Annotated in this window: 52 protein-coding genes and 1 other RNA gene (2 of these 53 running past the window's edge); 34 read left to right on the top strand and 19 right to left on the bottom strand. The window is 62.6% G+C overall.

Annotated features, from left to right (window positions below):
* Positions 1-907: the 5' portion of a branched-chain amino acid ABC transporter permease gene (locus E0L37_RS09550; RefSeq protein ID WP_133491505.1), read on the bottom strand. The gene continues 35 nt to the left of window position 1, outside the view; only the first 907 of its 942 coding nucleotides appear in the window; it begins with the start codon at positions 905-907; its stop codon lies beyond the left edge, outside the window.
* A gap of 78 nt (positions 908-985) precedes the next feature.
* The gene (locus E0L37_RS09545; protein WP_133491504.1) at positions 986-2218 is read right to left on the bottom strand and encodes a branched-chain amino acid ABC transporter substrate-binding protein; all 1233 of its coding nucleotides are present in this window, start codon (positions 2216-2218) and stop codon (positions 986-988) included.
* A gap of 224 nt (positions 2219-2442) precedes the next feature.
* Between E0L37_RS09545 and E0L37_RS09540 the strand changes: the two genes are divergently transcribed.
* On the top strand, positions 2443-3138 hold the full coding sequence (locus E0L37_RS09540; protein WP_133491503.1) for a GntR family transcriptional regulator: 696 nt from the start codon (positions 2443-2445) through the stop codon (positions 3136-3138).
* 86 nt (positions 3139-3224) lie between these two features.
* Here the strand turns inward: E0L37_RS09540 and E0L37_RS09535 are convergent, their stop codons facing one another.
* The 4 genes from E0L37_RS09535 to E0L37_RS09520 all read right to left on the bottom strand — a co-directional run bounded on the left by E0L37_RS09535 (position 3225) and on the right by E0L37_RS09520 (position 7537).
* Positions 3225-3953: an SGNH/GDSL hydrolase family protein gene (locus tag E0L37_RS09535; RefSeq protein WP_133491502.1), complete on the bottom strand. Its 729-nt coding sequence runs from the start codon at positions 3951-3953 to the stop codon at positions 3225-3227.
* Between the two features lie 17 nt (positions 3954-3970).
* On the bottom strand, positions 3971-5590 hold the full coding sequence (locus E0L37_RS09530; RefSeq protein WP_133491501.1) for an NAD(P)/FAD-dependent oxidoreductase: 1620 nt from the start codon (positions 5588-5590) through the stop codon (positions 3971-3973).
* An 11-nt stretch (positions 5591-5601) separates the two neighbouring features.
* The gene (locus E0L37_RS09525) at positions 5602-6219 is read right to left on the bottom strand and encodes a TetR/AcrR family transcriptional regulator (protein ID WP_133491500.1); all 618 of its coding nucleotides are present in this window, start codon (positions 6217-6219) and stop codon (positions 5602-5604) included.
* A gap of 280 nt (positions 6220-6499) precedes the next feature.
* Positions 6500-7537: an NADP(H)-dependent aldo-keto reductase gene (locus E0L37_RS09520; protein WP_133491499.1), complete on the bottom strand. Its 1038-nt coding sequence runs from the start codon at positions 7535-7537 to the stop codon at positions 6500-6502.
* 228 nt (positions 7538-7765) lie between these two features.
* Between E0L37_RS09520 and rplM the strand changes: the two genes are divergently transcribed.
* The 8 genes from rplM to E0L37_RS09480 all read left to right on the top strand — a co-directional run bounded on the left by rplM (position 7766) and on the right by E0L37_RS09480 (position 14902).
* On the top strand, positions 7766-8194 hold the full coding sequence (gene rplM / locus E0L37_RS09515; RefSeq protein WP_022996223.1) for a 50S ribosomal protein L13: 429 nt from the start codon (positions 7766-7768) through the stop codon (positions 8192-8194).
* Positions 8195-8205: 11 nt separating this feature from the next.
* A complete protein-coding gene (gene rpsI / locus E0L37_RS09510; protein ID WP_022996222.1) occupies positions 8206-8601 on the top strand; it encodes a 30S ribosomal protein S9 in 396 nt (131 codons plus the stop codon).
* Positions 8602-9125: 524 nt separating this feature from the next.
* The gene (petA, locus tag E0L37_RS09505) at positions 9126-9713 is read left to right on the top strand and encodes a ubiquinol-cytochrome c reductase iron-sulfur subunit (protein ID WP_133491498.1); all 588 of its coding nucleotides are present in this window, start codon (positions 9126-9128) and stop codon (positions 9711-9713) included.
* A complete protein-coding gene (locus E0L37_RS09500) occupies positions 9710-10990 on the top strand; it encodes a cytochrome bc complex cytochrome b subunit (protein ID WP_205655595.1) in 1281 nt (426 codons plus the stop codon). Before petA ends, E0L37_RS09500 begins: the two co-directional genes overlap by 4 nt.
* On the top strand, positions 10990-11646 hold the full coding sequence (locus tag E0L37_RS09495) for a cytochrome c1 (RefSeq protein WP_133491497.1): 657 nt from the start codon (positions 10990-10992) through the stop codon (positions 11644-11646). Before E0L37_RS09500 ends, E0L37_RS09495 begins: the two co-directional genes overlap by 1 nt.
* A gap of 91 nt (positions 11647-11737) precedes the next feature.
* A complete protein-coding gene (gene sspA / locus E0L37_RS09490; protein ID WP_022996218.1) occupies positions 11738-12376 on the top strand; it encodes a stringent starvation protein SspA in 639 nt (212 codons plus the stop codon).
* Between the two features lie 79 nt (positions 12377-12455).
* Entirely contained in the window at positions 12456-12863 is a 408-nt protein-coding gene (locus tag E0L37_RS09485; protein WP_201303679.1) for a ClpXP protease specificity-enhancing factor, read from the top strand.
* Positions 12864-12907: 44 nt separating this feature from the next.
* Positions 12908-14902, top strand: coding sequence for an LTA synthase family protein (locus E0L37_RS09480; protein WP_133491496.1), 1995 nt, complete (start codon positions 12908-12910; stop codon positions 14900-14902).
* A gap of 188 nt (positions 14903-15090) precedes the next feature.
* Here the strand turns inward: E0L37_RS09480 and E0L37_RS09475 are convergent, their stop codons facing one another.
* From E0L37_RS09475 to E0L37_RS09445, 7 genes are all read right to left on the bottom strand, one after another.
* Positions 15091-16296, bottom strand: a complete 1206-nt coding sequence (locus tag E0L37_RS09475) for an MFS transporter (RefSeq protein WP_133491495.1) — start codon at positions 16294-16296, stop codon at positions 15091-15093.
* Between the two features lie 70 nt (positions 16297-16366).
* Positions 16367-17152, bottom strand: a complete 786-nt coding sequence (locus E0L37_RS09470) for an SDR family NAD(P)-dependent oxidoreductase (protein WP_133491494.1) — start codon at positions 17150-17152, stop codon at positions 16367-16369.
* Positions 17153-17294: 142 nt separating this feature from the next.
* On the bottom strand, positions 17295-18854 hold the full coding sequence (locus tag E0L37_RS09465; protein WP_133491493.1) for an AMP-binding protein: 1560 nt from the start codon (positions 18852-18854) through the stop codon (positions 17295-17297).
* Positions 18855-19027: 173 nt separating this feature from the next.
* On the bottom strand, positions 19028-19597 hold the full coding sequence (locus E0L37_RS09460; RefSeq protein WP_133491492.1) for a BON domain-containing protein: 570 nt from the start codon (positions 19595-19597) through the stop codon (positions 19028-19030).
* Positions 19597-20184 carry a phosphoheptose isomerase gene (locus E0L37_RS09455; protein WP_133491491.1) on the bottom strand — a complete coding sequence of 196 codons (588 nt, stop codon included), beginning with the start codon at positions 20182-20184 and terminating at the stop codon, positions 19597-19599. Before E0L37_RS09455 ends, E0L37_RS09460 begins: the two co-directional genes overlap by 1 nt.
* Positions 20181-20552 carry a YraN family protein gene (locus E0L37_RS09450; RefSeq protein ID WP_133491490.1) on the bottom strand — a complete coding sequence of 124 codons (372 nt, stop codon included), beginning with the start codon at positions 20550-20552 and terminating at the stop codon, positions 20181-20183. The genes E0L37_RS09455 and E0L37_RS09450 overlap by 4 nt, the downstream gene beginning before the upstream one ends.
* Positions 20553-20556: 4 nt before the next feature.
* A complete protein-coding gene (locus E0L37_RS09445) occupies positions 20557-22356 on the bottom strand; it encodes a penicillin-binding protein activator (RefSeq protein ID WP_133491489.1) in 1800 nt (599 codons plus the stop codon).
* Between the two features lie 129 nt (positions 22357-22485).
* Here E0L37_RS09445 and rsmI point away from each other — a divergent pair, with 129 nt between their 5' ends.
* The 20 genes from rsmI (at position 22486) to lpxC (ending at position 43407) form a co-directional block, all read left to right on the top strand.
* Entirely contained in the window at positions 22486-23340 is an 855-nt protein-coding gene (gene rsmI, locus E0L37_RS09440) for a 16S rRNA (cytidine(1402)-2'-O)-methyltransferase (protein WP_133491488.1), read from the top strand.
* 35 nt (positions 23341-23375) lie between these two features.
* Complete coding sequence (locus tag E0L37_RS09435; RefSeq protein ID WP_133491487.1) at positions 23376-23564, top strand: hypothetical protein; 189 nt, start codon at positions 23376-23378, stop codon at positions 23562-23564.
* 17 nt (positions 23565-23581) lie between these two features.
* An RNA gene (gene rnpB / locus E0L37_RS09430) (RNase P RNA component class A) lies at positions 23582-23939 on the top strand.
* A 630-nt stretch (positions 23940-24569) separates the two neighbouring features.
* Positions 24570-25382, top strand: coding sequence for an MBL fold metallo-hydrolase (locus E0L37_RS09425; RefSeq protein WP_133491486.1), 813 nt, complete (start codon positions 24570-24572; stop codon positions 25380-25382).
* Between the two features lie 335 nt (positions 25383-25717).
* The gene (gene mraZ / locus E0L37_RS09420; protein ID WP_063142472.1) at positions 25718-26161 is read left to right on the top strand and encodes a division/cell wall cluster transcriptional repressor MraZ; all 444 of its coding nucleotides are present in this window, start codon (positions 25718-25720) and stop codon (positions 26159-26161) included.
* Positions 26162-26178: 17 nt separating this feature from the next.
* Positions 26179-27114 (top strand): 16S rRNA (cytosine(1402)-N(4))-methyltransferase RsmH, encoded by a 936-nt coding sequence (gene rsmH / locus E0L37_RS09415; protein WP_133491485.1) that lies wholly within the window; start codon positions 26179-26181, stop codon positions 27112-27114.
* The gene (gene ftsL / locus E0L37_RS09410) at positions 27114-27377 is read left to right on the top strand and encodes a cell division protein FtsL (RefSeq protein ID WP_133491484.1); all 264 of its coding nucleotides are present in this window, start codon (positions 27114-27116) and stop codon (positions 27375-27377) included. The genes rsmH and ftsL overlap by 1 nt, the downstream gene beginning before the upstream one ends.
* Positions 27374-29113, top strand: a complete 1740-nt coding sequence (locus E0L37_RS09405) for a penicillin-binding protein 2 (protein ID WP_240687447.1) — start codon at positions 27374-27376, stop codon at positions 29111-29113. The genes ftsL and E0L37_RS09405 overlap by 4 nt, the downstream gene beginning before the upstream one ends.
* Positions 29110-30582, top strand: coding sequence for a UDP-N-acetylmuramoyl-L-alanyl-D-glutamate--2,6-diaminopimelate ligase (locus E0L37_RS09400; RefSeq protein ID WP_133491483.1), 1473 nt, complete (start codon positions 29110-29112; stop codon positions 30580-30582). Before E0L37_RS09405 ends, E0L37_RS09400 begins: the two co-directional genes overlap by 4 nt.
* Positions 30579-31910, top strand: coding sequence for a UDP-N-acetylmuramoyl-tripeptide--D-alanyl-D-alanine ligase (murF, locus tag E0L37_RS09395; protein ID WP_133491482.1), 1332 nt, complete (start codon positions 30579-30581; stop codon positions 31908-31910). Before E0L37_RS09400 ends, murF begins: the two co-directional genes overlap by 4 nt.
* Entirely contained in the window at positions 31911-32993 is a 1083-nt protein-coding gene (mraY, locus tag E0L37_RS09390; protein ID WP_133491481.1) for a phospho-N-acetylmuramoyl-pentapeptide-transferase, read from the top strand. It abuts the gene before it with no gap.
* A 2-nt stretch (positions 32994-32995) separates the two neighbouring features.
* The gene (gene murD, locus E0L37_RS09385; RefSeq protein WP_133491480.1) at positions 32996-34321 is read left to right on the top strand and encodes a UDP-N-acetylmuramoyl-L-alanine--D-glutamate ligase; all 1326 of its coding nucleotides are present in this window, start codon (positions 32996-32998) and stop codon (positions 34319-34321) included.
* A complete protein-coding gene (gene ftsW, locus E0L37_RS09380; RefSeq protein WP_236563944.1) occupies positions 34314-35468 on the top strand; it encodes a putative lipid II flippase FtsW in 1155 nt (384 codons plus the stop codon). The genes murD and ftsW overlap by 8 nt, the downstream gene beginning before the upstream one ends.
* Complete coding sequence (gene murG / locus E0L37_RS09375; RefSeq protein ID WP_133491479.1) at positions 35465-36532, top strand: undecaprenyldiphospho-muramoylpentapeptide beta-N-acetylglucosaminyltransferase; 1068 nt, start codon at positions 35465-35467, stop codon at positions 36530-36532. Before ftsW ends, murG begins: the two co-directional genes overlap by 4 nt.
* Entirely contained in the window at positions 36522-37973 is a 1452-nt protein-coding gene (murC, locus tag E0L37_RS09370) for a UDP-N-acetylmuramate--L-alanine ligase (protein WP_133491478.1), read from the top strand. The genes murG and murC overlap by 11 nt, the downstream gene beginning before the upstream one ends.
* Entirely contained in the window at positions 37973-38935 is a 963-nt protein-coding gene (locus E0L37_RS09365; protein WP_133491538.1) for a D-alanine--D-alanine ligase, read from the top strand. Before murC ends, E0L37_RS09365 begins: the two co-directional genes overlap by 1 nt.
* Positions 38928-39761: a cell division protein FtsQ/DivIB gene (locus E0L37_RS09360; protein WP_236563943.1), complete on the top strand. Its 834-nt coding sequence runs from the start codon at positions 38928-38930 to the stop codon at positions 39759-39761. Before E0L37_RS09365 ends, E0L37_RS09360 begins: the two co-directional genes overlap by 8 nt.
* 19 nt (positions 39762-39780) lie before the next feature.
* On the top strand, positions 39781-41016 hold the full coding sequence (gene ftsA / locus E0L37_RS09355; protein ID WP_133491477.1) for a cell division protein FtsA: 1236 nt from the start codon (positions 39781-39783) through the stop codon (positions 41014-41016).
* 175 nt (positions 41017-41191) lie between these two features.
* A complete protein-coding gene (gene ftsZ, locus E0L37_RS09350) occupies positions 41192-42355 on the top strand; it encodes a cell division protein FtsZ (protein WP_133491476.1) in 1164 nt (387 codons plus the stop codon).
* A 137-nt stretch (positions 42356-42492) separates the two neighbouring features.
* Positions 42493-43407 (top strand): UDP-3-O-acyl-N-acetylglucosamine deacetylase, encoded by a 915-nt coding sequence (lpxC, locus tag E0L37_RS09345; protein WP_133491475.1) that lies wholly within the window; start codon positions 42493-42495, stop codon positions 43405-43407.
* Positions 43408-43693: 286 nt separating this feature from the next.
* On the opposite strand, the gene E0L37_RS09340 is transcribed toward lpxC, so the two are convergent.
* Positions 43694-44164: a hypothetical protein gene (locus E0L37_RS09340; protein ID WP_133491474.1), complete on the bottom strand. Its 471-nt coding sequence runs from the start codon at positions 44162-44164 to the stop codon at positions 43694-43696.
* Between the two features lie 236 nt (positions 44165-44400).
* Between E0L37_RS09340 and E0L37_RS09335 the strand changes: the two genes are divergently transcribed.
* The 4 genes from E0L37_RS09335 (at position 44401) to E0L37_RS09320 (ending at position 50812) form a co-directional block, all read left to right on the top strand.
* Positions 44401-45327, top strand: coding sequence for a M23 family metallopeptidase (locus tag E0L37_RS09335; protein ID WP_133491473.1), 927 nt, complete (start codon positions 44401-44403; stop codon positions 45325-45327).
* Between the two features lie 196 nt (positions 45328-45523).
* Positions 45524-48256, top strand: coding sequence for a preprotein translocase subunit SecA (gene secA, locus E0L37_RS09330; RefSeq protein ID WP_133491472.1), 2733 nt, complete (start codon positions 45524-45526; stop codon positions 48254-48256).
* A 397-nt stretch (positions 48257-48653) separates the two neighbouring features.
* On the top strand, positions 48654-49859 hold the full coding sequence (gene argJ, locus E0L37_RS09325; RefSeq protein WP_133491471.1) for a bifunctional glutamate N-acetyltransferase/amino-acid acetyltransferase ArgJ: 1206 nt from the start codon (positions 48654-48656) through the stop codon (positions 49857-49859).
* A 2-nt stretch (positions 49860-49861) separates the two neighbouring features.
* Positions 49862-50812 carry a Nudix family hydrolase gene (locus E0L37_RS09320; protein WP_133491470.1) on the top strand — a complete coding sequence of 317 codons (951 nt, stop codon included), beginning with the start codon at positions 49862-49864 and terminating at the stop codon, positions 50810-50812.
* On the opposite strand, the gene E0L37_RS09315 is transcribed toward E0L37_RS09320, so the two are convergent.
* From E0L37_RS09315 to pilB, 5 genes are all read right to left on the bottom strand, one after another.
* Positions 50813-51007: a DNA gyrase inhibitor YacG gene (locus E0L37_RS09315; protein WP_133491469.1), complete on the bottom strand. Its 195-nt coding sequence runs from the start codon at positions 51005-51007 to the stop codon at positions 50813-50815.
* A complete protein-coding gene (gene coaE, locus E0L37_RS09310; RefSeq protein WP_133491468.1) occupies positions 50997-51602 on the bottom strand; it encodes a dephospho-CoA kinase in 606 nt (201 codons plus the stop codon). Before coaE ends, E0L37_RS09315 begins: the two co-directional genes overlap by 11 nt.
* A 279-nt stretch (positions 51603-51881) precedes the next feature.
* Positions 51882-52745, bottom strand: coding sequence for an A24 family peptidase (locus E0L37_RS09305; protein ID WP_133491467.1), 864 nt, complete (start codon positions 52743-52745; stop codon positions 51882-51884).
* Between the two features lie 27 nt (positions 52746-52772).
* Positions 52773-53996: a type II secretion system F family protein gene (locus tag E0L37_RS09300; RefSeq protein WP_133491466.1), complete on the bottom strand. Its 1224-nt coding sequence runs from the start codon at positions 53994-53996 to the stop codon at positions 52773-52775.
* A gap of 68 nt (positions 53997-54064) precedes the next feature.
* The gene (gene pilB / locus E0L37_RS09295; RefSeq protein ID WP_133491465.1) at positions 54065-55777 is read right to left on the bottom strand and encodes a type IV-A pilus assembly ATPase PilB; all 1713 of its coding nucleotides are present in this window, start codon (positions 55775-55777) and stop codon (positions 54065-54067) included.
* A gap of 397 nt (positions 55778-56174) precedes the next feature.
* Between pilB and E0L37_RS09290 the strand changes: the two genes are divergently transcribed.
* Positions 56175-56325: the 5' end (the start) of a prepilin-type N-terminal cleavage/methylation domain-containing protein gene (locus E0L37_RS09290; protein WP_133491464.1), read on the top strand. It continues 341 nt past the right edge of the window; the window shows 151 of its 492 coding nt (coding positions 1-151); it begins with the start codon at positions 56175-56177; the stop codon falls past the right edge of the window.

The following is a 56325-nucleotide window of genomic DNA, read 5'->3' as shown; positions in this document are numbered from 1 at the left end:
CCAGCAGCACGATGAGCATCAACAGGAAGGGAACGGTGGCGGAAATCGAGGACAGCGGCATGGTCACCAGGCCGCCCAGACCGTTGGCCCAGTCACCCAGGCCGATCAAGCCGAACAGTGAAGCCAGCGACCAGTCCAGGCCCACCGCGAAGGAACTGAATACGCCGATCAGCAGCGAGGCGATCAGTGAGCCGGCCAGGGAGCCGAGGCCGCCCACCACCACCACCACGAAGACGATCACGCCCAGTTCCAGTGCCATGTTCGGATTGGTGGGGAAGAACGCGCCGGCCACCGCGCCGGACAGGCCGGCCAGGGCCGCGCCGGCGCCGAACACACCGAGAAACACCATGGGCACGTTATGCCCCAGCGCCCGCGCGGTGTCCGGCAGGCGTTCGGCGGCACGCACCACCATGCCCACCCGCGTGCGGGTCAACAGCACGAACAACACGATGAACATCAACAAAGCCACCAGGCCGATGAATACGCGATAGAACGGGTAGTCGGTGCCGAACAGATTGAAGATGGCGAAGTTGAGATAATCCGGGCGCTGATAATTCACCGGGAAGTCGCCGTAGAACAGCTTGATCAACTCCTCGAAGATGAATACTAGGCCGAAGGTCAGCAGCAGTTCGTGGGCGTGGCCATGAGCATGCACCCGGCGCAGCATGTAGCGCTCAATGAACATGCCGATGATGGCCACCAGCAGCGGGGCGACGATCAGCCCCACCCAGAAATTGAACAGGCCGGAAAGGGTGTAGGCGAAGTAGGCGCCCAGCATATAGAACGAAGCGTGGGCGAAGTTGAGTACGCCCATCATGCCGAAAATCAGCGTCAACCCGGCGGATACCATGAACAGAAGCATGCCGTAGATGACGCCGTTCAGCGTGGAGACGATCAGGAACTCCATGCGTCTCTCCCGATGTTGTTATCAGTATGGCGGCCGGCGCCCGCACGGACGCGGCCGCGGAATCGAAAACGGAGTCGTTTATTCGGGGCGCCGCATGCGGCAGCTGTCCTGGGCCGGGTAGATGGCGTCCTCGCCGGCCACGGTCTTGATCGGCTTGAAGCCCAGTTCGGTGCCGTCCACCGGGTACTTGACGTCACGGGCCACCTGGGACACGACGATCGGAATCACCGCCTGATGATCCGCTTTGCGCACATGCATGCCGCCCAGGCCGTTGTCGAAGGTGGTGTTTTCCATGGCCTTGGCGATCTCGTTGACATCGATATCGCCGCCGTCGAAATTCACTTTTTTCAGCGCTTCGGCGAACAGACCGACGCCGTTCAGCGTGGTCGGTTCAATGAACACCGGATAGTGGCCGGTGGCTTTTCTGTAGGCTTCGGTGCCGGCCTCGTCGAGAAGCTCTATGTTGCTACTGTGGGCCACGTAATGGCCCTCGGCCACATTGCCGGCGTTGGCCACATTGCCGGGCTGATCCATGAAGATGGTGCCGAAAGTGATATCCAGGTTGGCATCGCCCACCGCCTTCATCAGCAGCAGCAGGTCATTGGACCAGTTGCCGGTGATCACGGAATCCGGATTTTCCGATTTGATGCGGGCCACGAACGGAGAGAAGTCCTGGATCCGGTTCACCTCGTGGAGCACCTTGTCCACCACCTGATAGTCGAACCGGTCCGCGTTGTCGACGATGGCGGTTTCCATGTCGCGGCCCCAGGAGTAGTTCTGGTTGATGGAATAAACGCGTTTGCCGAGGTCGCCTTGTTCGGACATGACCTGCATCAGCGGGACGGTGCGATAGGGCGCGGTGGTGGTGAAGTGGAAGGCGTGGAAATGACACTTCTTGCCGCGCAGTTCCATGGCCTCGGCACCCACATTGATATAGATGATCGGATTGTCCGGGTTGCGGATGTTGTGCTTGCGCACATCTTCGGTGACCTGGCCACCAATCGCCGAGGACGCGCCCTGAATGATGACGTGGGCGCCGTCGGCCGCCGCTTCGCGGAACTTGGTGGCGGCACCGGAAGTGTCGCCGGCGTTGTCGTATTCCTTGACCTGGATTGCTTCGCCATTGAATCCGCCGTCGGCGTTGGCCTGGTCGATGACGTACTCGGCGGCGGTGGCGATCAGGCGGCCGGTGGAGGTTTGCGGGCCGGACAGGGATTCGATGATGGCGATTTTCAGAGGTTCGGCCTGAACCGCGGGGGAGATGACGCCCAGGGCGGTGATGGCGGCGGCCGTGGTGATCCAACGTGGCATGGTATGCCTCCTCAATGGTTGTTGTGTTTATACGCCGGGCCCGGTGGCGCGGCGGGTGGTGAGGTGTCGCGTTTGTCTGAAACTAGCCCATGGACTATTGTTGGTCAATATCGTAGGACAATGTTGCTGACAAAATTGGAAGGTGCGTGCCGGGCGAGGGCTCATTAGAATGCGCTGCCAGCCTGCTCCGGCCCCTGAAACAAGACGATCAAGGACTGTTTGCCATGCGCAGAGCCGAAGACACCGCCTCGCCGCCGCTGAGTTCACCGGATGCGGTGATCCAGGCTATTTGCAAAGGCATTGGCAGCGGCCGTTATGTGCCCGGGCAGCGCCTGGTGGAGGCGGATTTGACCCGCGAACTGGGAGTGAGCCGGGGCCCGGTGCGGGAAGCGCTGAAGCGGCTGGCGGCGGAGCGCATCATTACGCTGACCCGGCACAAGGGCGCCTACATCCGCTCGCTGAGCCGCGAAGAAGTACGCGACCTGTTGCAGAACATTGAGGTGTTGCTGGGCCTGGCGGCGCGTTTGGCGGCGCAGCGTATCGACCTGGCCGATCACCGCCGGCGTTTTGAAGAGGCCTTTGACGAACTGTTGGACCATCGCCGGCGTGGGTTGAGTTTTGCCTACCTGGAGCAGCGGGACCGCTTTTACGGTGTGATGATCGACATCGGCGGCAACCGGGAGTTACCGCGCATGCTGCCGGCGACCATGGTGCAGCTGTTGCGCCAGCAGTTTCAGTCCTACGATCAGTTCACCAACCCGCCGCGCCGTTTCCGTGAGTATCAGATCATGGGGGAGGCGATTCTGGCCGGTAATCCGAAACGGGCGGAGCGTTGCACCCGCCTGCACATCCGCAGTTCCCGGCTGGCGATTCAGAGCCTGCCGGACGCGGCGTTTTATGGAAACGGTGGTGGGCGCTAATCCGGATGGAGGTGCTGTATTCGCCGCCAGCCGCTTCCCACAGAGAGAGCGACGGAGCCGCTGTGGGAAGCTGCCTTGGCAGCGAATCAGCGTGAGTCCACGACCGTGGGGCGGTCTTCTCTGATCCCGTCGGCCACCGCGCCAGCGATATAGGCGTAGCCCCGGGCCGAGGGGTGATAGCCATCCTCGGCCAGAAGACCCTCGCCATCCACCAGTGGATAGACCAGATGGCGTACTCCGGGCAGTGCGCGGGCCAGATCCCGCTGTACCCGATCCAGTCCTTGGGCGCGCCAGCCGAGCAGATCCCGTAGCGGACGAGGCAGGGCGGTGAAACGCTGCATCGGTGGTACCGCCAATATATAGATGGGGAGGTCGGCGTTGTCGCTTCGCAGCGCGACAATCAAGTCGGACAGCGCTTGCCGGTAGGCATGGCGCCGGGTCAGGCTGGTGGTGTCGTTGACGCCCAGACTGATGATCGCGAGATCGGCCGGCGGCACGGAAACCAGATGTTCCAGCAGCCCGGCGGCGCGAATGCCGTTTATCCCCACGGTTTGCCAACCGACCGGCCGTCGAAAGCGGGCACTCAGCTGTTCCGCCAGATGGGCCGCCAGGCCTTGGTCATGGGTTTGCACGCCGACTCCCGCGGCGGTGGATTCGCCCACCACCAGCAGACGCAGGATAGGCCCTTCATCGCCGCAGAGGCCATGGGGTTCGCCGCCGGCCTCCGGCAGGCGTGGCGTGGTGGCTCGGGTTCGCCTCGCCTGCCACAGCAGCCAGGGGGACAACAGCAGCAGCGCCAGCCAGAAACGGATCATGATTGCTCCATGAAGAGTCAGCCCGCGAACATGGATTTGGCCAACGGCAGGGCGCGCGCGCCGCCCACCGAAATGGCGGTGACCAGCCCGGCGATCATGGCCCCGGCGACGCCACAGGTGAGCACGTCCTGGCCAGTGAGATAGAGGCCGGGAATGGTGGTCTTGGGGCGCAGCCATTGTTGCTCGAACCGGTTCGGATCGTGGTTGAGGCCGTAGATCTCACCACTGGGGTAGCGGCAGAAATAAGCGGTGGAAAGCGGCGTGGAGAGCTCGTGGTAGTCGAGGTGCTCCCGCAGGTGCGGCATTTTCTCGAACAGTTTTTCCAGCAACCGTTGTGAGAACGCTTCCTTGAACGCTTCGTAATCGTCGCCCCGTTTGCCCCAGGGTGTGCCGTCCCAGGCCTGGAACCACTGATAAGGGGCGGCGGCGACAATCTCGATGGTGGCGCGCCCCGGATAGCGTTCGCTGAAGCTCGGATCCTTGGCACTGGGAAAGGAAATATAAGTCAGCGGAATATCGTGATCATCGGGGGCCGCCAGGGCTTGCTCCAGTTGCCGCTGATAGTCGCTGTCCGGGTAAATCCAGAAATTGGTTTTCGGCAGTCCCAGGGTGGTGGCGTCGGCGTTGAGGCCCACGTACAGGCAGGCGCTGGCCATGGAACGTTCCACCCGGGTCAGCCGGTCCAGATAGTCCTGGCGTTGTGCGCAGGTCTCCGGCAACAGGTTCTGGAAGGTGTTGAAGACGCCGGCGTCACTGATGATCACCGGCGCGGAAACCACATTACCGTCCGCCAGCCTCAGGCCGGTGGCGCGGCTGTTCTCGACAATGATTTCCTTTACGTCGGCATAGGTGAACACGTCGCCGCCGCCCTGCTGGATCACCGGGATAATGGTTGTGGCCATGGCGGAGGCGCCGCCCACCGGATAGAAGCCGCCATACAAGTAGTGACGGGCGATGATGGCGTGGATCAGAAAACTGGACTGTTCCGGTGGCAGGCCGTTGTCACCCCACTGGCCGGTGAGCACCGCGATCAGTTCGCGATTGTCGGTCAGCTCACCCAGCACGTCGGCGGTGGGCCGGTTCAGTTTGCCGGCCTCGGTGACGCTCAATCCCTTGGCCAGCAATTTGCCGACGGCGCCGGGCAGCACCTTGGCGGTGGTCAGCACCTGAATCGCGGTGGCGGCCTTGGCGGTGAGCTTCATGTAGCGGTCGATGGCGTCGTGGTCGTCCGGGAACGCCCGCTTCAGCGTCTCGACGAAGGCCTTGGGGCCGGCCATCAGATCGTACTGCCGGTCGCCCAGGTGGATACGATCGTAGCAGGGATCCATCGGCGCCCATTGCAATTGACCGTCAGTGATGTGGTCGAACAGCCGCTTCGCCAGAGTGTGATCCTTGCCCACGTCACCGATGTAATGGACGCCCACGTCCCATTCGTAGCCGTTGCGTTCGTAGGCGTGGGTAAAACCGCCGGCGGTGTAGTGTTGTTCGAACACCGCGACCTTCTTGCCGAGCCTGCTCAGGCAGGCGGCGGCGCTGAGGCCGCCGATGCCGGAACCAATGACCAGGGCATCGTAAGGGCCTTGCAGGCGGTTGGCGCGGTAGCGTCGGCCAATTCGCAGGGTGCTGGGAGTGGGCATGGCACGCTCCTTCAGGGCTGGTGTCGGGGGTTATTGTTATCGTCGGAAGGCGGGCCGCCGGGTAGCAGCAGCCGGGTGACCAGCGCCGCCAGGCCCGGGGCCTGTTGCTCGTCGGGCAGGTGACCGTCGATGGTCAGTTCGGCGAAACCGTGCACCAGGGACCAGGCGGCGGCGGCCAGAGGGCCGGCCGGCTGGCCGTTCAGGTAGTCGGCGGCGAGCGCGTCGTCAATGCTTTTCTGCAATACAGCGAAGGCGCCGAGACCAGCGGTGTCCAGGTCCGGATGGGCGCCACGCGGCAGCAGTTGGCCGCCGAACATCAGCCGATACAGGTTGGGTCGGGCCTGGGCGAAGGCGATGTAGGCCTGGCCGATGCCGGTGAGCCGTTCCAGGGCGTCGTCCCGCTGAACCGCCAGCAGTTGTTGACGCAGCTTCAGGAACCCGTGCTCGGCCAGTGCGGCAAGCAGGCTGTCGCGATTGCGGAAATGCCGGTACAGCGCCGGCGCGGTCACCCGCAGGCGGCGCGCCAGGGCACGTAAAGTGACCGCCGCCGCGCCTTCCTCGTGAAGGAGGGCCTGCGCCTGTTCCAGCGCCTGACGGTACAAGTCGCCGTGGTGATAGGTGGAGGACATGCTGATCCCGATGTCGTGTTAACGGCGTTAACATTGCGCCGATAACAAGGGAGTCGTCAAGAGGGGCTTGGAAACATATACAGGGGGTGGCTACCAGGCCGCCACGCCAGCGTGCCATTCGCCAGCAGGCTGGCTCCCACAGATAATGCTACACAACCGCTGTGGGGAGCTTGCTTGCAAGCGAATGGGCAACGGCCCGGGGGCATTCGCGGCCAAGGCCGCTTCCCACAGCAATGGACCACGAAGCCGCTTTGCGAATTGCCCGAGCGCAGTTCGCGCGTCAGGGCGCCGGATAAGGGAAGCGGGTATGAATCGCTTCGATCTCCTTTTCCAGCTCGTCATTCCAGCTCACGTTGACGCTGTCCAGGTTTTCCCGGAGCTGCTCCAGGGTGGTGGCGCCGATGATGTTGCTGGTGACGAACGGGCGGGTGGTGACGAACTGCAGCGCCAGTTGGGTGGGGCTGACCCCGTGCCGTTCCGCCAATTGGCAGTAAGCCTCGGTGGCGGCGATGGACTGGTCGTTGGTATAGCGGGAGAAGTGCTTGAACAGCGTCAGCCGGCCTTTTTCCGGCCACTGGCCGTTACGGTATTTGCCGCTGAGCAGGCCGAAGGCCAGTGGCGAGTAGGCCAGCAGGCCAACGCCTTCGCGGTGTGCCACCTCGGCCAGGCCGACCTCGAAGCTGCGGTTGAGCAGGGAATAGGGGTTCTGGATCGAAACCGGACGCTCCAGGCCGATCTTTTCCGCCTCGTGGATAAAGGTCATGGTGCCCCAGGGGGTTTCATTGGACAGCCCCCAGTGGCGGATCTTGCCAGCGTCCACCAGTGTCTTCAGGCCGGCCACGGTTTCCGCGATCGGCACCGCCTGGTTGTCCTCGCGATGCTTGTAGCCGAGACGGCCGAAATAGTTGGTGGGGCGCTCCGGCCAGTGCAGTTGATAGACGTCGATGACGTCGGTTTGCAGGCGCTTGAGACTGCCTTCCACCGCTTCTTGCAGGCTGGCCGGGCTCAGGCGCGGGCCACCACGGATATGTTTGACATAGTCACCGGGGCCGGCGGCCTTGGTGGCCAGCACCACCTTGTCGCGGTTGCCGGTGCGGGCGAACCACTCGCCGATGATGGTCTCGGTGCGGAAAGAGGTTTCCGGGCTGGCCGGAACCGCGTACATTTCCGCCGTATCGAAGAAATTGATCCCGTGGTCGAGGGCCAGGTCCATCTGCGCGAAGCCGTCCTCGGCGGTGTTCTGGTTGCCCCAGGTCATGGTGCCCAGGCACAGGCTGCTGACTTTCAACTCGGTGTGGCCGAGAAAGCGGTATTCCATGGTGGCTCCTTACGTCTGTCCGGGTCTGTCCGGGCGGCTTTTCAGGTGTCTTTTCAGGCAAGAACGAGTCAGCTGACTATACCCAACAATTTCCCGTTTTCCGTGCTTGTCTTTACTCGGGCGCTTCAGTACAATTCGTGCCCTCTTGCCCGGCGGGCTTAACGTCGGCGGGTTCTTGGAACCCGTAAGCATCTGAATTTAGGGCACAAATTTTTAGGGAAGACTCCCATGAAGACCTTCAGCGCGAAACCGGAAAGCGTAAAGCGCGACTGGTATGTGGTAGACGCCTCCGGCAAAACGCTGGGTCGGCTGGCTACAGAAATCGCCAGTCGTCTGCGCGGTAAACACAAGCCGGAATTCACTCCGCATGTGGACACCGGCGACTATATCGTGGTGATCAACGCCGAGAAAGTGGCGGTTACCGGCAAAAAAGCCAGTAACAAGATGTATTATCGTCATACCGGCTATCCGGGCGGCATCAAGGAAGCCAACTTCGAAACCCTGATCGGCAGCAAGCCGCAACTGGTTATCGAAAAGGCCGTGAAGGGCATGTTGCCGCGTACCCCGCTGGGTCGCGCCATGTTCAGCAAACTCAAAGTCTACGCCGGCGCCGAGCATCCTCATGCTGCTCAGCAGCCGCAGCAGCTGGAAATCTAAGGGGTTAGTCGATGGCAACTGCAAACGCCGATTACGGAACCGGTCGTCGTAAAACCGCCGCCGCACGCGTTTTCCTGCGCCCCGGCAGCGGTAACATCACCGTTAACGGTCGTCCGCTGGATCAGTTCTTCGGTCGTGAGACCAACCGCATGGTGGTGCGTCAGCCGCTGGAGCTGGTGAACATGACTGACCGTTTCGACGTCTACGTGACCGTGAAAGGCGGTGGCAACAACGGCCAGGCCGGTGCCATTCGTCACGGCATCACCCGTGCTCTGATGGAGTACGACGGTGAAATGCGCGGTGCTCTGCGCCGTGCCGGCTACGTCACCCGTGACGCCCGTGAGGTCGAGCGTAAGAAAGTGGGTCTGCACAAAGCGCGTAAGCGTCCGCAGTACTCCAAGCGTTAATCGGCACCGCCGAATACCGCTCACGCTTGCGAAAAGCCCGGCATTGCCGGGCTTTTTTGCGTTCAAATCAGGGGTTTACCGGCCGCCTCTCCCCGGAATAACCGGTTGTAAGATGTGGGTTTTTTCTTTACCATTTCGGCCGCCTTACTCCGCCTGAAGCGTGAGCTCTGACCTCTCGTCCCGGTCCGGGACATCTTTGCCTGATCTGGGTCATTCCTACGCTCCGACGGAGCCCGCTTTCGTTCGATTTGATCCGCCATTGTCGGCATCATTCGTCCTGCGGGATTTAAATAACAAACCGGTTCGGTGTTGCCGTTTCTCACACCTTGTCCGTCCGGATCCGGGCCCGTGCCCCTGTCCGGCGAAACATCGGTGTGTGCCATGCCCTGGTGGCGTGGTTGGCGTGGCTCGACATTCCTGGCACAGGTCCGGGTATGGATGTGAAGCCTGGCATCCACCGGAAGAGCAACGCGGCGAACGATGGAAAAGACAGATGAAAACAGGCTCCAGGGGAGAAGATCTCAATGAGCAATGACGGCGTAAATACCAGCCGCCGTACCTTTCTGATCGGCCTGACATCGGCGATCGGGGCAGCGGGTGCGGTGGGGCTGGCGGTTCCTTTCGTGAAATCCTGGCTGCCTAGTGCCAAGGCGGAAAATGCCGGCGCCCCGGTCCAGGTCGATATCAGCAAGTTGGAATTGGGTCAGCGGGTGGTACAGGAATGGCGCGGGCAGCCGGTGTGGGTGGTGAACCGCACCGAGAAGATGCTCGAAGGCCTGTCCCAGATCGAAGGTTCGCTGCGAGACCCCGGTTCCGAGGAAGATCAGCAACCGCCGTACGCCAAGAATCAGTGGCGCTCCATCAAGAAGGAATATCTGGTGCTGATCGGCACCTGCACCCACCTCGGTTGCTCCCCCCTGTATGAGCAAGAGCCCACCGTGCAACTGGATCATGGCGGCTTTTTCTGTCCCTGCCACGGTTCCATGTTCGATCTGGCGGGACGTGTTTACCAAGGCGTGCCGGCTCCCACCAACCTGGTGGTTCCGCCGCACTCTTATCTGAGCGAGTCCGTGATCATCGTCGGCTCTGAAGAAGGGGAGACTCAGGCATGAGAGTGGTGAATGGCTTGATCGATTGGGTGGATGCGCGTCTTCCCGTCGTTAACACCTACAAGAAACACATGTCGGAGTACTACGCTCCGAAGAACTTCAATTTCTGGTACTACTTTGGCGTGCTCTCCATGGTGGTACTGGTGAACCAGCTGCTCACCGGTATCTGGTTGACCATGTTCTTTTCTCCCAACGAGGGCTTCCAGTCCGTCGAGTACATCATGCGCGATGTGCAGTGGGGCTGGCTGATCCGCTATATGCACGCGGTCGGTGCTTCCGCCTTCTTCGCCGTGGTTTACATCCACATGTTCCGTGGCCTGATGTACGGCTCCTACAAGCCGCCGCGGGAACTGGTGTGGATCTTCGGCATGCTTATCTATGTGGCGCTGATGGCCGAAGGCTTCCTCGGCTATGTGCTGCCCTGGGGCAACATGTCCTATTGGGGCGCCCAGGTGATCATCTCCCTGGCCGGCGCGATCCCGTTCGACGTGATTCCTTTCATCGATGCCAACGACGCCAAGGAAATCGGCGAAGCGCTCACCACCTGGGTGCGTGGCGACTATCTGCTGTCCACCGCCACCGTCAACAAGTTCTTTGCCCTGCACGTGGTGGCAATCCCGCTGGTGCTGGTGGCTCTGGTGTTCCTGCACATCCTGGCGCTGCATGAAGTCGGCTCCAACAACCCGGATGGCGTGGAGATCAAGAAGAACAAGGACGAGAACGGCATCCCCAAAGACGGCATCCCGTTCCACCCCTACTACACCGTCAAGGACCTGCCCGGCGTCATCATCTTCATGATGGTGTTCGCGGTGGTGATCTTCTATTTCCCCACCGGCGGCGGTTACCTGATCGAGAAGCCCAACTTCGCGCCGGCGGATCCGCTGAAGACGCCGGATCACATCGCCCCGGTGTGGTACTACGGCCCGTATTACGCGATGCTGCGCGCCACCACCATTGACTGGTTCATCTCCTCCAAGGCCTGGGGGCTGATTGCCATGGGTGGTGCCATCGCCATTCTGTTCCTGCTGCCCTGGCTGGACCGCCATCCGGTCAAGTCGATCCGTTACAAGGGGCTGCTGAGCAAAATCACCCTGGCGCTGTTCGTGGTGGACTTCCTGATCCTCGGTTACCTCGGAACCCAGCCGGCCACCGGTCTGGCGAAGACCGTGGCGCAGATCGGCACGGTGTATTACTTCCTGTTCTTCATCGTGATACTGCCATTCGGCCATCGATTCGAAAAATCCAAGCCGGTACCTGAGCGCGTCACGGGGGGTCACTGATGAAGAAGCTTTTTGCCGCCATTTTGTTCAGCTGTTTGCCGGCCCTGGCACTGGCCGCCGGTGGTCATGACGCTGAGTACGAGAAAGCGCCGGTCAACCTGCAGGACAAAGTGAGCCTGCAGAACGGTGCCAAGCTGTTCGTGAACTACTGCATGGGTTGTCATAGCCTGGAATACCTGCGTTACGGCCGCATGGCCGATGACCTGGGTATCCCGGATGAGCTGGTATTGAAGTATATGAACTTCACCAGTGATAAGATTGGCGATCAGATGCGGAACGCCATGGATAAGGACGACGCCAAGCAGTGGTTCGGGACCGCGCCGCCGGATCTGACCCTGGAAGCGCGCCTGAGAGACCCGGATTGGCTGTATTCTTATCTGATCGGCTTCTATGAGGATGAATCCCGTCCGTTCGGTTACAACAACAAAGTGTTCCCGAACGTCGGTATGCCGCATGTGATGGCCGGTATGCAGGAAGCCCTGGATGAAGAGGAATTCAAGGCCGCCATGGGCGATATCACCAACTTCCTCACTTACGCGGCGGAGCCGATTGCGCCCACCCGTGAGCGGATTGGTGTTTACGTGCTCGTGTTCCTTGCTATCCTTCTTGTCCCGGCGTATTTGCTGAAAAAGGAATACTGGAAAGACGTTCACTGATCCACGAACGTCGATTCAGCCAGCAACAGGGTAACCGCGCGAGCGGCTACCCTGTTTGTGTTATTAGATAATGCTTGGAGATGACTCGACCATGGGCGTGGTGACCAAACGTTCCTCAATGACTTTCTTCTCTTCCCCGGACGATCACTACAGCCACCGGGTACGTATTGTGCTGGCGGAGAAGGGCGTAACCGTGGATATCGTGGACGTGGACAGCCGGGACAAACCGGAAGATCTGGCGGCCCTGAATCCGTATAACGAGGTCCCGACCCTGGTGGACCGTGAACTGACCCTGTATCAGTCCACGGTGATCATGGAATATCTGGACGAGCGTTTCCCGCACCCGCCGTTGCTGCCGGTATATCCGGTGGCGCGGGCGCAGAGCCGCCTGCTGGTGCACCGTATCGAGCGCGATTGGTGCGGCCATGTGGACGCCCTGGTGCTGGGGGAGGAGAAGGACGCGGCACTGAACAAGCGTCGCAAGGAGCTGCGCGAGGGAATGATCGCCACCGCGCCGATCTTCAATGAGCTGCCATTCTTCATGAGCGAGGAATTCACCCTGGTGGATTGCGTGGTGGCGCCGATTTTGTGGCGGTTGCCCATCCTGGGCGTGGATCTACCGGCCAAACAGGCCAAGCCGCTGCTGGATTACGCCGAGCGCCTGTTCGACCGTGACAGCTTCCAGGCCAGCCTGACCGAGGCTGAGCGGGAAATGCGTCTGGCGCTGTGACCCCCGGGCCCGTGCCACCGAGCACGGGCTTTTTTTGCCGCCGAAGCGCGGCCGCATTGATCGGAAAAGCCCTGCTGTTATGTCCGAAATGACTTCCAACCGGCCCTATTTGATCCGCGCCACCCATGAGTGGATATGCGATAACGGTCTTACCCCTCATCTGGCGGTGGACGCGGGCTACCCCGGCACGGAAGTGCCGCAGGAATTCGTCAAGGATGGCCAGATCGTACTGAACGTGGCTCCCCGGGCCGTGACCCAGTTCGTGGCGGGCAACGATGAGATCGTCTTCTCCGCCCGTTTCGGCGGCGTGCCCCATCACCTCAAAGTGCCGGTGGGCGCGGTGATGGCGATTTTCGCCCGGGAAAATGGCCAGGGCATGGCGTTCGAGCCCATGGAACCACCTCCGAATCCTCCCGAAGACGGTCCCGATGACAATGGTCCTGACAAAGGTCCCGACAAGGGCCCGCGTTTGCGTGTGGTGAAGTAAGCACCGCCGCCCCCCGATAACCCGTATCTGATTGTGGAGCCTGTATGCTGTTTTCGCCACGCGTGCGATTGATCCTGAGCCTGGTTGCCGCGTTCTTCCTGGTTTTCGTGGTACTGAGGGCGGCGTTCTTCTGGTTCTTCCTGTCCGGTCTGGAATTGCCGCCGGAAGAGCTCTGGCACGCTTTTGGTATCGGCGTTCGCTTTGATTTGCGTCTGGCCCTGCTGATCACTCTGCCGGTGGCTATCCTCAGCCTGCTGCCGGGGCTGCTCGGTCTGCGCCGCGGTCAACTGGCGCGGAAACTGGCGGTGGCCTGGCTGGCCGTGGCCTCCGCCGTGGCCTGTTTCGTTTATATCGCCGATTTCGCCCACTACAGCTATCTGGAAGAGCGCCTCAACAGCTCCGTGCTGCGTTTCCTGACCAACCGGGGGGATTCCCTGCGGATGGTGTGGGAGAGCTACCCGGTGGTCTGGCTGACACTGCTGCTACTGGTAGCGCTGGCGGTGGGGGCCTGGCTGGGGCGCAAGCCGGTTGCCGCTTTCGCGCGCCGTGCGGCGCCGGGGCGTGGCTGGCTGGGGGGCACCATCGCCGTGGCGTTGGGCATTTATCTGTACGCTCTGGGGATCATGGGGCAAACCGGCACGGTGCCGCTGCGTTGGAGTGACGCTTACTTCTCCAACAATCTGCAGGTGGCATCCCTGGGTTTGAACCCGGCGATCTTCTTTTACGACACCTACACCACCGGTACCCGGGAGCATGATGACGAGCTGCTGGCGCTGCGCTACCAGCGGGTGGCGGAATACCTGGGGGTGACCAATCCGGACCCCGAGACCATGACGTTCGCCCGGTCGGTGCCCGGCCAGGCGCCGCAACGGCCGCCCAATGTGGTCCTGATTCACCTGGAATCCATGGGCGCCAACCGCATGGGGCTGTTCGGCAACCCGATGGAGGCCACGCCCAACCTGGACCGCCTCGGTAATGAGGGACTGTTCTTCCCCAATTTCATGGTGCCCTCCAGTGGTACCGCCCGCACCGTGTTTGGCCTGGTGACCGGGATTCCCGACATTACCTGGGGCGGCTCCACCGCCTCCCGGGATCCGCGGATCGTCAACCAGTACACCCTGGTCAATGCCTTCGAGGGCTACGAGCGCCTTTACTTCATCGGCGGCTCCGCCGGCTGGGCCAATATCCGCGGTGTATTGAAGAACAACATCCAGGATCTGGAGTTGTGGGAAGCCGGAGACTACGATGCCCCCAACATCGATGTCTGGGGCATCTCGGACCGGGATCTGTTCAAGGCCGCCCACCAGCGCCTGGACCAGTTGGATCCGGACAAGCCGTTCGTTGCCTTCATCCAGACCGCCGGCAATCATCGGCCGTTCACCATTCCCGATGACGATTCCAACTTCGAGGTGATCAATCCGCCGGAAGATAAAGTGCGCCAGCACAGCTTCCTCGGCAATGATCAGTACAACGCGGTGCGCCTGCTGGACTACAACATCGGTTACTACCTGAATGACCTGGTGGCCGGATCCCACTACGCGGACAACACCATCTTCATTCTCTATGGCGATCACAATGATCGTTCCGGGTCATCCCGGCACATGGGGTACAGCGAATCCCTGCAACTGGACAAGCATCATGTGCCGTTGATCATCTACGGCCCCGGAGTATTGGGCGAGCACCGGGTGGTTGAACGTCCGGCAAGTCTGGTCGACGTCATGCCCACCGCCTTGGGACTCGCCGGTCTGCCTTATGAGAACCGCACCATGGGGCGGGATTTGCTCAACACCGACGGCCCGTCCTACGCCATCACCTTTGGTGGTGACCGCTCCCATCGCCCGCTGATCGGTCTGGTCGGCTCGGACTACCACCTGAGCATGTACTACGACGGAGACAACGCCCGTCTTTACGACCTGGACGATCCGCGCCTGGAGGCGGATGTCGGCGCCGATCACCCGGAAGTGTTCGAAGAGCGCAAGGAAATGCTGGAAGGGCTGTATCAGGCGGGGCGCTATATGCTCCACCATAACCGGCCTTAGCTAAGCGCCGTCGGCTGCTCCCGCAAACGGATTACGAAGCCGCTGTGGGAGACTGCCTTGGCAGCGAAAGGCCCTGAGATCGAACTTACACTGTATTCGCTGGCAAGCCAGCTTCCCACAGCCCACAAGGGGACTGCGCAGCCGCTGTGGGAGCGGCCTTGGCCGCGAATAGACGGCAAAATCCTCGTTCAGGGCACCGCCAGGTCCGCCGGAAACCGGCGAATGCGCTGGGTCAGGTACAAGCCGACAACCAGCCAGAAGCAGGTAAAGCCGATGGCGAGCGGGAAACCGCCCTCTGTTTCGATCAGCCCGCCCGCCACCGCCGGGCCGATCAGCTGCCCGCCAGCGAAGAACAGGGTGACATAACTGAACGCGATGGGAATGTAACGCGGTGCCACTTGATCGGTACTGGCGGCCTGGATCAGGGTGAAGACCCCATTGACCGCGCAGCCCATGAAGAAGAAATGGGCTATGAACAGAGGCAGGCTCTGATCGACCAGGGGCAGCGCCATGGCAACGGTCACCACCGACATGGCCAGGCTCAGAGTATTGCCGCGCCCCCAACTGTCCGACAGCGATCCCCATAACGGGCCGCTGAGGACGGAAAGCAGCCCCATCATTGCCATCAGCCACCCGGCGATGGTTTCGTCGAAGCCGGATTCCACCACATAGCTGACCATGAACAGAGCCTGGGTGATGTACACCATGCCGATGATGCCGTACACCAGCGCCATGATGATGACCCGGGGATTCCGGTAGATCAGCCATTTATCCGCCGAGGGCGGCCGCGTCGTGCCGGCGTCGTCAGCGGTGGGGGGATCACGCACCGCCAGCAGGACCAATAAGCAAACGGCGCCAGCGACGGCGGCGAAAATGCCCCAGGTCACCCGCCAGCCGTTGGTGCCGAAAAGATCGGAGAGCCAGGGCACCAGCAGCCCGATGAAGAAAATCCCCGCGCCAACGCCGGCGGTCATGCAGCCGATCATGGTTCCGCGTCGCTCCGGGTACCAGGTGGCCAGCAACGACACCGTGGGCGCGAAGGAAAACGCGGTGCCGAAGCCGAGCAGGGCCATCAGCACCACGATCAGCGGGTAGTCGGCGACGACGGCCAGCCCGGCGAAGCCCAGGGTCACCGCCGCCAGCCCGAACACCACCGCATTGCGGGCCCCCCAGCGACTGGCCGCGAGACCGCCAAGCAGTACGAACAGCAGATAACCCAAAGCGGTGACCGTGCCCAGAGCACCGGCCTGGCGATAGCTCAGTCCAAGATCGGCACGCATGGCCGGCAGCAGCAGGCCGTAGGCCAGACGGGCGAAGACGATGACCACCAGGGCCACCAGCATGGCGGACACGGCCATGACGAAAGGGTTGGGCCGATTGTCGGTTCGAGGCATTTGGGGCGTCACTCTGGTAAGGCCGGATCAGCATGGTCGGCGTGGTCAACGGAATAAGCAACCGTGCCCATCACGCGTTGCGCGCCATCAGGCCACCGTCCACCGGAATCACCGCGCCGGTGATGTAGGACGCCGCCGGCAGGCACAGGCTGGCGGTCATGTGCGCCACTTCTTCCGGGGCGCCATAACGGCGCAAGGCGGTGCGCCGTCTGGCGAAAATGGCCTTGTGCTCGTCCGCGATCCGCGCGGTCATGCCGGTGTCGATGGGGCCGGGGCAGATGCAGTTCACGGTGATCCCTTCCTTGCCCAGCTCCACCGCCAGGGCGCGGGTGAGGCCGGTGACGCCGGCCTTGGCCGCCGCATAGGCGCTGTTCTCGGCGGTGGCGCCGAGGGCTTCGGTGGAGGCGATATTGACGATGCGGGGATGCTCCGAGCGCCGCAGGTGGGGCAGGGCGGCACGCACCAGCCGCTGCTGCGCGGTCAGCAGAATCGACAGACAGGTGTGCCAGGTGACTTCGTAGTCGTCCGCTGGGGACGAGATGGCGGTGAAGCCGGAGACCCCGGCATTGTTGATGAGAATGTCCAGGCCGCCGAAGGCTTCAGCCACCTCGGCGGTAATCGCTTCGATCGCGGCGGCGTCGCTCACGTCCAGGGCCCAGCTTCGTGCCTGGAAACCGGCGTCTTGAATCGCCTTGGCCACTTGCCCGGCGCCCTCCTGATCGCGATCGGTGATGGCCACCCGTGCCCCCTCGCTGGCGAAAACCCGGGCGGTGGCCCGTCCCATGCCGCTGGCGCCACCGGTCACCAGGACCCGGGCACCGTTCAGAGAGCGGCTCAATTCGGTGAGGCTGCTCATGCTTGGACCTCTCTTGCAGGTTTCACGATGTTTGCGCTACACGCCAATTCGCTGCCAAGGCAGCTTCCCACAGCGGTTCCGCGGTTCCCTTTGTGGGAAGCGAGCTTACTCGCGAATACAGCGCTCACGGTGTGAACAGGCGCTAGGAATCGGCCGCCCATTGCTGGCGAAGGGCTTTCTTGTCCAGTTTGCCGTAGGCGGTGAGCGGCAGGCTGTCGACCAGATGGATCTGCTTGGGGACCTTGTATTTGGACAGGGCCGCTTTGCAGTGGCTCAGCAGCGCCTGAAGATCCAGCGGCGCGCTGGTATCGGGGACCACGAACGCGGTGACCGCCTCGCCCCAATCCGAATCGGGCAGGCCCACCACCGCCACCTGGCCAACACCGGGATACGGCTGGATCGCGTTCTCCACCTCCGAGGTGTACACGTTCATGCCGCCGCTGATGATCATGTCGTTCTTGCGGTCCAGCAGGTACAGATACCCGTCCGCGTCCATCCGTCCGATGTCACCGGTGTGCAGCCAGCCGTCCACCAGCGTTTCGGCGCTTTTCTCCGGCAGGCCGTGATAACCGAGCATGTTGTATGGTGTGCGGGCCGCCACTTCACCGCTTTCTCCCGCCGGCACCGTTTCGCCTTTGTCGTTGACGATGCGGACCTGACTCATGGTCGCGGCCTGGCCGCAACTGAGCAGCCGCTCCGGATGGGCCGGGTTGTGATCCTCCCGGCGCAACCGGGTGATGAAGTTGGGGGCTTCCGACTGGCCGTACAATTGCACGAACACCGGACCGAAGGTTTCCAGCCCCTGAGTCAGACGCTCCGCGGTGATCGGGGCGGCGCCGTAGAGCATGGTGCGCAACGAACTCAGATCCGGACGGGGCTCCGGATTGGCCTCCAGCCAGTCCAGCAGCCGATAAATCATGGTGGGCACCATGAAGGTGAGAGTGACCTTGTCCTCGCTGATGCGGCGAATCACGGTGGCCGGATCGAAGCCGGGCTCGATGTAATGGGTGGCGCCTTTCAGCAGCCCGGCCATCAGAATACTGCCGGCGGCATGAGGCAGAGGGGAGGTGAGCAGGAAGCGCTCGTCATCTCGCAGTGCCAGCTCCATCTGGTGGGAAAGCAGATTCAGGTAAATGTTCTTCTGGCTGTGCAGGACCCCCTTGGGTTTGCCGGTGGTGCCGCCGGTGTAGGGAATGAAGGCCAGATCATCCGGTGTTACTTTGACGTCGGTGTACTCCGGTTTGCCGGAGGCGAGGAAGTGGTCCCAAGGGATCATGCCTTCCGGGCAGTCCCTCGCTGGGCCAAGTGCGATTACCTGCTCCAGTTCCGGCAAGCGATCACGGTGACGGGAGAGCAGCTCGAAACGTTGGGCATCGACAATGGCCACCCGGGTGTTGGAGTCGGCCAGAATATAGAGCACCTCATCGTCGCTGAGCATGCTGTTCAGCGCCACCCGCGTGGCGCCGGCCTGAATCACCCCCTGGGCCGCCACCGCGAACTCCAGGCAGTTGGCCATGGCGAGCGCCACCCGGGTGCCCGGAGTGACGCCGACCTCGATGAGGGCGTTGCCGACCTGAAAGCTGCCGCGCTGCAACTCGGCATAACTGAGGTCGCGGCCCTCCATGGTCAGCGCGCGGCGGTCCGCGAAACGGGCCAGAGCACCGGTGTACAGGGATTTCAGCGTCATCAACGGGACGGTCATGGAGGCACCTGGTTGTTGTCGTTGTCGGGTGGCGGGCGGAGAGCCGGATCGGTCGGTGTATTACGTTAGCGAGGGTGGCGGCGGGTGAGCATCGTCGGAACCGACGAAGCGTCGGTCAATAATCTTGACTGAGTTTGGAAGGGGGAGGCGGTGGTGGCACCGCCCCGGATCGGTTAGTCGATGTATTCGATGATCTTGACGATCTTCTGCACGCCGCCGACTTTCTGAACTTTCTGCACGGCCATGTCGGCTTCCTGGTGGGTAAGCAGCCCCATCAGGTAAACCACGCCGTTTTCGGTGACCACCTTGGTGCGCATGCCGGGGGTATCACCGCTCAGCACCAGACGGCTTTTTACCTTGGTGGTGAGCCAGGCGTCGTTGGTGCGGGCCATGGCGGAGTTGTTGCCGGCCACGCGCAGCTCATTATGAACGTTGCGCACATGGCGCACGTCGCGGGCGATGTTTTCCGCCTGGGTTTTCAGGGATTCGCTGGCCACCTGGCCGGCCAGCAGCAAATTGCCGTTGAAACTGACCACGACAATGTGGGATTCGTCCAGATCGGCGCTGGTGCGGGCCAGATTGATCTTCACCTTGCGCTCGATGTTGCCGTCCTCGATGAACGCCCCGAAGGTGCGGGAGCCGTGATCCTGATCCACCGGTTCCTCGGACATGTTCTTGGTCATGCTGGTGCAGCCCGCGGTGAGCAGGGTGGCCAACAACACGATCAAACCCGTGACGCGCATCAGGCTCCTCCGAACAGCTGTTGGTCAATAAAGTCACACAGGGCGTGGATCACCAGCAGGTGCACTTCCTGAATACGGGCGGTGGAGTGCGCCGGCACCCGGATCTCGATGTCCTGGGGGCCGTACAGGTTCACCATCTCGCCGCCTTCCCGGCCGGTCATCGCCACCACTTTCATGTCACGGTCGTGGGCCGCCTGGATCGCCTGGATCACGTTGGCGGAATTGCCGCTGGTGGAGATCGCCAACAGCACGTCGCCGCTGTTGCCAAGCGCGCGCACCTGCTTGGAGAAGATCTCGTTGTAGCTGTAATCGTTGGCGATGGAGGTCAGGGTGGAGGAATCGGTGGTCAACGCCACCGCTGGCAGCGCCGGGCGTTCCATTTCGAAGCGGTTGAGCAGCTCGGAGGAGAAGTGCTGGGCATCGCCGGCGGAACCGCCGTTACCGCAACTGAGAATCTTGCCGCCGTTGAGCAAGCACTCCACCATCACCTGGCCGGCCATGGCGATCACCTCGGGGAGCACTTCCCCGGCTTTCGCCTTGGTTTCCAGACTTTCGGCGAACAGTTGCCTGATGCGATCCACACTCATCTTTCTTCTCCGTAAAAAGCGTTTTGCACCCATTGGTAACGGACCTCTCCGTCACCATCCGGTTCCAGCCCGAGCACGTCGAAACGGCAGGGATGGGAGCCCCAGCGGGCATTATGAGCCAGAAAATGACGGGCGGCGACGTGCAGCCGCCGTTGTTTGGCGCGGGTCACCGAGGCCAGCGCGCCACCGTAGTCGCGGCGGCTGCGCCAGCGTACCTCAATGAAGACCAAAGTGTCGTGGTCGGTCATGATCAGATCCACTTCGCCCTGGCGGCAACGGTAGTTCCGCGCTACCGGGCGCAGACCCCGCGCCCGCAACCAGCGCAGGGCCTGCCACTCCGCCCGTTGACCGCGCCTGGCGCCAAGCACCGGATCAGGGCGTCAGCAGTGGGCTGGGCAGGCCCCCTTTGAACGTGGCCCACTGCAGTTCGCGCACCACGCGCTGGCCGTCCAGATGCAGCACGCCGGTGGCGCCGGACAGGGTGCTGCCTGGCGCGCTGTTCAGCATGGGCAGCCGGGCTTGCAGACGGAAGGCGTCCACGCCCATGGCGAACAGGCGGGTGTAGCGGCCGTGGCCATCCGGCCAGTTCGCCGTGGCCATCTCCTCGAGACGCTGGTCCGGATTCAACACCCAGGGCATGTCCACGAACTGGACCCGGTCCAGATCCTGGTCGCGGCGCGGGTCGGGGATACCGCCGTAAATATAGGAGGTACTGTGCACCGGAAGATAGCGGGCGTAGTGGTAGTTCAGGGCCGGTTTGACCTGACGCCCCTGGTCGGCGTTGGCGACCAGGAACACAAACGCCATGTCCTCCGGGCCACGGGGACGGAATTCCTTGCCGCCGCTGGAACCGAGATTGCCGCGGGCCTCGCCGAGAAACGCTTTCACCGAGCCGCCGATGTCGTCATCGGCGTAGGTGCGGCTGACCACGATGGAGCCACCTTGTGACTGCCAGGCATCAGTGAACGCTTCGGCGACGCGGTAGCCCCACTCCGAGTTGGGGTAGAGCACGCCCGCTCTCACCGCGCCGGCGGCGTAACCGTCGCGGGCCACCTGGCGCGCTTCGTCTTCCGGCGCCAGGCCGAACTGATACAGGCCGCTGCCGCCATCGTCCAGGTAGTTCAGCGCCAGAGTGGGAACCGGCGGAGTGCCGAGCGCATCGATGGCGGCCACCTGGTCCTTGGCCAGCGGACCGATCACGAATTGCGCGCCGTCCATCACCGCCTGCTGATAGACCTGGGCGGCATTGGCGTCGGCGGTATCGTAGAAACGTAGCTCGGGGGTGTAGTCGCCATTGTCCCGGGCCAGGTAATAGCCGGCCATGAGGCCATCATGGAGCGCGTTGCCGGCATAGGAGAGAGGGCCGCTTTCCGGCAGCAGAACCGCGACCCGGGCCGGCCGTTCCTGCGCGGCGCTGCGCATGGCGTTGAGCGTCTCGGGCAACCGCGCCTGGGCCGGGTGCCGTGGCCAGCGTTGCTGCCAGTCATTCATTCGCGCCACCTGATCGTCGAGACCGGCCTGGGCGTCGCGGTAGATGTCCGCCAGTTCCAGCCAGCCGAGCAGATCACCGCTGGCGCCTTCGGCTTCCTGCTGCAATTGATTGCGTGGTACACGCAGCAGCGCCTGCCAGGTCATGTCCTGGTTGTAGGCGCGGTCGGAACGCCCCAGACGCGGCTGGATTTCCACTCGCTCCTTGAGGCTTTCCATCAGATTGTCGTTGAGAGCGAGGGCGTCCGCGTGCAGCAAAGCAAGACGTGCCTGCTGATCCGCGGGCATGGAACGGATATCCCCCTGGTAGCTGTCGAGCAGATCCAGCGCCTGTTGTGGTTGGCGCTGGCCGAGCAGGGCCTGGGCGCTCAACTGCAACCAGCGGAAACGCTGATCCATGCTCTGGGCGCCGCCGCGCACCAGGTCCAGCACGTCGCTGGCCTCCTGGGCCCGGTCGTTGACCAGATAATAGCTGGCCCAGGAAAGGGCGGTGTCGGTCCGCGCCGGATCCGCCAGATCACCAAGGCGCTGCCTGGCGGTCTCGGTGCTGGAGGGGGCTTCACGGGCGGGAGCCGTGTCCATGGCGGGGGTGCCGCTGCGTTGATATGCCCCTGGTGTCTGGGCGCAGCCGGTGATGGTGAGAATCACCAGCAACGCGGCCCATCTGATCGGTCTCAATTCCATGACGATGGGATAACCCTTTGCTACTGCGGGAATGGAGCCGGTATTGTAGGCACTTTCCGACTCGCGAATAACCCCTGGCGGCGCTGCGCGCCCCCTCTCTTGCCCTATCAGTGAGACAGAGCACGTAAAATGACCCGACCCTCCGACGCCGCCGACGCGGGCTGCCTCTACGTAGTCAGCACACCGATCGGTAATCTGGACGATATTTCCCGGCGCGCCATCCAGGTGTTACAGGAAGTGGATTGGGTGGCCGCCGAGGACACCCGGCATAGCCAGGGGCTGATGCAGCAATTGGGAATCTCCGCTCGCCTGATCAGCTGCCACGACCACAATGAACAGCAGCGCACTCCGGATCTGGTGGCGCGGCTGGCCGATGGTGAAAACGGAGCATTGATCAGCGATGCCGGCACGCCGCTGGTCAGTGATCCGGGCTACCGTCTGGTGCGGGCTTGCCAGGATGCGGGGGTGATGGTGGTGCCGATTCCCGGAGCTTCGGCGTTGCTGGCGGCGCTGGCGGTGGCCGGCCAGCCCAGCGATCGCTTTTTGTTTGAAGGTTTTCCACCGGCCAAGGGCGCCGCCCGGGAACGGGTTTTGGAACGGCTGGCCGCCGCGGACCTGACGACCATCATCTATGAAGCGCCTCATCGGGTGCTGTCCCTGCTTGAGGCGCTGGCGCCAAAAGTGGCGCCGGAGCGGGAACTGACCCTGTGCCGGGAGCTGACCAAACGCTTCGAAACGGTACGCCGGGGACCGGTCGCGGAGGTGCTGGAATGGGTGCGTGCCGACAAGGACCAGCAGCGCGGGGAACTGGTGCTGGTGCTGGGTCCGGCGCTGCAAAGTGACCTGCTCAGCGAACAGGACCGGGCCCTGGCCCGGGCACTTCTGGAAGAATTGCCACTGTCCCGCGCCGCCCGCGTGCTGGCCGCCCATACCGGGCTCAAGCGGCAGGCGCTGTACAGTTACTTGGAGACAATTGACAGTTGATAGTGGGCAGTTGACAGCGGAAAGGAGATGCGAAGATGCAAAATTCATTTGCGTATCAACAAAGTCGATTCATGCCTTTTCTGTGGGAAGCTTGCTTGCAAGCGAATGTCGCCAAGCGCCTGAGCGAACCCTATTCGCTTGCAAGCAAGCTTCCCACAGCGGCTAAAGATCTCCTGTTTTTTTTGTTTTCCGCTGTCAACTGTCCACTATCAACTGTCAACTGAATCCATTATGCTGCGCCCGGGTCGGTCAGGCAGCCGCTGGCGGGAAACCGCTGGAGGAAAGTCCGGGCTCCACAGGGCAGGGTGCCAGGTAACGCCTGGGGGTCACACTGGTGACGGTGTGGCTACGGCCAGTGCCGCAGAAAAGATACCGCCTGTTCCTTCGGGGACGGGTAAGGGTGAAAAGGTGCGGTAAGAGCGCACCGCGCCGCTGGTAACAGCGGTGGCAGGGTAAACCCCACCCGGAGCAAGACCAAATAGGGATCCGATGGCGTGGCCCGCGCTGGATCCGGGTAGGTCGCTAGAGGTCCTCGGTGACGGGGATCCCAGATGAATGGCTGCCCACGACAGAACCCGGCTTATCGACCGGCCCACCTTATTCTTTGGCTTATCGCGGAATAGCGGGAAGTCTTCCTTTCCCTTTTCTGGCGACACTCCTCAATCTCTGGAATGCCCAGCTTCGAATCAACGGCAGTGAAAAGAAAAAAGAGTCCTTCGGTTGACTGTGACCGAGGGTCTTGCGGGTTCTCCGAGGTGTCCATGACTGTGTGAGGCAGGACGCTGGAACGGACCGCTAACGTGCAACACGCTGGCACGCCAACACGCTTTGAAACCACTCGGGCATCCCGGGGTGGAGCGTTCCATGGCTTAAGACCATTGAACTCCCCCTTCGGGGCGCCCTGTGGGGCGTCCAAATGGTGCTTTAAGCACCGTTGTGTGGCCCGGGATCTCCTCTACAAGGCGCATGGCTTCGTGGAAGGAGATGCCGGATCAAGTCCGGCATGACGGGGTTGCTTTGAATTGGTGTCCCCAAGGCCGGTAAGCGGGCCTTGGGTTTGGCGTGCCGGCGTGTTGCGTGTCAGCGTGCCAGCGGATGGTGGGACACTAATGGTTCCCGGCGTTTTTTATGACCACTAGTCAGACCCTGTCCTGGGCGGGTCTTGATGTGGGTCAAGAATGTCTCGCCGCCATCTATGCAAAATACTTGACTTGCATCAAGGGGGCGCGATGACGCGGGCGGATATTCTGTTCCAGCAGGGGGATCACGTGGTGGCCAGATTTCATGATCTGGTCCAGGGTGAAGGCGTGCAGGCCAATCAGTTCGCCATTCGCCACGGCGAGCAGGGCGCGCTGATTGATCCCGGCGGCGATCTTACCTATACCCCTCTGACCATCGAATTGAGCCGCCATCTCAACCTGCGTGACCTCACCTATATTCTGGCGTCCCACCAGGACCCGGATATCATCGCCTCGCTGCCGCGCTGGATGTTGCATTCGCACTGCAAGGTAGCGGTGTCCCGGTTATGGTCGCGGTTTCTGCCCCACCTGGCGTCCACCTTTGTTACCTCGCGGGTGGGGGAGCAGTGGCAGGAGCGGATTCTGGCGCTGCCGGATAAGGGGGCGGTGTTGCCGTTCGCGGATTCGGAGCTGTGGGCCTTGCCCGCCCACTTCCTGCATTCGGTGGGCAATTTCAGCTTTTACGATCCGGTCAGCCGCATCCTGTTTTCCGGGGACATCGGCGCCTCCCTGGGCGGAGAGGAAGGCGAGGTGCGCCGTTTCGAGGACCACATTCCCGCCATGGCCGGCTTTCACCGTCGCTATATGGCTGGCAATCGTGCTTGCCGCTACTGGGTGCGCATGGTGCGGGAGCTGAATCCGGCAATGATCGTGCCGCAGCACGGAGGCTATTTTGCCTCTCCGGTCATCATTGGGCGCTTTCTGGATTGGCTGGAACGGTTGGAATGTGGCCCTGATTTGATGGGGATGGAGCATTACCGGCTTCCCGAGAGAGTTGGCGCTCACCCAAATAGAACTAAATAGAATTTAATTTATTTTTTATATTTTAAAACGATCTAACACTTAAAGTGCTTTCTCAGCTCCACGGCGCAGCTGTCTGATTAGTTTCAGAACCAATTTCCCCTCCTTTATTCCCCTTTCAGTGTGACACAGCTAACAAACTGATTTTCAAGGAATTTCTTTTACATTCACCAATGTCGTGAAACTTGACTTGAGAAAAGCGCTGGCCATAGAGTGTCGCAATGTGGTGAAAAGTGGGATGAAGTGGGAAAAAGGCTTCATCCGGTGTGGCGAAGTGGGACGGATGACCGCTCCCGATGCTTCGACATAGAAAGGGCCGACATCAAAGGGGAAGGCCAGTGTTCAATGGGCGTACCGCGCTCAATCTGGATGCAAAAGGTCGGCTGACCGTGCCGACGCGCTACCGTGAGCCGCTGAACAGCGCTTGCGGTGGACGCGTTGTGCTTACTCAGCACCCCTATGACGCCTGTCTGGTGATGTATCCGTTTCCCGAGTGGCGCGAGATCGCCCGCCAGGTGGCCGCGCAGAGTGATGCCCATGCCCAGGTCCGCGCATTGAAACGCCGGTTCCTTGGTCAGGCGGTGGAAATGGACATGGACGGCAACGGCCGTCTGCTGGTGCCGCCGGAGCTGCGGGACGTGGTCGGGCTGGAGAAGCGCGCCATGTTGGTGGGTCTGCTGCACCGCTTTGAAATCTGGGCCGAGGACACCTGGAACGAACTCGAACAGCAGAACCTGGACCAGGAAGCCATGCCCGAGAGCGTGCAGGCTCTGTCGTTCTGACGCCGAGAGGTCATGGCATGAACAACGGGAAGCAGTACGCACACCAGCCGGTGATGCTGGAGGAGGTACTGGGAATGTGGTTCACGCGGGACGACGGCTTCTATGTGGACGGCACTTTTGGCCGCGGTGGTCACAGCCGCGCGCTGTTGTCGCTGTTGTCCCCCGCCGGGCGTCTGACCGGCGTGGACCGTGACCCGCAAGCGGTGGCCACCGGTGAGCAACTGGCGGCGGAAGATTCCCGGTTCCGTATCCATGCCGGCCGTTTTGACTGTCTGCCGGAACTGGTGAGGCAGGCCGGGCGGCCGATTGACGGTCTGTTGCTGGACCTGGGCGTGTCCTCGCCGCAGTTGGACGACGCCAGTCGCGGGTTCAGTTTTCTGCGCGATGGTCCTCTGGACATGCGCATGGATCCGGGCAGTGGTGAAAGCGTGGCCGACTGGCTGGCCCGCGCCGAGGAAAAGGACATCGCCGATGTGTTGTATCGCTTCGGCGAGGAGCGCAAGTCACGGCGTATTGCCCGCGCCATCGTCGCGCGCCGCCAGGAGGCGCCGTTGCGGACCACCCGGCAACTGGCCGATCTGATCGAGTCGGTGCTGGGCAAGGGCGATCCGGGCAAGCACCCGGCGACGCGCAGCTTCCAGGCCCTGCGCATCCACATCAACAGGGAGTTGGAGGCGCTGGAAGCGACTCTGGCACAAACGCTCGAGACGCTCGCCATCGGCGGGCGTCTCGCCGTTATCAGCTTCCATTCTTTGGAAGACCGGCTGGTGAAGCTGTTTATTCGCGACCAGTCCGGCATGGCGCCCCGGGGGCGGGGTGGATTGCCGCTGGGTGAGGAAACGCCACAGCGGCTGCGACCGCTGGGTAAAGCCCGGCGTGCCAACGAGGAAGAAGTGCGGTACAACCCGCGCGCCCGCAGCGCGGTGCTGCGCGTGGCGGAGCGGGTGGCCTGATGGCCCGCTGGCTGCATTGGCTGTTGCTGATCCTGGTAGTGGGGTCGGCACTGGCCGTCAGTTATACGGTGCACGAGGCGCGTCGCCTGACCGATGAGAGTCAGCGGCTGCAGCGGCGCCAGGCGCAACTGGAGACCCAATGGGGGCAGTTGCTTTTGGAACACAGTACCTGGGGCAGTTATGCCCGGGTGGAGAGCCTGGCCAGAGAAAAGCTGGGCATGAAAGTCCCGACCACCGATGAGCGAGTGTTGACACGGCCATGAGCGCCACCAAACGTAAAGCGACACGCAAACCGGTCGCCAGCAAGCGCTGGACCGGCAGACGCTGGCACCTGGTGCTGGCGTTCTGGTTGGTGTGTGCCGGCGTGCTGGTGGTGCGGGCGGTGGATCTGCAGGTGGTCGAGCACGACTTTCTGGCGCACCAGGGGGATATCCGTAATCTGCGGGTGGAGCCCCTGGCCGCCAATCGGGGTGTGATTCGTGATCGCAACGGCCGGCCGTTGGCGGTCAGCACCCCGGTGGTGACCCTGTGGGCGAATCCCCAGGAAGCAATGGAGAATCAGCAGCAGTGGTCCAAGCTGAGCGGCAACTCGATCATTGACCGGGCGCATTTCGCCCGGCGCGTGAAAGCACACTCCGGCCGCGAATTCATCTATCTGGCCCGGGGGCTGGCACCGGAACAGGCGGAATCGGTGCTGTCGCTGGGTGTACCGGGTATCTATTCGCTGACTGAATACCGCCGTTACTACCCGGCCGGTGAAGTAACCAGCCATGTGGTTGGTTTCACCAATATCGATGAGCAGGGCCAGGAAGGCGTGGAACTGGCCTTCGACAAGCAGCTCACCGGCGCCCCGGGTCGCAAGAAAGTGGTGAGGGATCTGCTCGGGCGGGTTATTCAGGACATCGAGCTGATCGAACCGGCGCGTCCGGGCAAGGACGTCACGCTGAGCCTGGATTTGCGGTTGCAGTATCTGGCCTACAAGGAACTGATGTCCGCGGTGCATCGCTTTGGCGCCACTGGCGGTTCGGTGGTGGTGCTGGATGTGAAGAGTGGCGAGGTGCTGGCCATGGTCAACCAACCGGGCTACAACCCCAATAACCGCAAGGGCATCAATACTTCCAGCCTGCGCAACCGGGCCGTTACCGACCTGTTCGAGCCCGGCTCCACGGTGAAACCGTTCACCGTGGCCGCGGCCCTGGAACAGGGCATGGTGACCCCCGCCACCGCCATCAACACCCACCCGGGCTATCTGCGCGTGGGGCCGAAAACCATTCGCGATCACCGTGATTATGGCGTCATCGATGTGACCACGGTGCTGACCAAGAGCTCCAACGTCGGCACCAGCAAACTGGCGCTTTCCATGGACCAGCAGGTGCTGCCGGCCATGCTCGAGCGGTTCGGGTTCGGCCAGCCCACCGGTGTACGCTTCCCCGGCGAGAGCGGCGGGGTGCTGCCGATCCGCGCCAAGTGGCGCGATGTGGAGCGGGCGGCGTTGTCTTATGGCTATGGTGTCAGCGTGACCGCCCTGCAGCTGGCGCAGGCCTACGCCATCCTGGGCAATCAGGGGCGCCGCGTGCCGCTGTCCATGATCAAGGTGGATGAGGTGCCCCAGGGCGAGCGGGTGATTGGCGCGGACACCGCCCATGCCATCGTCGATATGCTGGAAACCGTGGTGGGTCAACTGGGTACCGCCCGGCGGGCCCGTATCCCCGGTTACCAGGTGGCCGGCAAAACCGGCACGGTGCACAAGCTGACCGCCACCGGCTACGCCGAACACCGCTATCAGGGCATTTTCGCCGGTCTGGCGCCGGCCACCGATCCGCGCATCGCCGCCGTGGTGGTGATCGATGATCCGGACCAAAGCGCCTACTACGGCGGTCTGGTGGCGGCGCCGGTGTTCTCCACCATCGTCGGTGGCGCTCTGCGCGCCATGCACGTGCCGCCGGACAAACCGGAAGGCGTGATCGCCGGCGAGCCGGACGGGGAGGGGCGCACATGATCACCCTGGGCGACTTGCTGAACGATCTGGCATTGCCGGCCGACCTGGCCGGCTTGCCGGTTATGGCGCTGCGGCTGGACAGCCGGGCGGTCCGTCCTGGCGACGTGTTCCTGGCGGTGCCCGGATTCCGTACCGATGGCCGCAGTTACATCGGCGCCGCCGTCGAAGCCGGGGCCGTGGCCATCCTGGAGGAAGGCGATGACTTTACCGTTGACCAGAGCGGCGCGGTGCCACGCATCGGAATTCCCGGGCTTGGCCGTGAGGTCGGCGCCCTGGCAGCCCGTTTTTACGGCTGTCCCGCCAATCAACTGAACATCGTCGGAGTGACCGGCACCAATGGCAAAACCAGTATTACCTGGTTCCTGCGCGACGCTCTGGATGCCGTCGGCCATCGCTGTGGTCTGATCGGCACCTTGGGCGTGGGGCTCAAAGGGAGCGAGGAGGATACCGGCCACACCACGCCGGATCCGATCACCCTGCAATCGGCGCTGCACGGTTTGCGGGAAAAAGGCGCGGATTACGTTGCCATGGAGGTGTCCTCCCACGCTCTGGACCAGGGGCGTCTGGGGGATACCCGGGTGCCCTGCGCGGTGTTCAGCAATCTCAGCCGCGATCACCTGGATTACCACGGCAGCATGGACGCCTATCTGAACGCCAAGCGCTCTTTGTTCACCCGTCCGGGTCTGTCCATGGCGGTGATCAATAGCGATGACGACGCGGCCTCCACGCTGGTGGCCAGCCTTGATGACGGCGTGCGTTGCGTGACATTCGGATCCACCGACGGCGCCACCGTTCGTTGTCTGGAACACCGCGCCCTGCCGGAAGGCATGGAACTGGTCTTGAGCGTGGGCGGCGAGTCGCTGTCCCTGCGCCTGCCGCTTTATGGCGACTTTAATTTAAGCAATGTAATGGCGGTGGCCGGGGTATTGCACGGATTGGGCTGGAACAACGACGTGTTGAGTCAGGGACTGGGTGCGCTGACGCCGGTCCCGGGACGGATGGAGTCGCTGTGCCAGCCGGGGCAGCCGGTGGTGGTGGTGGATTATGCCCACACGCCGGACGGCCTGGAGAAGGCCCTGAGCGGCGTTCGCGGCCACTTCCCCGGCCGCCTGTGGTGCGTGGTGGGTTGCGGCGGTGACCGTGACACTGGTAAGCGCCCGCTGATGGGCGCGGTGGCGGAAAAACTGGCCGACCGCGTGGTGCTCACCAGTGACAACCCGCGCAACGAGGCGCCGGAAGGCATCATCGAGCAGATCCGCGCTGGCATGAACCAACCGCAAGGCGCGTTATGTCTGAGCGACCGGCCGGAAGCCGTGGCCAGGGCCATTGCCGAAGCCGAGGCCGGGGATGTGGTGCTGATCGCGGGCAAAGGCCATGAGCGTTATCAGGAAGTGGCCGGACATCGTTATCCCATGGACGACCGGGCCCTGGCCCGGGCGGCGCTGGCGCGCCGGGGAGGACAGGCATGATGCGTCTGTCGCGGATCAGTGAATGGACCGGTGGCGTGTTGCGCGGCGCCGACCGGAATATCAGCGCGGTATCCACCGATACCCGGCAATTGTCCGACGGCGCTTTGTTCGTGGCGCTGCGTGGCGAGCGTTTCGACGGCCACGCCTTCCTGGAGCAGGCCCGCGATGCCGGCGCCGTGGCCGCGCTGGTGGAGGCGGATCAGGACGTTTTCGAGTCCCAGGTGACGGTGGCGGATTCGCGCCGTGGTCTGGGCCTGCTGGCCGCGGGTTACGCCGCCGGATTCCCGGTTCCCCGGGTGGCGGTGACCGGCAACGCCGGCAAGACCACGGTGAAGGAAATGATCGCCGCGCTGCTGGGTGAAGGGACCCTGGCGACCCGGGGCAATCTCAACAACGACATCGGTGTGCCGTTGACGTTGTTGAGGTTCGATGACCGGGTGCGCCAGGCGGTCATTGAACTGGGCGCCAATGCGCCGGGCGAAATTGCCTGGACCAGCTCGTTGGTACGGCCCCGGGTGGTATTGATCACCAATGTGACCGGCGCCCATCTGGAGGGCTTCGGCACCATGGAGGGCATCGCCCGCGCCAAGGCGGAAATCTTCTCCGGCTGCGCGGCGGGCGCCGCCGCGGTGATCAACAACGACGATGGCTTCGCCGACTTCTTCGCCGGGGAGGCCATCAATCAAGGCTTGAACGTGATTCGTGTCGGCGGCGCGGACGGCGCGTTGCGTGCCGAGGGCGTGGTCCTGGACGACAGCGAAGTCCGTTTCCGGCTGATGCCTCAGGGGTTGCCGGTGCGGGTGCCGCTGGCCGGCGTCCATCAGATCCAGAACGCCTTGCTTGCCCTGGGCGCGGTCAGTGCCCTGGGGATTGAGTTGGCTGATGTGATCGACCGCTGGCAGTCGCTGAGTCCGGTGCCGGGGCGGATGAACCTGAAGAAGCTGGGTGGCGGGCTGTTGGTGGACGACACCTACAACGCCAACCCCGGGTCGGTGCGGGCGGCGATGCGCTGGCTGGCCGACCGGCCGGCGCCGCGAACCCTGGTGCTGGGGGCTTTGGGGGAATTGGGGCCCGGCGCCGACGAGATCATGCGTGCCCTGGGCGAGGAAGCGGCCCGGGACCTGGATCTTTTGATCGTTATGCCGGGAGCGGAAGCCGCCGCGGCGGGCTTCGGCGAAGGCGCTGTTCCGGCGGCGGACCATGAAGACGCCGCCGCGCGCGCCGGCGCCGCTCTTGATGCCGGCGGCACGGTATTGGTGAAAGGCTCACGCACTGCCCGCATGGAGCTTGTGGTGCACCGGCTTGAAGAACTCAAGGGGGGACACTAAATGCTGCTTTGGCTGGCGGAGAATCTATCGAGCCTGTACAGCGGATTCCTGGTTTTCCAGTACATCACCCTGCGCGCCATCATGGCGGTGCTCACCGCGCTGTTCCTGGCGTTCTGGATTGGGCCGGTGATGATTCGCAAACTGCAGGAAAAACAGGTCGGTCAGGCGATCCGGGACGATGGCCCGAAGAGCCATCTGAGCAAGGCTGGCACGCCGACCATGGGCGGCGGCCTGATTCTGGTTTCCATCGCCGTGGCGACGTTGCTGTGGGCGGACCTGTCCAATCGCTACGTCTGGGTGACCCTGGGCGTGCTGGTGGTGTTCGGTGCCGTCGGCTGGGTGGACGATTGGCGCAAGGTGATTGAAAAGAACCCGCGCGGCCTGCCGGCGCGCTGGAAGTACTTTTGGCAATCGGTGGGGGCACTGGGCGCGGCACTGGTGCTGTTCTTCACCGCGCAGAGCCCGGCGGAAACGCAACTGATCGTGCCGTTCTTCAAGAACGTGGCCATCAACCTGAGCTGGTTCTACGTGGTGCTGACTTACTTCGTCATCAACGGCACCTCCAACGCGGTGAACCTGACCGACGGCCTGGACGGGCTGGCGATCATGCCCACCGTGCTGGTGGCGGCGGCGCTGGGCATTTTCGCCTACGCCAGCGGCCACGCCGAGTTCGCAACCTATCTGCAGATCCCCTATATCGCCGGGGCCGGCGAACTGGTGGTGATCGTCGCTGGTCTGTGTGGCGCGGGACTGGGCTTTCTCTGGTTCAACGCCTATCCGGCCCAGGTATTCATGGGCGATGTGGGGGCGCTGGCTCTGGGCGCGGTGCTCGGCGTGATGGCGGTGATCGTCCGCCAGGAAATCGTGCTGTTCATCATGGGTGGCGTGTTCGTGATGGAGACCGTGTCGGTGATGCTGCAGGTGGCGTCGTTCAAGCTCACCGGCCGGCGCATTTTCCGTATGGCACCGATTCACCACCACTTTGAACTGAAGGGATGGCCGGAGCCGAAAATCATCGTCCGGTTCTGGATTATTACCGTAATGCTCGTACTGGTGGGTCTGGCGACCCTGAAACTGAGGTAAGGATGACGAAGGACGCGTTTGATCTGGTCATTGGCCTGGGTGTTTCCGGCCGCTCCGTGCTCCGCTATTTGCAGGGGCAGGGTATGGCCGTGCGCGCTCTCGACACCCGCCCGGCTCCGGCGGGCCTGGATGACCTGCACGCGGAATTTCCCAAGCTGAAGGTGCATACCGGCGGTTTCAAGAAAGGCTGGATGGAACGTGCCCGCCGTCTGATCGTCAGCCCTGGCGTGGCGATTTCCACCCCGGCCATTGCCGCGCGGATCGCGGAAGGCAAGGAAGTGATCGGCGACATCGAACTGTTCGCCCGTGCCGCCAGCCGCCCGCTGGTGGCGATCACCGGTTCCAATGCCAAGAGCACCGTCACCACGCTGCTCGGGGAAGTGGCCGAGGCCTGCGGCCGTCAGCCGGGAGTGGGTGGCAACCTGGGCATCCCGGCATTGGATCTGTTGGCCAGCGATGCTGGTCTGTACGTGCTGGAGCTGTCCAGCTTCCAACTGGAGACCACCTACAGTCTGAACGCCCAGGTGGCCACCATCCTCAATGTGTCCCAGGACCATCTGGATCGTTATAACCGCTTCAGTGACTACCTGGCCGCCAAGCAGCGCATTTACGACGGTTGTCAGGTGGCGGTATGGAATCGCGATGATGTGGCCACCCGTCCTCAGGTGCCGGTGCCGAGGGAAGTGACCTTTGGCAGTCACCCGCAAGCGGATTATCGGCTCGACAGCGATCGCAACGCGCTGCTTTACAAGGGCGAGATCCTGTTGACGCTGGACCAGCTGACGCTTACCGGCCATCACAACGCCATGAATGTGTTGGCGGTGCTGGCCATGGCCGACGCTTTGGGATTGGAACGGGAAACCGCACTGGCCACGGTCTGTGCCTTCCAGGGCCTGCCTCATCGCTGCCAGAAGGTGGCGGAAGCCGGTGATGTGCGCTGGTTCAATGATTCCAAGGCCACCAATGTGGGCGCCACGCTGGCGGCATTGACCGGTATTGGCGAAGCCATCAACGGCAAGGTGATTCTGATCGCCGGCGGGCAGGGCAAGGGGCAGGATTTCTCTCCGCTGGCGGAGCCGGCCCGGCAATACCTGCGCGCGGCGCTGCTGCTCGGTGAAGACGCGGACAAGGTGGCGGACGGTCTGATCGGCGTGCCTCGTGAACGGATCGAGACCATGGCCGAGGCGGTGACACGGGCGCGGCAACTGGCCCAGCCCGGTGACGCCGTGCTGCTGTCGCCGGCCTGCGCCTCCTTCGACATGTACAGCGGCTACACCGAACGCGGCGATGATTTCGCCTGTCATGCCCGGGAGGTGAGCCATGGCTAGTGTGCTGATGCGCCCGCGGGCCGGGCAGCTCGATCAGGTTTTGATGTGGTCGGCGATCGGTCTGACGCTGGTGGGGCTGGTGATGGTGACGTCCGCCTCGCTGCAGATCGCCGAAACCCGGCTGGATAACCCGTTCTATTACGGCATCCGCCATGGCACCTATCTGTTGATCAGCCTGGGCATCGGCGCCGCCGTGTACTGCTGCGTGCCGCTGGCACTGCTGGAGCGGCTGCGCTTCGCCATGCTGCCGGTGGCGGTGGTGGCGCTGGTTCTGGTGTTCGTCCCTGGTCTGGGCCGTGAAGTGAACGGCTCCACGCGCTGGATCGCGCTGCCGGGTATGACGATTCAGGCCTCCGAGATCGTCAAGCTGTGTTTCGTGCTTTATCTGGCCGGCTATGTGGCACAGCGCAAGGCGGAACTGGAAACCCAGTGGAAGGCCTTTTTCGCGCCGCTGGGGGTGCTGGGATTGCTGACCTTCATGTTGTTGCTGGAGCCGGATTTCGGCGCCGTGGTGGTCCTGGGTATCACCACCATGGGCATGTTGTTTCTGGCCGGCGTGCCGACCCTGCGGTTCCTGTTGATCGGACTGGTGGCGGTGGGCCTGGCGGCATTGGTGGCCGTGGCGGAACCCTATCGGGTGGCGCGGCTGATGAGTTTTCTTGATCCCTGGGCGGATCAATACGGGTCCGGATACCAGCTGACGCAGAGCCTGATCGCTTTTGGCCGCGGCAACTGGTTCGGGGTTGGCTTGGGCAACAGCGTGCAGAAGCTGTTTTACCTGCCGGAAGCGCACACCGATTTCGTTTTCGCGGTGTTGGCCGAGGAGTGGGGGCTGTTCGGTACCCTGCTGTTGATTTTCGGCTTCGGCCTGCTTGGCTGGCGCGTATTCCGTATCGGCCACACTCTGGAACAGCGGGGCTTCCTCTACCACGCCTATGTGGTTTACGGCATCGCCTTCGTGTTCTGCGCCCAGGCGTTCATCAATCTGGGAGTGAATATGGGTGTCCTGCCCACCAAGGGGCTGACTTTGCCTTTTGTCAGTTATGGCGGTTCCTCGCTGGTGATTTCCGCGGTGATGGTGGCGCTGGTATTGCGCGCCAGCGCGGAGCAGCAGGAACTGCAAGCGCGGGGGAGGGCGAAGCGATGAGCGGGACCATCCTGATCATGGCCGGCGGTACCGGTGGCCACGTTTTCCCCGCCCTGGCCGTGGCAGAGCAACTGCAGGCCGCTGGCTATCGCATCCTCTGGCTGGGCGCCGAGGATGGCATGGAAACACGTCTGGTGCCGCGCCACGGTTTCCCGGTGGCGACCCTGGGCGTGGGCCGGCTGCGCGGTGGTGGCCTCAAACGCAAGTTGATTGGTCCGCTGCAACTGATCCGCGCGGTGTGGCAGGCCCGGTCCGTTATTCGCCGTGAGCGGCCGCTGCTGGTGGTGGGGTTCGGTGGTTTCGTCAGTGCGCCTGGCGGCATCGCCGCCCGGCTGTGTGGCGTGCCTCTGGTGATCCACGAGCAAAACGCGGTGCCGGGGATGACCAACCGGTTGCTGGCCCGGTTCAGCGATCAGGTATTGGAAGGTTTCGAGGGTGCCATGCCCGGTGCCATCTGGGTGGGTAATCCGGTACGCGAGGACATCACCGGGCTGAACGATCCGGCCCAGCGCTATGCCAGCCGGCGCGGTCCCCTGCGGGTGCTGGTGCTGGGGGGCAGCCAGGGCGCTCTGGCCCTTAACCAGGATTTGCCGGAGCTGTTGCTGGCGGCCCTGGGACCGCACCTGGAAGTGCGTCACCAATGCGGCCGTGGCCGTACCGAAGAGGCCCGGCCGGTGTACAAGGCGTTGGGCCTCAACGCCACGGTGACCGAGTTCATCGATGACATGGCTCAGGCCTACGACTGGGCCGATCTGGTGGTGTGCCGCGCCGGCGCTCTGACCGTGGCGGAAGTGGCCGCCGCCGGTGTGGCGGCGTTGTTCGTGCCGCTGCCGACGGCGGTGGACGACCATCAGACCCTGAACGCCAACTGGCTGGTGGATCGCGGCGCCGCCCTGATGCTGTCGCAGCGGGATATGAACGCCAGCGCGCTGGCGCGCAGTCTGGCCGGCATGACCGAACGGGATGCGCTGGCGGAACTGGCCTGCCGTGCCCGTCAGCTGGCCATCGCCGACAGCGCGCAGCGAGTGGCCCGACTTTGTGAGGAGGTAGCCGATGGCCGATAACGCCGCCGCCAGTAACCAGGCCGCCAACAGCCATGTGGTGCCGGAGATGCGGCGTATCCGCGGCATCCATTTCGTCGGCATCGGCGGCGCCGGGATGTGCGGTATCGCCGAAGTACTGGCCAACCAGGGCTATCAGGTCAGCGGTAGTGATATCAAGGAATCGCCGGTGGTGGTGCGCCTGCGCCGGTTGGGTGTGCGCGTGGACATTGGCCATCGCGCCGAGAACATCGAAGACGCCGACGTGGTGGTGACCTCCACCGCGGTGAGCACGGATAACGTGGAAGTGGCACGGGCCCACGAGTTGCGCGTCCCGGTGGTGCCGAGAGCGCAGATGCTGGCGGAGCTGATGCGTTTCCGTCACGGCATCGCGGTGGCCGGCACGCACGGCAAGACCACCACCACCTCCATGGTGGCGGCGATTCTCGGTGAGGCCGGACTGGACCCGACCTTTGTTATCGGCGGCCGTCTCAACAGTGCCGGCACCAACGCCCGGTTGGGACAGAGCCGTTATCTGGTGGCCGAAGCGGACGAGTCCGACGCCAGCTTCCTGCACCTGCAGCCGATGAGCGCCATTGTCACCAACATCGATGCCGATCACATGCACACCTACGGCGGTGATTTCGCCCGCCTGGAGAACACCTTCATTGAGTTTCTCCACAACCTGCCGTTCTACGGCGTGGCGGTGATGTGCGTCGATGATCCGGTGGTGCGCCGTCTGTTGCCGCGGGTCAACCGGCAGGTGATTCGTTACGGCTTCGCCGAGGACGCGGATCTGCGCGCCGAAGCGGTCAGCGCCCATGGCATGAGCACCCGCTTCCGGGTGGTGCGCGCGGAGGGGGAGCCATTGGAAATCACCCTGAACATGCCCGGGCGTCACAACATTCTGAATGCGTTGGCGGCGATTGCCGTGGCCAGCGATGAAGGGGCCTCGGATGAGGCCATCGTGCGTGCCTTGAACGGCTTTAGCGGAGTGGGGCGGCGCTTCGATGTGCTTGGCGAATACCCCTGCCAGGAAGGCAGCGCCACGCTGGTGGACGATTACGGTCACCACCCCCGGGAAGTGGCCGCCACCGTGGCGGCGATCCGCGAAGGCTGGCCGCGACGGCGGCTGGTGATGCTGTTTCAGCCGCACCGTTATACGCGGACCCAGGACCTGTACGAGGATTTCGTCGAGGTGCTGTCGCGGGTGGATGTATTGCTGATGTTGGAAGTGTATGCCGCTGGCGAGGAGCCGGTTCCCGGCGCTGATGCCCGGGCCCTGTGCCGCAGCATCCGGCAGCGCGGCCAGGTGGAGCCGGTGTTCGTCGACGATCCGGCGAAACTGCCCGACCTGCTGGAGAACCTGCTGCGCGACGGTGATCTGTTGGTGACCCAGGGGGCCGGTAACGTGGGCACGATCGCGCGGGACCTGGCTGAGCGGGTGAGAGGAGAACGGTCATGATGATCGATAACGCCATGAAACAACGATTGGCACGCATCGGTCGGGTGGCGGTGCTGGCCGGTGGCAGCTCGGCCGAGCGCCCGGTATCCCTGAAAAGTGGCGCCGAGGTGCATCAGGCCCTGCGCCAGCTGGGATTGATCGCCGAATTGGTGGACCCCTCGGAAGTGGGCGTGGAAACCCTCAAGGGGTTCGATGTGGCCTTTGTCGCGCTGCATGGCCGCGGCGGCGAGGACGGTGTGATTCAGGGTGTGCTGGAACATCTCGGTGTGCCGTACACCGGCTCCGGAGTCATGGCCTCGGCCATCGGCATGGACAAGGTGCGCACCAAATGGCTGTGGAAAGGTGTTGGCTTGCCCACTCCGGCTTTTCATCTGGTGGGCGCGGACGATGACAGCGAGGCGCTGGCCAGACTGGGTTTCCCGCTGATGGTGAAACCGGCCCATGAAGGCTCCTCCATCGGTATGGCCAAGGTGGAGGACGAAACCCAACTGCGCAAGGCGCTGGATGACGCTCGCCGGTATGACAGCGAGGTGCTGGTGGAAGCCTGGGTTAACGGCCCCGAATACACCGTCTCCGTGGTTGGTGAACAGGTGCTGCCGGCGATCCGGCTGAAGACGCCGAATCAGTTCTATGACTATGAGGCCAAGTATCAGTCCAACAGCACCGAGTATCTGTGCCCGGCGGGGCTCAGTGACGAGGACGAGAACGAGCTTCGGGCACTGTCGCTGCGCGCCTTCAAGGTGGTGGGCTGCCAGGGCTGGGGCCGCGTCGATGTGATGCGCGATGAGCAAGGGCGCTGGCAGTTGCTTGAGGTGAACACGGTGCCCGGCATGACCGACCACAGCCTGGTGCCGATGGCCGCCCGTGCCGCCGGTGATGAGTTCCCGATTCTGGTGGCGCGGATTCTGTTGGACGCGGTGGACCGGTTCCCGCCGCGCAAAGGAGGTAAACGCCGTGGCTAAGGCGCCTCGCCGTCAAAAGGGAGCGCAACCGCGTTCCCGTGGTGCTTCCAGCGTCCGGCGCAAGACGCCCCGGGTACCGCTGCGCGAGCGCCTGGCGGCGGCGGTGCCAGCGGTGCTGGTGGCCCTGGTGGCGGCGGTGCTGGTGGGCGGCGTGATTTATCTGCCACGGGTGCTGGACCACTATCCGGTACGCAAAGTCGGCGTGGACGGGGTCACCGACGTCCGCCGTCAGCAACAGGTGCAGACCAAGCTGGCCACCCTGGTGCGTGACGCCAACTACTTTACCGCGCCGCTGGATCGTATCTACGACCAGGCGCGGGAACTGAGCTGGGTGGCGGATGTCTCGGTGCGGCGCCAGTGGCCGGATACCGTGGTGCTCACCGTCACCGAGCGCGAGCCGGTGGCGGTATGGAACGAGACCCTGCTGGTTTCCAGCACCGGTGAACCGTTCAAGGCATTGAAGCAGTACGACCTGACTGGACTGCCGCGCCTGAACGGACCGGAACAGCGGCTCGACGAAGTAATGAGCTACTACCACAGCATGGCCAAGTTGCTCAGCGACATTGGCCTGGGGATTGAACGGATGGAGGTGAACGCGCGTCTCACCGCCCGTCTGACCCTGAATAACAACATGCAGTTGGTGGTGGACCGGGAACAGTACGTGAACAAGCTGCGCCGTTTCGTGCGGTTGTACCGCGGGGTGCTGAGCACCGACAGTCGCGGCGTGGCCCGGGTGGATCTGCGCTACGCCGATGGCGTGGCGGTCACCTGGCGGGATGACCAGGACGCGCAAGCGGCATCCGCCCGCCGGGCGGGCAAAGTATAACGGATCGAGGCAAGCGCTAATGGCGAACGCAATGGACAACATGATCGTGGGGCTGGACATCGGTACCTCCAAGGTGGTGGCGATCGTCGGTCAGGTGACCAGCGAAGGCACCGTCGAGGTGGTGGGGCTCGGATCGCAGCCCTCCCGCGGCATGAAGAAAGGCGTGGTGGTGGATATCGAGGCCACGGTGCGCTCGATCCAGCGGGCGGTGGAAGAGGCGGAGCTGATGGCCGGGTGCCAGATCCACTCGGTCTACGCGGGCATCGCCGGATCCCATGTGCGCAGTCTCAATTCTCACGGCATCGTGGCGATCCGTGACCGGGAGGTGATGCAGGCGGATATCGACCGTGTCATCGATGCCGCCCAGGCAGTGGCGATTCCGGCGGATCAGAAAACCCTGCACGTGCTGCCGCAGGAATACGTGGTGGACAACCAGGAAGGGGTGCGCGAGCCGGTGGGTATGAGCGGGGTGCGCCTGGAGGCCAAGGTGCATCTGGTGACCTGCGCCGTGAACGCGGCCCAGAACGTGGAAAAAAGCGTACGCCGCTGCGGTCTCGAAGTGGAGGACATCATCCTCGAGCAACTGGCCAGCGCCTATTCGGCGCTTACCGAGGACGAACGTGAACTGGGCGTATGCATCGTCGATATCGGCGGTGGCACCACCGATATCGCCATCTTCACCGAAGGGGCGATTCGCCACACCGCCAATATTCCGATTGCCGGTGATCAGGTCACCAACGATATCGCCATGGCGCTGCGCACACCGAAGCAGCACGCCGACGAGATCAAGATCAAATACGCCTGCGCGTTGACGCAATTGGCCGGCGCCGACGAAACCATCAAGGTGCCGAGCGTCGGTGATCGGCCGCCGCGTACTCTCAGCCGCCAGAATCTGGCGGAAGTGGTGGAGCCCCGTTACGACGAGCTGTTCACCCTGATCCAGGCGGAGATCCGCCGCTCCGGGTATGAGGACCTGATCCCCGGCGGCATCGTGCTTACCGGCGGCTCCTCCAAAATCGAGGGCGCGGTGGAACTGGCGGAGGAGATTTTCCATATGCCGGTGCGGTTGGGTACGCCTCAGGGCGTGGCCGGGCTCACCGATGTGGTGCGCAATCCGATTTATTCCACTTCCGTGGGCCTGCTGCTTTACGGGCTGCGGATGGAGAAGGAAGGCCTGAGCGCCCGGGCCCAGGCCGGCGGCGGACAGGTGAACTGGCTCGAGCGCTTCAAGCGCTGGTTCCAGGGCAATTTCTGATGGAAACGCTGGCACGCAACACGCCAGCACGCAACACGCTGAATCGGAGTGGTTTTCGCGTGTTGCGTGAAGCGTGCAAGCGTGGAGCGATTTCAACGGTTTCAGAGCGGGCCGGACAGGCTGGCCCGATTTGGAAAAGGCAGTAACCAGGGAAGCAACAAGCGGGAGATCAATTATGCAATTCAAACTGGAAGATTCCGTACCCCATGGCGCGGTGATCAAAGTGGTGGGCGTTGGTGGTGGCGGCGGTAACGCCGTGGACCACATGGTGCGCTCCAACGTGGAAGGCGTGGACTTCATCTGCGCCAATACCGATGCACAGGCCCTGCGCAACTCCTCGGCCAAGACCGTGATTCAGCTGGGCAGCCAGGTGACCAAGGGCCTGGGTGCCGGAGCCAATCCGGACATTGGCCGGCAGGCGGCGCTGGAGGACCGTGACCGCATCGCCGAATTGCTCGACGGCGCGGACATGGTGTTCGTCACCGCCGGCATGGGCGGTGGCACCGGTACCGGAGCGGCGCCGGTGGTGGCCGAGATCGCCAAGGAACTGGGTATCCTCACGGTGGCGGTGGTAACCAAACCGTTCCCGTTCGAGGGCAAGAAGCGCATGCGCTCCGCCCAGGAAGGCATTCAGGCTCTGCGCGACCAGGTGCACTCCCTGATCACCATCCCCAATGAGAAGCTGCAGGCGGTACTGGGCGGTTCCACCACCCTGCTGGACGCGTTCAAAGCGGCCAACGAAGTACTGCAGGGCGCGGTGAAAGGGATCGCCGATCTGATCGTTCGTCCCGGTATGATCAACGTCGACTTCGCCGACGTGCGCACCGTGATGAGTGAGCTGGGTACCGCGATGATGGGTACCGGTCTCGCCACCGGCGACAACCGGGCCGCCGAAGCCGCCCAGGCCGCCATCTCCAGCCCGCTGCTGGAAGATGTGGATCTGCGGGGTGCCCGCGGCATCCTGATCAACATCACCGCCAATGAGTCCATCGCTCTGGATGAGTTCTCCGAAGTGGGGGACATCGTCAGCGAGCTGGCCAGCGAGGAAGCCAATGTGATCATCGGCACGGCCATCGACCCGGATATGGGCGACAATATCAGTGTGACGGTGGTCGCTACCGGTTTGGGCGCCCAACAGGAACTGAAAGTGGTACGTGGCCGTCAGAACTCATTGGGCGCGGAAGGCCGGGTGGACTACAACGACCTGGAGCGTCCCGCGGTGGAGCGTCGTCGTGCCGCGCAACAAAGCATGGGCGGTTCCGGCCGTGGCGCGGTGAACACCGCGGAAGATCTGGACTTCATTGATATCCCGACCTTCCTCCGCCGTCAGGCCGACTGACGGCGGCGCGGCTAACGGCGCGATAGGCACGGTCAATGGTGCGGTAAGAGGATTTTGGGTATACTTATCCTCTTATAACGCTTCGAGGATGGCAGTATCCTTATTTTTCAGGATACCGGTAGCTTTGTGACGGATCGATGATCAGACAACGAACACTCAAAAACGTAATCCGCGCCACCGGCGTAGGGTTGCATACCGGTGAGAAAGTCTACCTGACGGTACGTCCGGCGCCGGTGGACACTGGCATCGTGTTCCGCCGCGTGGATCTGGATCCGGTGGTGGAGATCAAGGCGGGTGCCCACAATGTTGGGGAAACCACCTTGTCCACGACCCTGGTGCGGAATGGCGTCAAGGTGGGCACGGTCGAGCATTTACTCTCCGCCATGGCAGGGCTGGGGGTCGATAACGCCTATGTGGAGTTGTCGGCGCCGGAAGTCCCGATCATGGATGGCAGTGCCGGGCCCTTCGTGTTTCTGCTGCAGTCCGCGGGTATCCGTGAGCAGGAGGCGGCGAAGAAGTTCATCCGGATCAAGAAGAAGGTGACGGTGAAAGAAGGCGACAAGGTCGCTACTTTCGTGCCTTTTGACGGGTTCAAGGTGACTTTCTCGATCGAATTCGACCACCCGGTCTTCGAGGAACGCGATCAGCTGGCGAGCATCGATTTCTCCACGACATCGTTCGTGAAGGAAGTGGCGCGCGCCCGGACCTTCGGGTTCATGCGTGATATCGAGTTCCTGCGTAGCCAGAACCTGGCGTTGGGCGGCAGTGTCGACAATGCCATCGTGGTGGACGAATACCGCATCCTTAATGAGGATGGTCTGCGTTACGACGACGAATTCGTGAAGCACAAGATGCTGGACGCCATCGGCGACCTGTATCAGTTGGGCTACAGCCTGATTGGCGAATTTGTCGGTCACAAGTCCGGTCACGCTTTGAACAACGCCCTGCTGCGCGAACTGCTGAGCCAGCCGGACGCCTACGAAGTGGTGACATTCGAGGACGCCGACGCGGCACCGATCTCCTACGCCGGACCTTTGGCCACCGCCGAATAACGGTGCGCTTCCCCGGTCCACCCTGGCCACCCTCCCGCGGCCGGGGTGGGCACTCATGCTTTGTTTATTGTTCTTTCCTGATGAATCCAGAGATGGCCGCATGGCGCTTGCCGGCGATTCCATGGTGCCCTGCAACGCATCAAAAGAGCCGTTGAGGCTCATGACCCGCGCCTTCGGCGGCTCGGTAGTCCCGGTAAACCGGGATTGGCGTGCAAGCGTGTTGCGTGTATGCGTGTTAGCGAATCACCGCGCGCCTCGCTTCTGGCTTTTCAGATGACTTATCCCGTCACTTTTTGACCCGGCTGGCCAGTCGGGCCAGGGCTTCACTCAGACCTGGATCGTCCATGTCCCGCGCCGCGCGAGCAATATGAGCCGCACTTTCCGCATCCAGAACCGGTCCCATGGCATGATATTTGCCTTTATCAAGGGGGGAGCGGCTTGTGTCAGGACCGCTGTCCAACTGGCGCCGGCCGGTGACCACGATCTTGACGCTGGCGGCACCGGCCAGGGCTCGCTGCAGCCGGGGCAGATGGAAGCGCAGAAGCTGAGCGGTGGTGCTGTTTTCCACCAGTGCCAGCCAGCGTTGCGATTCTTCCACCAGCATGACCCGGTCACGCAGCGCGGGCGGCAGGCACGCCCGCGGGTCCCTGTCCTGAGAAGGGGCGGGTTGTGCGCGGGCATTGGCCGCCAGCCGTCCCAGTCTGGGATGGCGTTTGAGCAGCGCCCCGAGGTTTTGGGGCCGGTTTGTATTGGCCATGGTATTTCCTTACACTACCCGGCTAATTGTAAAAAAACGATAAGTCTCCCGCCAGCTACTCCGGGCTCATCGAATCACCGCCAGACCCTGACCGGTCGGGTGGCAGTAAAGAAACCGGAGAGACCAACGGGGACGGTGCCGCCCGGCACCACCGGCATTGTCATTTATGAATGGATATTCCGCGGGCCCTCGGACCGTTGGCCTGAAGACTTTTTGGAAGGGGTGTTTCCACACTCATGAACATCATATGGCTTAACAGCAAGGGCGGCCATGCCCGATCGGTGCAGTTATCCCGATATTGGCTGTATCTGGCGCTTTCGGTCATGATCGCGCTGCCGGTGGCCTTGGGTACCGGCGCCTACTGGCTGAACTACAAACTGGCGCCACCAGCCTACACCGAAGCGGTGGCCGAGCGGTTCCAGCACGAACTCAACGAGCAGAAGCGTGAAGTGGCGGACCTGTCCCGGCTCAGCGCTGAACAGTTCCGAGCCCTGACCCTGCAACTGGCGGACACTGAAGCCCGGCTGGTGCGTCTGGATGCCCTCGGAGAGCGTTTGGTGGACGTGGCCGGCATCGACGGCCAGGAGTTCGATTTCAGCAGCGCCCCGGCCATTGGTGGTCCGGAAGTGGAGGGCAGCAGCAGCTTCACGCCGCCGTCGTTCATGCAGGAACTGGAGCGGGTGACCACCGCCCTGCAGCGGCGCGAGCAGCAGTTGGACATTCTGGAAAAGCTGCTGGCAAACCGCCAGCTCAAGGATGAAACCTTCCTGTCCGGCCGGCCGATCCCGCATGGCTGGATGTCCAGCCGGTATGGCCGCCGCACCGATCCGTTCAGCGGTCGGGTGGCCTGGCACAAAGGGGTGGATTTCGCCGCCCGGGACGGGTCGCCGATTATCGCCACCGCCTCCGGCGTCGTTACCTACGCGGGCAGGAAAACCGGCTACGGTCAGTTAGTGGAAATCAACCACGGCAACGGTATCAGCTCCCGTTATGCCCACGCCAAGAGCGTCACCGTGGAAGTGGGGGATATCGTGCGCACCGGCGATACCGTCGCCATCGTTGGCAGCAGTGGTCGTTCCACCGGCCCTCACGTGCACTACGAAGTGTTGAAGAACGGCCAGCAGGTGGATCCCTCCCCCTATATCGCCCGGGCACGCCGCTAGCCCGCCATCCCTGGCGGGAGGCGGAGCGGAGCGGGGTGCTGTCAAGCACCCTCATTGACCGGGGACCGTCAGCCGGGTCTTGATTCCTCCGCCCAAGGCTTGAATTATGGTCGCCCCTACCCAATCTCGTGAGTAGAATGATCCCTCCTTAGCGCGGGGCGCTCTGCTCCACCCATTGAGAAAAAACGGACGTTTCATGCTGTCTTCCATCGCAAAGAAAGTCTTCGGCACCAAAAATGACCGTGAACTCAAGCGTATGAGCCGCCTGGTCACGGCGATCAACGCGCTTGGTGACGACATGGCCAAACTGGATGACGAAGCGCTGAAAGCCAAGACCGGCGAATTGAGATCCGCGTTCGCCGAGGGCAAGACGCTGGATGAACTGTTGCCGGAAGCGTTCGCCGTGGTCCGCGAGGCCGCTACCCGCATCATGGGGATGCGCCATTTCGACGTGCAGTTGCTGGGCGGGATCGCGTTGCACGAGGGGCGTATCGCCGAGATGCGCACCGGTGAAGGTAAAACCCTCACCGCGACCTTGCCGGCCTATCTCAATGCGCTGTCCGGTCTGGGCGTGCACGTGGTGACCGTGAACGAATACCTGGCCGAGCGGGACGCCAACTGGATGCGTCCCCTGTACGAATTTCTCGGTCTCTCCGTCGGCATCATCTACTCCCAGCAGCCGGCGCCGGAAAAGCGTGAGGCCTATGGTTCCGACATCATTTACGGTACCAACAACGAATACGGTTTCGACTATCTGCGTGACAACATGGCCTTCCGGCTGGAAGACCGGGTGCAACGCAAGCTCAACTTCGCCATCGTTGATGAGGTGGACTCCATTCTTATCGACGAAGCTCGTACCCCACTGATCATATCCGGTCCCGCTTCCGACTCCTCCGAATTGTATCGGCAGGTCAATCTGCTGATGCCGCGGCTTCAGCCGCAGCCGGAAGAGGGGGATGAAACCGGTCACTATGTGATCGACGAGAAACAGCGGCAGGTGGAACTGACCGAGGAAGGTCACCAACTGATCGAGTCCCTGCTGGTGGACAACGATCTGCTGGAGCAGGGAGAGAGCCTGTACGCGGCCCATAACCTGACGCTGCTCCATCACGTGCACGCGGCTCTCAAGGCCCATGCCTTGTTCCACCGGGACCGGGAGTACGTGGTCCAGAACGATCAGATTGTTATCGTCGATGAACATACCGGCCGGACCATGCCGGGGCGCCGCTGGTCCGATGGCCTGCACCAGGCGGTGGAGGCGAAGGAAGGCGTTCGTATTCAGCAGGAAAACCAGACGCTTGCCTCCACGACCTTCCAGAATTACTTCCGTCTGTACGACAAGCTCTCTGGCATGACCGGTACCGCCGACACCGAGGCGGTGGAGTTTCGTCAGATCTACGGCATGGATGTGGTGGTGGTGCCCACCAACCGTCCGATGGCGCGGATCGATGCCAACGATCTGGTCTATCTGACACTGAAGGAAAAATTCGAAGCGATTGTCGACGAGGTCAAACAGTGCGTCGAAAAAGGGGCGCCGGTGCTGGTGGGTACCGCCACCATCGAGGCCTCCGAATATCTCTCCCATCGCCTCAACCAGGACAAGATCAAACACCAGGTGCTCAACGCCAAGCAGCACGAGCGTGAAGCCCAGATCATTGCCCAGGCCGGGCGCCCGGGCACCGTGACCATCGCCACCAACATGGCCGGCCGGGGGACCGATATCGTACTTGGCGGTAACCCGGAGGAGCAGATCAAGCATCTTGATGATCCGGATGGCGCGGAAGCACGGAAGATTCGCGACGAATGGCGGGACAACCACGCCAGGGTGCTGGAAGCCGGCGGCCTGCACATTATCGGCTCCGAGCGGCACGAATCCCGCCGTATCGACAACCAGCTGCGAGGCCGTGCCGGCCGGCAGGGCGATCCGGGTTACACCCGCTTTTTCCTGTCCATGGAAGACGACCTGATGCGTATCTTCGCCTCCGACCGGGTGCGCAACATGATGCGTTCTCTGGGCCTGAAGGACGGTGAAGCCATTGAACACCGCTGGGTGACGCGGGCCATCGAGAATGCCCAGCGCAAGGTGGAAGCACGCAACTTCGATATCCGCAAGAACCTGCTCGAATACGATAACGTGGCCAATGACCAGCGCCGTGTGGTGTACAGTCAGCGCGAGCAGATTCTGGAATCCGACAGCCTGTCATCTTCCATCGAAAGTATCCGCCGTGACGTGATGCCGGATGAAGTTCACGCCTACATGCCGCCGGGCTCGGTGGAAGACCAGTGGGACGTGGACGGACTGGAGCGCGCCCTGGCGACGGAGTACAGCTGTCGGGCGCCGGTAAGCCAATGGCTGAGTGAAGACACCGGACTGCACATCGACGGGGTGGTGGAAAAGGTCATCGAGACCATGGAAGAGGAATACCGCCGCAAGGAGCAGGAGGTCGGTGAGGAAACGCTGCGGCAGATCGAAAAACACCTGATGCTGCAGATCCTGGACCGCCATTGGAAAGAGCACCTGGCCAGCATGGATCATCTGCGTCAGGGCATCCATCTGCGTGGTTACGCGCAGAAGAACCCGAAACAGGAATACAAGAAGGAAGCCTTCGAGCTGTTCCAGGCCATGCTGAACCAGATCCAGCACGAGCTGATTCGCGTACTGCATAATTTCGAGGTGCGACGCGATGACGAAGTGGAACGGCTGGAAGCTCAGCGCCAGGAAGAGGCCCGGATACAGGCGGAGCGGATGAAGGCGCAACAGGAGCAGATGGCCGCTCCCACCGCGTCCGGCGACGGTGTTCAGACCCAGGGGCCGCCGCAGGTGGCCCAGCCGGTGGTGCGCGAAGGCCGCAAGGTGGGGCGCAATGAACCCTGTATTTGCGGTTCCGGCAAAAAGTACAAGCACTGCTGCGGCCGCCTGGAAAGCTAGTCCCCGCGGCACTAGTGTCCCACGGATGTGGAACAGGCGGTTTACACGCAACACGCTGGCACGCCTACACGCTGATTCGCTGTCAAGACCGCTTCCCACAGCGGCGCCGTAGCTTCCTCTGTGGGAAGCTGCCTTGGCAGCGAATACAGCGCGATTTCATATCTCCAAGACCAATAGACTGGCCACAGCCATGGATTCCGCGGTCAAACGTCAGAACCATATTTGTGGGACAGCAATGGTTCCCGCGGGTCTTTCCGTTCCCTTAGCCAACCCCGCCATCGGCGGGGTTGGCGCGTTCGGGGCCCTTGCCCCCCTTGGCCCGGAAAGGCCATGCTATTAATCAGGGCCGCGAACAGGTAGCCCGAATTATTCCATGACCCTTGGTGAAGGATCGAACATGACGCAGTCGCAGTGGTTTCCGGTGGCAGGCGTGCGCCTGGCCGCAGTGGAGGCGGGCATCAAAAAAGCCCAACGTAAGGACTTGGTGGTGATTGAACTGGCGGAGCGCAGCCGCGCCGCCGGTGTGTTCACCCGTAACAGCTTCCAGGCCGCGCCGGTTCAGGTGGCGCGCCGTAACCTGACGGAAAAGGCGCCTCGCTATCTGATGATCAACACCGGCTATGCCAATGCCGGCACCGGCGACAAGGGGCTGGCGCTGTGTGAGGAAACCTGTGTATTGCTGTCGGAGCTGGCGCTATGCCATCCAGCGGAAGTATTGCCGTTTTCCACGGGGGTTATTGGCGCGCCCTTTGCCATGGAACCGTTTGAAAATGGTTTGCCGGTGGCACTGGAAACCCTGGATGAGCACGGTTGGGGGAGTGCCGCCGAGGGCATCATGACCACCGACACGGTGCCGAAAGTGGCCAGCCGCCGCCTCGAGCTGGACGGCGCGCCGGTGAACATCACCGGCATCGCCAAAGGCGCCGGCATGATCAAGCCGAACATGGCCACCATGCTGGGTTTCATCGCCACCGACGCGGAAGTGGCCCAGCCGCTGCTGAATCGCTGGGTGCGCGAACTGGCGGACGCGTCATTCAATCGCATCACCGTGGACGGTGACACCTCCACCAATGACGCCTGCATTCTGATCGCCACTGGCCGGTCTGGAGCCGCGCCGGTCGAGCAGGAGGACAGCGAGGCTGCCCGCTTGGTATTCCAGGCATTGGAGCAGGTGTTCGTGGAACTGGCCCAGGCACTGATCCGCGACGCCGAAGGGGCCTCCAAGTTCGTCGAGATTCAAGTGGAAGGCGCCGCCAGCGACGCCGACGCCCTGGCGGTGGCGGAAACCATTGCCCACTCCCCGCTGGTCAAAACCGCCTTGTTTGCCTCCGATCCCAACTGGGGCCGTATCCTGGCCGCCGTGGGGCGGGCGCCGATCGATGACCTGGACGTGAGCCGGGTGGCGATCTGGTTGGATGATGTTCGTATCGTCAATGAAGGCGGCGTCGACGACGACTACACCGAAGAACGGGGCGCCGCGGTCATGGCGCGTCCGGAAATCACCATCCGCGTGGACCTGGCCGCGGGCGTGGGCCGGGGGCAAATGTGGACCTGTGATTTCAGCTATGACTACGTGAAAATCAACGCCGAGTATCGCACCTGATCATGTCCGCATCTGATGAGCCTCTTCCGGAAATCACCGTGGTCGCGGGTATCATCCGCGACGGTGAAGGGCGTTTGTGTCTGAGTCGCCGTCCCGAGCATAAGCATCAGGGCGGGCTGTGGGAGTTCCCCGGTGGCAAGGTGGAGCCGGGAGAGGCGCTTGATGTTGCCCTGGCCAGGGAATTGCACGAGGAGCTCGGGTTGGATGTGACCGGGTGCGAGCCGTTCATGACCGTTCGTCACCGCTACCCGGATCTGAAAGTCACCCTGCATTTCCGGGAAGTGTCGCGCTACGGCGGCGAGCCCCATGGCCGTGAGGGGCAGCCGGTGGAGTGGGTGCCGCTGGCCGATGTTACCGAGCGCGCCTTTCCCGCCGCCAATCGCCCAGTGGCGCTGGCGCTGAGATTACCCCAGGAATGGGTGGTGGTGCCCGAGGGGCTTGATGAGCAGGCGGTGATCACGGGACTGGAGCGGCTGGACCCACAACGACAGGGCGTGTATTTGCGGAACTGGAGCCAGGGGCCGTCGCTGTCGCGGCTGGCGGCTGTCTGCCGCGAGCGGGGGCTGCGTTTCTGGATTCGGGACGATATGGCGCTGGCGGTACGGGAAGAGGCCAGCGGATTGCACCTGAGCCGCCGGGCTCTTATGGCCGCGTCGGCGGCGGAACTGGGCGGATTCGCTGGCGTGGTCTCCGCCGCTTGTCACGATAGTCGCGCCCTGGAGCGGGCTCTGGCGCTGGATATCCCGATGGCGGTGGTATCGCCGGTGGCGGCTACCGCCACGCATCCGGATGTGGTGCCCCTGGGATGGGACGGTTTCTCCGCGCTCACCGAAGGGCGGCCCTTGGTGTTTTATGCTCTCGGTGGGTTGTCCCCGGATGATCTGACCACCGCCCGTGAACATGGCGCCTACGGTGTCGCCGGCATCCGTGCCTTCTGGCCCGGGGTGGATTGACTACCGCTCCGGATCGTCGAGATCGTCCACGGGTGCGTTTGGATCACCGGGAATCACGTGTTGCTCCGAGGCCCAGGCGCCCAGATCAATCGTCTTGCACCGCTCGCTACAAAACGGCCTCCAGGGATTATCGTCCCAGCGGGTGGGTTTCTTGCAATGAGGGCAGGGATAGATGCGAGTGGTGTTATCCGCCATGGCGTCGGGCTAACTCCAAATAACGTTGGTGCAGTTGTTCCAGTTGCTGATGAAGCCGTTCCAGGGGGCCGTCGTTGGTCACCACATCGTGGGCCTGGGCCAGGCGCTCTTCCCGCGATAACTGGGCGCGCATGATCGCTTCCACCTGCTCCATGGGGACCTGATCCCGGTTCACGGTGCGCGCCATCTGGATGTCACCGGGGACATCGACCACCAACACGCGGTGGGTCATGTCCTTTTGCCGTCCTTCCAACAGCAAAGGCGAGACCAGCACGGTGTAGTCGCTGTCGCTGTCTTGGATCTGCCGACGCAGCTGGTCGCCGATTGCCGGGTGGGTGATCGCTTCCAATTCCCGCCGCGCCAGATCATCGCTGAACACGATATCACGCAGAGCACGGCGATTGAGTGTGCCGTCCTCCTGCAATATCCGTTCTCCGAACCGATCGACAATGGCATGGAGCGCCGGTTGACCCGGCTCCACCACGATCCGGGATGCCTGATCCGCATCGACGATGGTAATACCCAGACGGGCCAGGAAATCGGTGGCGGCGGTTTTACCGCTGCCGATACCACCGGTGACACCTACCACATACATGCTTTATCTCCACCCGGAACTGGTCTGCAAACTACACGGCGGAGCCGGAAAAATCCAGGATGCCGCCGCCTCAAGCTGTTGCCGGCCTCGTGAGCATGAATTCACATGTATTCGCTGCCAAGGCAGCTTCCCACAAAGAGGAGGCTACGGAGCCGCTGTGGGAAGCTGCCTTGGCAGCGAATACAGTGTGCAGGAGTGGCAGCGGATCATCCCAAAACTATGGGGTGCCCGTGGCTCTCCTCATCTTGGAAAGGATCGCGATGTTGGTGGCGTAATCGCTCAGAACTGAAACAGGCCCAGATAGGCACCGACGATGGTGTTGCCCCACAACAGCGCGATCCAGCCGGCAATGGCTAGATAAGGGCCGAACGGAATGCCCTGACTCCGATCGAGACCGCCACGGGCCATCATGCCAATGGCGAACACCAGACCCACCACCGAGGACAACAGAATCACCAGAGGCAAATATTGCCAGCCCAGCCAGGCGCCCAGCGCCGCGAGCAGCTTGAAGTCACCGTAGCCCATGCCTTCCTTGCCGGTGGCCAGTTTGAATACCCAATACAGGCTCCACAACGACAGATAACCGGCCATGGCGCCGACCACGGCATCCGGCAGGGATACCGGTGAAATGCCCAGCAATGCCGCCAGCAGCCCCGCCCACAGCAGTGGGAAGGTCATGGCGTCGGGAAGCAAAGTGGTGTCCAGATCAATCACCGCCAGTGCCAGCAGGGTAAAGCTGGCGAACAGCACGAACACCAACCAGCCTCCATAACCCAACTGCCAGGCGCAAACCGCGGCGACCAGGGCGCTGAGCAGCTCGATCAACGGGTAGCGCGAGCTGATACTCTGGCCGCAGGCACTGCAGCGTCCCTTCAGCACCAGCCAGCTCATCACCGGGATGTTTTCGTGCCAGCGGATGGCGTGATCGCAATGCGGGCAGCGGGAACGGGGCACCACCAGGTTGTAGGGACGGGTTTCCTCCATGGGCAGTTCCAGCACTTCCTGGGCTTCGCGCCGCCAGGTGCGCTCCATCATTCGCGGAACGCGGTGAATCACCACATTGAGAAAGCTGCCCACCAGCAGCCCGAACACGGTGCAGAAGAGAATGAGCAGTGCGGGCTGGTCGGCGAGAAAGCTAAACACGAATGACGTTGTCCTGTTTGTTGTTGGTCAGACCACCTGGCCCAGTTGGAAGATCGGCAGATACATGGCGATAATCAGGCCACCGATCAGCACGCCCAGCACCGACATGATCAGCGGCTCCAGCATACTGGTCAGGCCGTCCACGAGATTATCCACCTCATCCTCGTAGTAAGTGGCGACTTTACCAAGCATACCGTCCAGGGCCCCGGATTCCTCGCCGATGGCGGTCATCTGCAAGGCCATCGGCGGGAAAACGCCGGTGGAACGCATGGCGAATTGTAGCTGTTGGCCAGTGGCCACGTCTTCTTTGACCTGCAATACCGCCTTGCGATAGACCACATTGCCGGTGGCGCCCGCGCAGGCGTCCAGGGCGTCGATCAGAGGAACCCCGGCGGCGAAAGTGGTGGACAGGGTGCGGGCGAATCGGGCGACGGTGGCTTTATGGGTGATATCGCCGATGATTGGCAAGCGCAGCAAGAGACGATCGACGGCGTCCTTGAAGGCCTGGGAGCGTTTCCTGCCCTGGATGAAGCCGGCGATGATCGCGCCGGCTCCCAATAATATGGGAAGAAAATGAGCCTGCAGCCCTTCGGACAATCCAATGACGAACTGGGTAAAGGCGGGCAATTCGGCCCCGAACCCTTCAAACAATTCCTGAAAGGTCGGGACGACTTTCACCAAAAGAATGCCGGTAACGATGACCGCCACACAGATGACGGCAATGGGGTATTTCACCGCTTTCCGGATTTTGGATTTCAACGCCTCGCTTTTTTCTTTGTAGAGCGCCACGCGATCCAGCATGGTTTCCAGTGAACCGGAGGCCTCGCCGGATTCGATCAGGCTGCAATACAGATCGTCGAACAGAGTCGGATGTTGCCGCAGCGCACCGGCAAAGTTGTTGCCCCCTTCCACCTCGGTCTTGATCTTCAGCACGACGTCTTTCATCGATGGATTGTCCAGACCGTCGGCAACGATATCGAAGGATTGCACCAGCGGTACGCCGGCTTTCATCATGGTGGCCATCTGGCGGGTGAACAGGGCGATATCGGCGGGCTTGATTTTCTTCTTGCCGCCCAGCGACAACTCCCGTTTCTTGATTACCTTGCGCGCCTGGATGCCCTGGCGGCGCAACTCCGCGCGCACCAGCGCCGGGCCCTTGCCGCTGATCTCCCCTTTGACTTTGCTGCCCTTGCGATCGAGGCCTTCGTAGAGAAAAGTGGCGGTCTTCTGTTGCGCCGCTGTCTTAGCCATAGGCGTCCTGTATCCCCCTTAATCGTGTCGCGCGCCACGGAAAATCCGCGCGCACGTCCCCAAACGTTCTAGTGGCCGCTGGTGACCCGGTCCACTTCCTCCAGGCTGGTGACGCCCTGCATCACCTTGAGCAGCCCGGAGCGGTGCAGATCGTTGAAACCTTCCTTGCGGCACTGGTCGGCGATCTCGATGGAGTTCCCATCCTGCATGATGATGCGCGCGATGCCGTCGGTGACCCGGACCACTTCATAGATTCCCACCCGGCCTTTGTAGCCGTTATTGCATTTTGGGCAGCCCTTCGGTCCGAACACAGTAAAGCCGCTCTCGATATCCTGTTCCGTGAAGCCCATCGCAAGCAGCGAGGGCCTGGGCACCTCCACCGGTTCCTTGCAATGGCTGCAAAGACGGCGGGCCAGCCGCTGGGCAATGATCAGGCTCACCGAAGTGGCGATGTTGAACGACGGCACACCCATGTTACGCAGACGGGTCAGGGTTTCCGGCGCGCTGTTGGTATGCAGGGTCGATAACACCAGGTGACCGGTCTGGGCCGCTTTCACGGCAATCTCCGCGGTCTCCAGGTCGCGGATCTCCCCCACCAGAATGACGTCGGGATCCTGACGCAGGAACGCCCGCAGCGCGGAAGAGAAATCGAGCCCTTGTCTGGGATTCACGTTGACCTGATTAATACCTTCCAGGTTGATTTCCACCGGATCCTCGGCGGTGGAAATGTTCCGCTCCGGGGTGTTGAGGATGTTCACGCCGGTATAAAGAGACACGGTCTTGCCGGAACCGGTGGGGCCGGTGACCAGGATCATACCCTGGGGCTGGTTCAGGGCCTTCATGTACATCTCTTTCTGTTCGGGCTCATAACCCAGGGCGTCGATGCCCATCCTGGCACTGTCCGGGTCCAGAATCCGCAGCACGATCTTTTCGCCAAACAGGGTGGGGCAGGTATTGACCCGGAAATCGATGGCGCGGTTTTTGGAAATCTTCAGCTTGATGCGGCCGTCCTGGGGAATCCGCCGCTCGGAGATATCCAGGCGTGCCATCACTTTGAGCCGGGCCGCGATCTTGCTGGCGCTGTTGACCGGTGGCTTGGACATGGTCTGCAACACACCATCCTGGCGGAACCGTACCCGGTAGGTCTTTTCGTAAGGCTCGAAGTGCAGGTCCGAGGCGCCGCCCTTGATGGCATCGAGTAGCAGCTTGTTGACGAAACGAACGATGGGGGCATCGTCGGCGCCGGTGCTTTCGTCCTTGGCGTCACCCGCCGACTCGCCGTCGGCCACGTCCAGGTTATCCAGTCCCTCATCCAGGCCGGCGAACGCCTCGCCTTCCGCCTCCGATTCCAACCGGTCGATCCAGCGGGTCAGCTTGTCGTCCTCGACGATCACCGTTTCCACGTTGAGACCGGTATTGAAACGGATCTCCTCCAGTGCCGGCAGATTGGTGGGATCGGATACCGCGACGAACAGGCGGCTGCCCCTTTTGTACAAGGGCAGGACGGTGTGGCGGGCGATCAGCTTGGTGTCCACCAGGTCCTTGACCAAAGCGTCCGGGGAGAAGGCATCCAGATCGATGATCGGATCCCCGAATTCCTCGGCGGAGGCCCGCGCCACGGTGGCGGCGCTCAGCAGCCCCGAACTCACCAGCCGCCGAACCAGTGGCATCTGCTCCCGTCGGGCGGTTCCGGCCGCTTCCACCACCTGCTCGGTGGACAGATGGCCTTCGTTGACCAGGCGGCGCGCCAGGCCGCTCAGGGATGATTGGGGACTGCTCATGGGTCGGAAAGGCTGAGTTTGTTGATAGGAAATAATTCTTATGAATCAGAAGATTGGCAGCCTTTGCCCGGGCTGTAAAGAGCCGGTGCCTAGTGGCTGAGAACCGGGTCCCAATTCATAAGGGCTGACACGCTGACACGCCCAGCGACGCTAAAGCCGCTCCGGAGAAGACCGGGCAGGGATGCAGCCGCGAGTAAGTGTCGATTTCCGTCCAACCCGGGTGACAAAACCGGTCAGTGGCTGACGCGGAGTGGCAGAGTGCACCGTTCACACTTTGTCTCCAGCCCCCGTGAATCCTGGCTCAGGCAAATTGGCCCGGTAGCTGCATTGGGGAGAGCGCGACGCTCGCCTTGGGGGTGAGCACGGAAAACACAGTTCCCGCTATGGAGACGCAAAAATGAAAAACGTGCAAAAGGGTTTTACGCTGATTGAATTGATGATCGTGGTGGCGATCATCGGGATTCTGGCGGCGGTCGCGCTACCTGCCTATCAGGATTACACGATTCGCTCCAAAATGTCCGAGGTTGTTCTGGCAGCGAGTTCCTGCC

The organism is Alcanivorax sp. 24 (assembly GCF_004360225.1).
Classification (GTDB): Bacteria; Pseudomonadota; Gammaproteobacteria; order Pseudomonadales; family Alcanivoracaceae; genus Alloalcanivorax; species Alloalcanivorax xiamenensis.
This window is presented reverse-complemented; position numbering and strand designations above follow the sequence as displayed.

What these genes read in the sequence shown, in the direction of transcription:
- E0L37_RS09545 (WP_133491504.1), bottom strand. Translation starts at nt 2,218, where the DNA reads ATGCCACGTTGGATCACCACGGCCGCCGCCATCACCGCCCTGGGCGTC.
- E0L37_RS09540 (WP_133491503.1), top strand. Translation starts at nt 2,443, where the DNA reads ATGCGCAGAGCCGAAGACACCGCCTCGCCGCCGCTGAGTTCACCGGAT.
- E0L37_RS09535 (WP_133491502.1), bottom strand. Translation starts at nt 3,953, where the DNA reads ATGATCCGTTTCTGGCTGGCGCTGCTGCTGTTGTCCCCCTGGCTGCTG.
- E0L37_RS09530 (WP_133491501.1), bottom strand. Translation starts at nt 5,590, where the DNA reads ATGCCCACTCCCAGCACCCTGCGAATTGGCCGACGCTACCGCGCCAAC.
- E0L37_RS09525 (WP_133491500.1), bottom strand. Translation starts at nt 6,219, where the DNA reads ATGTCCTCCACCTATCACCACGGCGACTTGTACCGTCAGGCGCTGGAA.
- E0L37_RS09520 (WP_133491499.1), bottom strand. Translation starts at nt 7,537, where the DNA reads ATGGAATACCGCTTTCTCGGCCACACCGAGTTGAAAGTCAGCAGCCTG.
- rplM (WP_022996223.1), top strand. Translation starts at nt 7,766, where the DNA reads ATGAAGACCTTCAGCGCGAAACCGGAAAGCGTAAAGCGCGACTGGTAT.
- rpsI (WP_022996222.1), top strand. Translation starts at nt 8,206, where the DNA reads ATGGCAACTGCAAACGCCGATTACGGAACCGGTCGTCGTAAAACCGCC.
- petA (WP_133491498.1), top strand. Translation starts at nt 9,126, where the DNA reads ATGAGCAATGACGGCGTAAATACCAGCCGCCGTACCTTTCTGATCGGC.
- E0L37_RS09500 (WP_205655595.1), top strand. Translation starts at nt 9,710, where the DNA reads ATGAGAGTGGTGAATGGCTTGATCGATTGGGTGGATGCGCGTCTTCCC.
- E0L37_RS09495 (WP_133491497.1), top strand. Translation starts at nt 10,990, where the DNA reads ATGAAGAAGCTTTTTGCCGCCATTTTGTTCAGCTGTTTGCCGGCCCTG.
- sspA (WP_022996218.1), top strand. Translation starts at nt 11,738, where the DNA reads ATGGGCGTGGTGACCAAACGTTCCTCAATGACTTTCTTCTCTTCCCCG.
- E0L37_RS09485 (WP_201303679.1), top strand. Translation starts at nt 12,456, where the DNA reads ATGTCCGAAATGACTTCCAACCGGCCCTATTTGATCCGCGCCACCCAT.
- E0L37_RS09480 (WP_133491496.1), top strand. Translation starts at nt 12,908, where the DNA reads ATGCTGTTTTCGCCACGCGTGCGATTGATCCTGAGCCTGGTTGCCGCG.
- E0L37_RS09475 (WP_133491495.1), bottom strand. Translation starts at nt 16,296, where the DNA reads ATGCCTCGAACCGACAATCGGCCCAACCCTTTCGTCATGGCCGTGTCC.
- E0L37_RS09470 (WP_133491494.1), bottom strand. Translation starts at nt 17,152, where the DNA reads ATGAGCAGCCTCACCGAATTGAGCCGCTCTCTGAACGGTGCCCGGGTC.
- E0L37_RS09465 (WP_133491493.1), bottom strand. Translation starts at nt 18,854, where the DNA reads ATGACCGTCCCGTTGATGACGCTGAAATCCCTGTACACCGGTGCTCTG.
- E0L37_RS09460 (WP_133491492.1), bottom strand. Translation starts at nt 19,597, where the DNA reads ATGCGCGTCACGGGTTTGATCGTGTTGTTGGCCACCCTGCTCACCGCG.
- E0L37_RS09455 (WP_133491491.1), bottom strand. Translation starts at nt 20,184, where the DNA reads ATGAGTGTGGATCGCATCAGGCAACTGTTCGCCGAAAGTCTGGAAACC.
- E0L37_RS09445 (WP_133491489.1), bottom strand. Translation starts at nt 22,356, where the DNA reads ATGGAATTGAGACCGATCAGATGGGCCGCGTTGCTGGTGATTCTCACC.
- rsmI (WP_133491488.1), top strand. Translation starts at nt 22,486, where the DNA reads ATGACCCGACCCTCCGACGCCGCCGACGCGGGCTGCCTCTACGTAGTC.
- E0L37_RS09435 (WP_133491487.1), top strand. Translation starts at nt 23,376, where the DNA reads ATGCAAAATTCATTTGCGTATCAACAAAGTCGATTCATGCCTTTTCTG.
- E0L37_RS09425 (WP_133491486.1), top strand. Translation starts at nt 24,570, where the DNA reads ATGACGCGGGCGGATATTCTGTTCCAGCAGGGGGATCACGTGGTGGCC.
- rsmH (WP_133491485.1), top strand. Translation starts at nt 26,179, where the DNA reads ATGAACAACGGGAAGCAGTACGCACACCAGCCGGTGATGCTGGAGGAG.
- ftsL (WP_133491484.1), top strand. Translation starts at nt 27,114, where the DNA reads ATGGCCCGCTGGCTGCATTGGCTGTTGCTGATCCTGGTAGTGGGGTCG.
- E0L37_RS09405 (WP_240687447.1), top strand. Translation starts at nt 27,374, where the DNA reads ATGAGCGCCACCAAACGTAAAGCGACACGCAAACCGGTCGCCAGCAAG.
- E0L37_RS09400 (WP_133491483.1), top strand. Translation starts at nt 29,110, where the DNA reads ATGATCACCCTGGGCGACTTGCTGAACGATCTGGCATTGCCGGCCGAC.
- murF (WP_133491482.1), top strand. Translation starts at nt 30,579, where the DNA reads ATGATGCGTCTGTCGCGGATCAGTGAATGGACCGGTGGCGTGTTGCGC.
- mraY (WP_133491481.1), top strand. Translation starts at nt 31,911, where the DNA reads ATGCTGCTTTGGCTGGCGGAGAATCTATCGAGCCTGTACAGCGGATTC.
- murD (WP_133491480.1), top strand. Translation starts at nt 32,996, where the DNA reads ATGACGAAGGACGCGTTTGATCTGGTCATTGGCCTGGGTGTTTCCGGC.
- ftsW (WP_236563944.1), top strand. Translation starts at nt 34,314, where the DNA reads ATGGCTAGTGTGCTGATGCGCCCGCGGGCCGGGCAGCTCGATCAGGTT.
- murG (WP_133491479.1), top strand. Translation starts at nt 35,465, where the DNA reads ATGAGCGGGACCATCCTGATCATGGCCGGCGGTACCGGTGGCCACGTT.
- murC (WP_133491478.1), top strand. Translation starts at nt 36,522, where the DNA reads ATGGCCGATAACGCCGCCGCCAGTAACCAGGCCGCCAACAGCCATGTG.
- E0L37_RS09365 (WP_133491538.1), top strand. Translation starts at nt 37,973, where the DNA reads ATGATCGATAACGCCATGAAACAACGATTGGCACGCATCGGTCGGGTG.
- ftsA (WP_133491477.1), top strand. Translation starts at nt 39,781, where the DNA reads ATGGCGAACGCAATGGACAACATGATCGTGGGGCTGGACATCGGTACC.
- ftsZ (WP_133491476.1), top strand. Translation starts at nt 41,192, where the DNA reads ATGCAATTCAAACTGGAAGATTCCGTACCCCATGGCGCGGTGATCAAA.
- lpxC (WP_133491475.1), top strand. Translation starts at nt 42,493, where the DNA reads ATGATCAGACAACGAACACTCAAAAACGTAATCCGCGCCACCGGCGTA.
- E0L37_RS09340 (WP_133491474.1), bottom strand. Translation starts at nt 44,164, where the DNA reads ATGGCCAATACAAACCGGCCCCAAAACCTCGGGGCGCTGCTCAAACGC.
- E0L37_RS09335 (WP_133491473.1), top strand. Translation starts at nt 44,401, where the DNA reads ATGAACATCATATGGCTTAACAGCAAGGGCGGCCATGCCCGATCGGTG.
- secA (WP_133491472.1), top strand. Translation starts at nt 45,524, where the DNA reads ATGCTGTCTTCCATCGCAAAGAAAGTCTTCGGCACCAAAAATGACCGT.
- argJ (WP_133491471.1), top strand. Translation starts at nt 48,654, where the DNA reads ATGACGCAGTCGCAGTGGTTTCCGGTGGCAGGCGTGCGCCTGGCCGCA.
- E0L37_RS09320 (WP_133491470.1), top strand. Translation starts at nt 49,862, where the DNA reads ATGTCCGCATCTGATGAGCCTCTTCCGGAAATCACCGTGGTCGCGGGT.
- E0L37_RS09315 (WP_133491469.1), bottom strand. Translation starts at nt 51,007, where the DNA reads ATGGCGGATAACACCACTCGCATCTATCCCTGCCCTCATTGCAAGAAA.
- coaE (WP_133491468.1), bottom strand. Translation starts at nt 51,602, where the DNA reads ATGTATGTGGTAGGTGTCACCGGTGGTATCGGCAGCGGTAAAACCGCC.
- E0L37_RS09300 (WP_133491466.1), bottom strand. Translation starts at nt 53,996, where the DNA reads ATGGCTAAGACAGCGGCGCAACAGAAGACCGCCACTTTTCTCTACGAA.
- pilB (WP_133491465.1), bottom strand. Translation starts at nt 55,777, where the DNA reads ATGAGCAGTCCCCAATCATCCCTGAGCGGCCTGGCGCGCCGCCTGGTC.